We start from the raw sequence: 57,671 nt of genomic DNA on the forward strand, positions 1-57,671 counted from the left end.
GGACGAGAAAACAGGCGAAAACATTACTTTATAGTGGGAGGAGTAGATGACTTATATGAATCAAACAATGGCTGTACAGATTGTTGCTATCATAAGGAAATTAAGAACTGAACAGCGATTAACACAGCAAGCCTTAGCCGATGAAATAGGCTCATCTTTCTCCTTTGTCGGTAGAGTTGAGCGCGGTGAAAGCAACGTCACATTAGAGACTATCATAAAGATTTCGAATGTCCTGAAATTGAGTTTTTGACCTTATGAGTTTAGGAAAAAAATAATACAGCGAGGATATTCTGGCAATCCATGCAATACTGCTAAAAAGAAACGAGAAAGAGCAAAGAATAGCACTTAATATTTTGAAAGAAGTATTTGATTGGGACGAGGTGTGAAACTATACAATAGCTTGACCTGAAATGTGCAGTATCTCATAGAATTTATTTTTCGGATACTTTACCAATATTAGTTGATCCTGAACTTCAATTTAATCATTTAACTCGACCTATAAGAAGAGCCCCATACATCCTACCTGCTTCTACCTCTAGAAATAATTTGTTAAAGAACTGGGTGGAGGCTGTTGAGCAGAGGGACGCTTCGAATAGAGTCGAAAAATCAAGAGAAGATATCCGTCAACAAGCATATGAAGAAATAGAAATGGCGATCCAATCCTTAGAAGATATGCATCAAGTAAAACGAAAAAAATGTTGACTAATTTGTCTGTTTAGGATAAAAGTACATTAGGTAATAAATGTAATTAACTAATGGCCCATGGTGGGCCTCAGACCTTCGCCTTTAGCGGAGGTTTTTAATTATCATCATAATTATCTTCAGTAGTTTCCGGAAAGTAACCAAGTCTACTTTTACAGATTGGGCAAAGTACTTCTGATGTACGATTAAGAGCATTAGCAGCCACCCAAGTGGTCTCTTCAGATAAAGCATCCATAATGAATTCTATTTTTCCATAACTACAATCACGATGGTCATATGCAGAAATTACCCCATACCTCAACCAGTTACAACCTATCTTATATTTCCCGATTATGTATGTTTTGTACCTGATGTACTGTGTTTTTTATGGACGTTAATGATTATGTATTTCATAAGGTATAAAGCAGCCAAGCTGAAAGAGGATATCAAATCAAGTTTAAAGAAGGGATCACTACTTGCTTTGATAATGAACATAGAGGAATAGGTGGACCTCTGTCAAGAAAGTAGACACCTATGCTACGGATTTTTCGGTAAATTGCTGTGCAAAACGGACAGGGGAAAGGTACCCCAGTGCGCCATGCATTCGCTTGCGGTTGTAATAAAACTCAATGTATTGGTAGATGGCCATGTAGGCCTCTTCCGGTGTTTTAAAGCGTGGATTACAGTAAATGCTTTTTCAAAATACTGTGCCAAGACTCGATGCAGACGTTATCGTAACAGTTTCCTCGACGGCTCATGCTGGATTACGTACCTTAGACACTTAATTGATCAACGTATTCTTTGGATGTGTATTGGGACCCGCGATCCGAATGATGGAGCAAACCCTGACCAGATCGTTTGGCAGTGTAAGCAGCTTTTAAAGCATCCAGCACCAAGCTAGTTTCCATATGGTTCGATAAACGCCAACCCACAATTTCACGCGTGCACAAATCCAGGACACTGGGGAGATACAAGCGTCCTCCTCGGCACGGGATGTATGTGATGTCTGTAACCCAGACGGTGTTCGGTTTGAGCTTCTTAAACTGTTGATTCAGCGTGTTGGGTGCGACCGGATGGTTATGCATGGAGTCCGTGGTCTGGACACGATACATCCGGCTAACGACGGAACGGAGCTTCATTTGGCGCATGTGCACACTCACCGTACGTTCGGTAATCTTAAACCCTTCCAGATGAAGCAACCGAGTAATTTTGAGGCTACCATATTGCTTATTGTGTTCGGAAAAATGGTACTGAATTCGCTTCATGATCTGAGATTTCCGAAGCTGCTGCATGCTTGTTTTGTTTATGCGCCATTTGTAGTACCCGCTCCGTGAGACCTGCAGGGTTTCGCACATCTTCTCCAAGTGGAACTCGGAGCGATGGTTCTCCACGAACTGGAATCTCAGTTCTTTGGTTTGCTGAATATGTGCACCGCTTTTTTACAATAGCCAGTTCCTCTCCCGTATCGGCAAGTCGATGTTCTTTCTCTTGGAGTATACGACGCATCTCTTTCAGCTCTGCTTCAAGTTCCTTAACTCGGTCCATACTGGCAGCAGGTTCGTTTTTGAGCTCACGATATTGGCTCGTCCATTGATGTAACGTACTTTTCGGGATGTTAAGCTCTTCCGCCAGATCACTGAGTGTCTTCGTCTGTTCTTGAATAAACTTGACCGTTTGCTTTTTAAATTCTTCATCGTATCGTTGCCGTTGTTCTCCCATGTGGACACACCTCCGTTAGTCTTATTATCCTTCTGTCCGTTAATGGGTGTCCACTTTTTATTCTAGCTCCAAGGTTACTTTAAAGTCTGTTTAACCATACAAATTTTTAATGAACAGTTTGGTAGTGGTCGCTGTATTTCACGATGATGATTAACTTTTTGAGTATTTACATAATATTATGGATCTTTATGAGGGACGATAGGGTGTAGTGATTACTAAAGAAGGTGCTGAGTGCAAAGCGTTCTTTGGAATTAATGCATCATGCTTATTACTTTAGATGAACATGGAGGGAGTTCCAATGATGAAATTCAATACAAATACATCTGTGCTCTGGGTATCTGCCTTATGTATCTTGCTGCTGACGAGTGCCTGTGGCGCCAAAAATAATAACGAATCTGTTCAGGAGCACGCCTATCCGCAATCGAAGCAACCCGTAGAGGAAGCTGGAGAAAACTCTGTTCCGAATGCGGATGCGAAGAATAACAATAGCCAAGGCAGTGCGAATGGAGATGAGGGCAAGCCTACGGCTCAATCGGAATCCACTGAACCGTCTGAGCAGATTGATATCGTCATTGACCAGTCGGAGAAACCGAGCGAGGGTAACAGCTTTGATTTTGGAATTAAACAGGTTCCGAAGGGGTATACACTTACGGAGATGCGATGGACATCTAACACGGTGACGATTGTAAATTCGCTACAGGAAGCCATTGAACATGGTGGAAATGGAGAAGATGGCTTTTACTTTAGCGGCAATGGACAATTCTCCGGCTTTATCTATTCGGATGAGATGAAGGGCGAGCGAGGCAAAGCGACATTTGTCTTCACAAATGATGAGGGAAACGAAATCATGTCTGAAAAAGAAATTACGTTGAAGTAGCAGGCACATCATGAAGGCTCCGTCAGGAGCCTAGTGAACAGGAAAAGCAGCCGATTGGGCTGCTTTTTTTTGACATATATAATTACAAGATCGCCGATCTATCTGTTGCTACATAAAGTCAAAGAAATAACGGACCACGTGGAACATAACCGGCGAGGTATAGGTCAGGCTGTCGACCCGGCTCAGGTAGCTTTTTTTGAGCGAATCGAACTTGTTGTCATCTCCGATTAACAGGTCGCGCTTCAGTACAGATACCGTCAGACTACCAAAGAATCCAGCCAAACTGATCAACACCCCGATGAATAGCGAGAATTTCCAATCAAATGGCGTCAGGTAGGGATGGATGAAATAAGACGTAGCTGTCGTTACAATAAATGCACACGCGAACCCTTCCCAGGTGACAAATGGATTGGCGGTAGGCACCACTTTTCGTTTGCCCAGATAGAGAGAGACCAAATAGTGCACCACATCATTAAGCTGTGTTAACACGACTAGGAACAACACCAGCTTGGACCCATACTCCGGTGTGGCAAATGGGAAATAGGCCAGGTGGCTCAGCCCAAACACCATCAGCATCAGTCCCCATTGTGTGGAGCTGACACTGCGCAGGAACCCGACCGTACCTTGGTTGATCAGGCGTGGCAAGGGCAGCACCAGGAACACATATAGTGGAATAAACACGATAAACATGCCATACCATCCAATGTAGATCCAATAGAACTGAACCGGAATCGCCAGATACGCCCATAGGAACAGCCTGCGGTCGGCTTTGCGTGTACTGCGAATCATGGAAAAGTATTCTTTGAGTGAGAAGAACGCAAGTACCATGAGGGAGATCAGGGACACGAGGGGGTTAAAAAGGGTGGCTAGGCAGAAGATCACAAACATGCCCCACCAGGTTTTGATTTTTTGGCCGATCCCTGAATAGTCTTTGCTTGGCTGAAGCTTTGCAATAACTTTGTACACGATATGTATCACAAGTAAAGCTGTGAAGATTAACGTTAGTGTAAAGAGTGAACTGCTCACGTACCGATCACCTGCTTATTCAAAGTAAGATTCCATTATAGGGTACCTATGTTATTATGAAGGAATAGTGCCAACTTGATAAGGGGAAATTTTGCTATGACAGATGAATGCTCCATCTATATCCTGCTTACGAATACAGGAACGCTGTTTACCAAGGTTATTCAGAGCTATACCCGAGCGCCATATAATCACGCATCGATCTCATTTGACCGGGAGTTAACCGAACTGTACAGCTTCGGCCGCAAGCATCCGAGTAATCCGCTGAATGGCGGGTTTGTGAAGGAAAATATTCAGACAGGTACATACAGCAAGTATCCCAATACCACATGTGTCATATACAAGCTTCAGGTGACGGATCGTGAAGTGGAAAAGATGAAACGTGTGCTGCACATCTTCATCCGCAGCCGCCAGAAATATATGTACAATCTGCTCGGCGTGATTGGCATTACGCTCAAGGAACCGGTGGAGTTCAGCAACTCCTACTTCTGCTCCCAATTTGTAGCCGAGATTCTACAGCGATCGGGAATCAAATTGTGGAACAAGCTGCCGGCGCTGGTGACACCGGATGATTTTCGCCAGAGTGAACGATTGCAATTGGTCTATGAAGGAAAGCTAAGCGAGTATACGCTGGGGAATGCAGAGCAAGAGTAGGGTAGGTGCGTGTGCTGATGCTTGCCAAGGAAATCCAACTATGAAATAGCCTGCTGCCACGGATGACGAGGCAACAGGCTGTTTGTGTACTTCATATGGATGATGGTGAGGATGAGGATCGGTCAAAATCAACCTCTTCAAGGAATTCGATCACTTCACCATTGGGGCTGTGGACAAGCGCGTTTTTAACCTGAAGTGCAGGTTCACCCAGCGATATCCAATCCGGTTCAACATAGGCCTTGGCTCCATGGGCAAGCGCTCGCTGATAGATATCTTCTACATCATGCACGTAAAAGGCGAAGTGTAACAGTGCGCCGTGCCGGACTGCTTCAGGAGAGGTAGCAGGTTCCCCCTCGGCGGGAATGATGGCTTTTGGGTCAAATACCTCAATGCAGGTGCGCTGATCCGGAGAGATCAGCATACATGCCTCGGTAATGTGGAAGGAAGGAAAACTCCAGGAGTGACCGACCTTGAATCCCAATACTTTTGTATAAAACGCCAGGGTATCTTCGTAATTACGAGCCTGAATGGCTACATGTGCAAGTCCAATAACACTCACATTACATCGCTCCTTCTTCAGATTGTATTCTAAATTATAGGGCTGATATCGCATTGGAACCATACAATATCAAAGGATATAATGAGATAACATATATAGTTTGTTAGTTTATTTATACAGAAAACCTTATTAAATAAGTCGACGACTCGGAGGTTTTACAAATGGAACACATAATAGATGAAATCGATCAGCAGATTATGCGCTTGCTGCAACATCATGCACGTATCCCCGTTGCACAGATCAGCAAAGAAATTAACATGTCCCAACCTTCGGTTAAGGAAAGAATCCTGAAACTGGAGGAGAGAGGTGTGATAACGGGATATTCAACCATTTATAATCTGGCCCAGTTAAACCGTGGAACCACGACGTTTATTTTGCTCAAAACAGAGCATTGCGACGAGTTGGTCCAGTTCTGTGAACAAGCCATCGAAGTCACGGATGTCTATCGGATCAGCGGTGAGTATAACTATCTGATCAAGGTACAGACGGCGTCCATTGAAGAACTTGCCGAGTTTCAGGATTCACTGGTGAAGCTGGGACCCTCCAAATCCCATATCAGCATGAAAAATATTATGGAAAACCGTGTTCTCCTTTAGGATATGAGAGACACTAGAGAGAAGACATTTGTTCTGGCACCGGATTCGTTCAAAGAAAGCATGACAGCGAAAGAGGTATGTATCGCGATGGAAAAAGGGTTGCGTAAAATATACCCAACGGCAGGATATATTCATGTACCTATGGCAGATGGTGGGGAAGGTACGGTGCAGTCCCTTGTAGACGCTTCCGGCGGTGTCCTTCACCAGCAAGAGGTGAGCGGACCATTGGGTCAGACAGTCACTGCACAGTATGGCATTCTGGGTGGCGGAACAACGGCAGCTATCGAGATGGCATCGGCCAGCGGCATCCACTTGGTTACCAAGGACACCCGGGACCCGCTCCGGACGACAACCTATGGAACAGGCGAGTTGATTCGCGCATGTCTGGACCTTGGCATACGCAAGATCATCATTGGCATTGGTGGTAGTGCGACCAACGATGGTGGGGCTGGCATGGCTGAAGCACTTGGTGCGAAGTTTCTGGATGCACAGGGTCAGCCGCTTGCACGTGGGGGCGGGGCTTTGGATCAACTGGCTCAGATTGATGTATCCGGTCTGGATGAGCGTTTGCAGGAAGTGGAGTTCATTGTGGCCTGTGATGTGACCAATCCCCTATGTGGGGAGCATGGAGCATCAAGGGTGTTTGGACCACAAAAAGGGGCAACTCCAGAGATGGTTGAGCAGCTGGATACGAATCTGTACCATTATGCAGATGTGGTGAAACGGCAGCTGCACAAAGATATCCGTGATGTACCAGGAGCCGGAGCGGCTGGGGGGTTGGGCGCGGGACTCTTGATTTTTACACAGGCTGTATTACGTAAAGGGATTGAAATTGTCATTGAATATACTGAGTTGCGTGAAAAGTTGATTGCTGCGGATGTGGTATTTACGGGTGAAGGCGGTATCGACTTCCAAACGAAATTTGGCAAGACCCCCTATGGTGTTGCTCGGGCGGCCAAGGAAGCGGGTAAACCTGTGATTGCCCTTGCAGGCTGTGTGGGCGAAGGGATCGACACCCTCTACGCAGAAGGCATTGATGCCATATTTGGTATTGTGCCTGGGGCAGCAGATCTGGATCGACTATTGCGAGAAGGCCCGGAGAATGTGGAACGTACCACCGAGAATATTGCTAGAGTACTGAAGCTGGGTCTACTTTCTTAGATCAGTGACCATCGGGATCATATGGGGTCGGATTGGAATGCGATGTGACAAAGACGGGATACGGGTATGCCTGATATCGGGTGACCTGTCTCTCGTTTTTTGCTGTGAAGTTCCATTGTATAATTGTATAGTTGTCGTTCAGGTCGCTTCGTTCGCGTTATCTTTACCCTTGATGGCACAATGAAGAAATTGCACATAGATTACGTATCTGATGACCAATACGTTCACGACAGGCAGCACATTGCATGTGGATGGCGGGTACATCTTGATTTAAGAGCCGGAGTTATATAGGACCCAATGAATACTTTTTTTAAAAATAAAATGATGAATTTTGGCGAAAAAAATTGAGATCTATCCTGTTTTTGTACTACAGGGTGGGTCTTTTTCCTTTTATTTACTCTTTTTGTTTAGATTCTGTTTATCGCAGTGCACTACAATAGGCCTTACGTATCAGATGGATTGAATTTATATGTAAAAAACATGAGATAGGGAGGATCAAGTACATGGTTTACAAAAAGCTTATAAGCTACCTTTTAATTGCTGTTTTGTTATTACAGGTGGTTAGTGTGGGTGGGGTTGCAAGTGCTGACCAGTTTACTCCGTTGGATCAACTTAATATGGAGAGAGAAATGTATATTGAGTCGGATGAGGGTAGGACGATGACCAATGTTCAAAGTTTACTTGAACAACAAGATTTAATCACACTACCTGAAGATTATGAAGCATTGAACGATAATCAAAAATATGAAATTGCCAGAGGAATGGTCATGCTGCTTCCACTGGAGTTCTCATATGAGAACGACAATCAGGCCAATTACGTATTTAATTTGGTATACCATCTTATCAAACTTCCTAAGCAGACTGAGTCGAGCGTATTGCAGGAAAGCATCACTCTGGTGTATAGCCTGCTAGCAGAGTGGTCCACTTTTTTCCCGAATGTGGAAAAACATGATTGGACACAAGCTGGCAATGATTATATGAATTTAACGGGTGCAGACTTATCAATGTTTGCGAGTGATCTTATGTTCTTTAACATTATACTTATGAGTTCTAGCGAGCCTACGCACTTTAATAGTCAGTTGGAATTTATGGTTTCTAAAATATCCGATTATAAAGAACTAAATGGAGCACTAGACCTTTCCAGCATGGAAGCATCATTGGATAATCTTTATGGCATGTATGACTTCATTCAATCACAAGTCATATTTAATCCGAATCCTAACATCCAGCCTTTTGTTTTTGATATGGGGAAAATGTCGCCTATCCAGAATGATGCAGCCCAAAAATCAGAACTTGCTCAATGGATGATTGATTATAAGCCGCAAAACGGTTATGAAACGTTATCCCAAGTTCAGAAAGAATTTGATGCGTTTTTTGATAAGGATACACCGCTGACCAAGTATAACGTACTGAAGAAAGAAGCGGATCGGGGTAACAGCGAGGATTTTATCCAAGACATTATTGCATTACTGCGCGATGAACAATTCATTAGTGAGCCTGACTTCAAGATGCTTCCTGTCAAAGATCAGGAGGATATCGCAATATACTTACTAGATATAGATCCACCAACTAATCAAGGATATGAGAATAATAAACAGGTCCAATACTTGGTGCAAGTAGCCTTGAAGGCACTTGAAGTTACACGTGAAATCGGTGGAACAAACGCTATCACTGCACTTGATGAGTTTTATAAAAAGCAAGCAGAGCGAGTAAATTATTTCAAGGAGCCCGACCCAGAAGGTAGATACTACCAACTTATTAATACTTATCTCACATCCTCCGAAATGGACAAATGGATGACTAAGTATCGATATGCAATTAGGCTGAAAGGGAAAGAGTCCATTTCCCAAGTTGTCAAATTCACGGACACTGCTGTTGAAAGAACACCTTATCTTAATCAGGCCTTAACGGTAGCAGAAGTGTCGGAGTCTTTGCAGCAACTCCGATCTATTCAGAAAGATGTTGAGAAATATAACTCAGATTACCAAGAAAATCCCTTGGAGTCTTTCCCTGTGGACTTTACCAAAATAGATACCTTAACGAACGAGTATCAGCAACAATTAGCAGATCATATGATCGAACTTCGACCAAGCGGAGGGTTTGTAAACTATAATGCAATCCAGATTGCATTTAATAAATTTTTCCCTGATGATAACGAAAGTGATCCACTAACTGTCTTAAATACTGCAAAGAGCAACAGTGATATAGCGGCTATGCGTGTAGCTATGGAAAACCCGGATCTGGGTATTACTCTGCCTAACGGATACGGTGCTTTGTCTTTGCAGGTTAGAGATTTCATTGCGGGATTCCTGATCGACTATGTAAATAAAGATTACAAAAATAAAGAACAGGTCCAATATATGATTGAACTTGGTGTATTGGCACAATCTGTTTGGGAGCAGAGGGAACTCAGTGTTCTTAGGAATAAGCTGGATCTGCTCGCTCAGCAATTAGTAAATGGACCTAATCACTTTAATGACCAACAGACATATGTGCTACGCATCCTTGGACAACAACATTTGGAACGTAGCAAAGTAGATAAAGGTGTACTGGCATTCAATTACTTGCATCTAGTTGCATTCGAAAGGTTGGAAGGAGTGTCTAAAGGGGATATTGTTGATCCTGATATTGTCCTGAATCTCCTCTCTATGCCTATCGATTCATTTGAGCAAGCTACTTCTATACCGCGAATGGATCAATGGTTTGATAAAGCAATGAAAGATCAGATTAAAGGTGAAGCATTCTTCAGCAAATACAAATTTAATCTTAGAGGCGCTCTTGATTTATCCAAAAGGGCAGAACTCAGTCCTGAAGGCCAGAAGGAATTGGCTGAATGGGTCCTAAATGAACAAGACAGCTATGAGGATGTTGGGAATCTGCAATATGTATTTAACCGATTCTTTACGGCTCCTAATGTGAAGGGGAATGACATCAATAACACCCTAACGGGCTTGGACAACACGATGGAGATTTCCTTCGACGATAAGTTGCACTGGATTGATGTTGCCTTCATTCAAAAAATGGACCTTAGCGGCAACAAAACGGTATGGGTTCGTTACAAAGCAATCAGCGATGAACTGCCAGGCCGCGCTGTGAAGTTTGTCTTTACACAGAATGGTGATAACAGCACAGATAATGGCAACACTCCAACGCCTAACCCGGGTGGTAGCACAGGTGGAGGTTCGTCCACGACTACACCAGTAACGTCTACACCTGCACCAACAACGAAACAAGAACAGATCGTGGTTGACGTTAATGGAACAAACGGCACCAACCTGACCAAGACACCAATCACACGTACAACCGAAACCAACGGCACGATCAAAGATCTGGTGAAAATGACCGAAGCCATTGCCAAGGAGTCGGTGGAAAAAGCGAAGCAATTGAACATGAACACCGCACGCATTGTTATTCCAGACACCAAAGATTCCGTGTCCGAGACACGTATTGAACTGCCTAAGGCAGCGGTGAAAGAATTGAATGACGGTTCGCTCAAACTTGAAATCTCTACAGAGAATGTAGTGATTTCCGTTCCGACGAATTCTATCGCCGGATTCGATCAAGACTTGTATTTCCGCGTTGTACCTTTGAAAAAAGAATCGGAGCGCAAAGAAGTTGAAGAGCGTGCAAAGAAAGAGCAGTTGATTCAACAGGTTGCTCCAAACACGAATGTACGCGTACTGGCTCGTCCGGTAGAGATCGACACGAATATGCAGAGCCGCCAAGTGACACTCACGTTGCCACTGCGTGACAGTCTGCCAACTGATCCGGCTGCTCGTCAGCAAGCATTGGACAACCTGGCGATCTACATCGAACACAGTGACGGCACAAAAGAATTGATTCAAGGCAAATTGGTGCAACTCGCGGATAACAGCGAAGGCATCGAATTTACCGTAACAAAATTCAGTACGTTCACCCTCGTTGTTGTGGATGGACTGAAAGCTTCACAAAGTACACATCAACCGTACATCCAAGGTTTCGGTGCTGACTTCCGTCCAGACGCATTCGTAACACGTGCACAAATGGCAGCCATGCTGGCTCGCAATCTTCCAACTGAAGCAGCAAGTTCCGCGAATAGCGTGAGTTACAAGGATGTATCTGCAACACACTGGGCAACAAATGAAATTCAAAAAGCGCAATCCGCAGGTATCATGAACGGCATGAGCAACACCCAATTTGCACCGGAAGGTTCGATTACCCGTGCACAGATGGCAACAATTGCGTATCGCTGGATGCAGCAACAAGCGAGTGCAACAACCGTGAATGGTACAGCAGTTTCCTTCACAGATGTATCCGCAGATGCCATTGCGTACGTGCAATCTGCGGGCCTGATGCTCGGATATAACGATGGTACATTCAAACCGGATAGTAAGCTGACGCGTGCGGAAGCGGTGAAAGTATTAAACGTATTATTTAACCGCACACCCCTAACTGGCGCAATTACGTCAACGTTCAGTGATGTACCAGTAACACACTGGGCATATGCAGATATCGAAGCCGCAGCGCAGAAATAAGATCTGTTACAGAATCACAGAGCTCAAAATGAAGAAAAAGAGCAGGTTATCAAAAAGATAACCTGCTCTTTTTCTGATACCTATGAGGTCAAGAAAGGTGAACCCAAGGTTCAGCCCCCCCCACTTTTTAACTCGTGTTAATTATTGAACAGGGGTTCTGTTCGGAGCAAATAGTTACCCCTTACCTCTGCAGCCCAGTATGCAAAGACCTCTCTCCATTGAACACTGTTAAAGAAATCCTCTACGGATTGGTTTTCGGAATCCCAATCCACAAATATGTTGAGAGGTGTAATTCCTCCAGCCCAAATTCCATTACTGACGTCAGTTCCCTTCTCTCTAACTAATAAGATAGGAATCCCGAATTGAAAAGCCATGGCAGGCTCGATTTGAGAAAAAGTAGATCCTTCCCAGAATGGGGTGTTTGTTGGTGGCCCTCCTACATTGGATTTAAGAATTTGAACAAAAAATCGTTGGAAGTTGATGGCGAGCAAGCCATAGCTCGAAAAAACCAAGCGCCGTATATTCGTCAGGATATTCTCCGGATATTGTTCGCTTACGGGCAATGTGCGGGGGAAGAGCAATGCATCTTCAATTTCTGCAATAAGACGGTTCAGAAATTGTCCTTGCAGGTCATTTACCGTGTTGGTTGTACTCAAAAAGGTCGGAATACGAAAAGCGCGATCCACACATTCATTGATAGCCGAGGATGTATCTTTTTCATAGTAGATGGGCTTAGGATTTGAGGAGGAAGTTCTTACATTACCGCGGACGGGTGGGAGCTCCGATATCATGCTTACGGGAGCAATTTTTTTCATGGGAATTTGCTGAGTCTTAACCTTATTTTTTGTATTACTCAATGTTCACATCTCCAATGCATAAGAATCTGGGTTTTATTTAGTCCCAGTCTATGCATTAGCCCATTTTGTGTTACCGATTGCCCCAATATAATGCCCACGGTGACGTAATCACAAGATGAGATGTATGTGGACGGATTACCGAATCCGATTGAAGACGTTTTGTTCGACAAGGACGGGATATTACTTGATTTTACAGGCATGTGGGGGTTTTGGACCCATTGTGTGTTAAACGACTTCAGAGACCAGCTAACTACTCGGGGACTTTCCACGATGAACAAGGCCGAATGAATGGGTATGACGTGCGAGGGCCGTTTGTGGAGATTTATAAGGATCGAGTGGTTGTAAAGGGGCGGGACTTTGTCGCGGGTGAATGGATCGAGGGTGTTGAGTTTACGGTACGTTATCCTGTAGAAGGGTAGATATTTGGGTGGTGAAAAGGAAAGGGTTACTCTAAGGGTCAATGCCATTAAGACAAGTTAAACTTGATGATATTGCTCAAAGGGTGGCCTTTTTGGTGTCCATCTTAAAGATATGTATCAGAACCTCCACCCCATAAAGTTCCACGTGAAACGTAGCAGGAGAGGCTAAGGTTGGGTAAAGTTGTAAATGGGTATGACTACAAACTATACTCAAATAAGTACACATGATATGCACGTACTCGTTAATTTAACCTATTTACGGAGAGGAAGTAGAAGCGGCATGAGAGAACTTCAGGTTCAAACGACATATGGTACCGTTCAAGGCGAACTTTTGCACGATGCAAGCGTATGGAAAGGCATTCCCTATGCGAAACCCCCGGTAGGTGAGCTGCGCTTCAAGGCTCCGGTACAGCCCGAGTCATGGGATGGAATCAGACAGGCCACTCAATTTGGACCTGAGAATATACAACCACGAAATCATCAACCAGAAGGCCAGACAGAAATTCCGAATGAGTCAGAAGATAGTTTATATCTGAACATCTGGGCACCTAAGGAAAAAGGAGCAACACCACTGCCGGTCATGGTATGGATTCACGGTGGTTCCTTTGTAACAGGTTCAGGTAGCCAGCCGATGTATGATGGTACACAGTTAGCGGTTCGGGGGGACGTCATCGTTGTGACGATCAACTACCGATTAGGACCTTTGGGTTTCCTGCATATGGCTCCATTAGGTGATTCATATGTATCCAATGCAGGTCTGCTGGATCAGGTTGCGGCATTACAGTGGGTGAAGGATAATATCTCTGCTTTTGGTGGTAACCCGGATCAAGTTACGGTGTTCGGCGAATCAGCGGGCAGTATGAGTATTGCGGCACTGATGGCGATGCCAGCGGCCAAAGGACTCTTCCAACGTGCCATTATGGAGAGCGGTGCATCCCAGTTCATGCCGGCAGAGCAAGCTGCAGCGTTGCGGGAAGGGATGTTAAAGATTCTTGGGGTGGACCGGGACAACCTGCAGAAGTTAAATACAATTCCTGTAGAGCAGATTATTGCAGCCGGTGATACGGTCAAACAGCAGAGCGGGGCAGGTATGGCATTATTCTTCCAACCTGTATTGGATGGGCAGACACTACCACAGGTGCCACTTCAGGCAGTGAGCGAAGGCTCAGCGCAGGATATTCCGGTGCTGATTGGTACGACATTACATGAGGGTGCACTGTTCATCCAGCCACATGTACCTTTTTCAAAAGAAATCGATATGGTTCAGGGCGTAGACTTTATGACGCCAGATCTGGAGAACCGGGTAGCCATCGCGGATAGTTATCCAAAAACGGCAGATGGACAAGCCCAAGTCATGACCGATATGTTCTTCTGGCGTTCAGCGCTGCAATATGCTGCGGCACAGCAGAAATATGCCCCGGTGTGGATGTATCGATTTGATTGGGTGATGCCGGAACATCCCTTGTTAAAAAGAGCGATTCATAGCATCGAAATGTTCTTTGTGTTTAATACACTGCATTTCCTCAAATTCATGAATGCAGAGCCGGATGAAGCCGCTGCGGCACTTGCCCTCAAGGTACAGGATGCCTGGATTTCCTTTGCCAAGAATGGCCAACCTGAAGTTGCAGGTGTGAACTGGCCTGAATATGAGCAGGATCGTGCGACCCTAATCTTCAACCATGAGATTGAAGTCGTACATGATCCGGATGCAGCCAAGCGAGAGCTGTTAGGGTTATAATCCAGGTGGGTTATTGTGTACGAATACTCTGAATAACTGCTATGCGCCTAATCAAAAGAGGACGTTCATTCTCAGAATGAACGTCCTCTTTTTGTAATCTGGCTAACGAAGTAAGCAGAACGTAAGCACTAATTAGAGGTACATTATGCCTTGTTATACTCCAAACATTATTTACGAGAGGCACGTGTGCGGGACACCTCATCGAAGTAGAAGGAACGTTTTCCACGGGAGAAGAGCACGATCAAGACATGAACAAAGAGCACGGCGTAGACTAACATATAGATACCGAATGTCCCCAAGGAGATCCACATTTGATAAGGTTGAAGCATAACATCCTGATGACCTGAAAAAGCATAATCGTTGACCAAGCGAATGATCGTAACGAGCAGCCATGGAACATAGAGTGCGGCAAATCTTTTGAATAACGATTCACTGGTCGGTGTGCCGGTCTGACGATTCACATAGCGGAATCGCAAGATGGCCGAGCCTGGAGTTACCCCATTTCGCACCCAAGGTATGAAGAACAGCACAATGACCATAGCAATGGATGTACTTAGCACATCACTGATCACATCAGACGCTGTAAAGATAGAGATTAGATTCGAAAGGAAGACAACAACGACTCCATCGATAATTAACGCGAGCAATTGAGGCATAGTATACACTCGGTTTTGCTCCACGATCTGTTCACTCTTCGCCTGAATGCTTGCACGTGATGGGAATAAAGCAAGCAGGATGGGCGCTGTGAAAAATCCAATGACCGCTCCCGAAGTATTCAACAACAGGTCATCCACATCGAAGAGACGGTAAGGACAATTATAATACCCGTAGAATCCGGTGATCTGGGTAATCTCGAAGAATAAGGAAAGCCCGAATCCGCCTAGCAGGGCGTACTTCCAGAAGGCTCTTCTTTGAAAAAAATAACGGATATATACACCCAGCGGCATAAGGAGCAGGACGTTAAATAGAACTTGTAAGAAGGCTCTGCCCTGAATCATTCCGATATAGCTGGATGGCTGGGTCCATACAATGGGTGTTTCTTTCATGATGTCTTTGACAAAAGTGAATGGAACCAGATTGTAGTAGATCGTGTCAGCGGCTTGCTGCGCACAGGTATCTCGCGTAGTCGGAAACGGGAGAATAACGAGGCAATAGGCGGCCAGAATATAAAAGATAAACGAAAAGCTGATGCCAAACCGTGACCAGCTGAAGAAACCGTCTTTACGATAACCATAGATCAACCACGGCACCAGCAAGAACATGGCTGCAAATACAAAGATCAAAAAAGCCGTTTGCACAGGGAAAACATATGAGGACATGAGCAGGAACTCCTTTGGTATTAAATATAATAACATTCATATAGACATTAAAATTCATGTATGTGTAGTGCGTATCTAATAGTTACATCATAAGTAGTTACCCTTAAAGTGAGGGAGGCATGAACCTTAAATTTGGTTTAAATCCATCCATGCAGTGACCAAGCGTATGGAATATACCGTCGAAATCCCGTATACTTGCGGGAATGCCAATCGTAGAATGGAGAGTTTAATACATATGTCTAATTTGCCTAACTGCCCCAAATGTAATTCAGAGTACACGTACGAAGATGGTAACCTGTTGGTTTGCCCGGAGTGTGCGCATGAATGGTCTTTGGAAGCAGACAATGATAACGCAGAGGATGCAAAAGTAATCCGCGATGCCAACGGAAATGTGCTAAGTGATGGCGATACGGTTACCGTCATTAAAGATCTAAAGGTAAAAGGTAGCTCGCTTGTGGTCAAACAGGGCACGAAGGTGAAGAATATCCGCCTGATTGATGGGGATCATGATATTGATTGCAAGATCGACAGCTTGGGTGCGATGAAGCTGAAGTCGGAGTTTGTGAAAAAGATATAAGATTGAGAAACGTTCAGTTCCGCATTCAATGGGAATTGAACGTTTTTTTGTTTGACAGGAAATATTTAGTAGATATATACTGGTTGGAATTTAATTTTTTTGAACATGGATGAGTAGTCTACATATAAGAAAAGGCAGGTGTCAGAGCGTTGAAGAGAGATCATATTATTGAATATTATTCCGGGTTTGATGAGTGGGGCAGACTGGAGCGGGAACCAATTGAATTCATCATTAACATGCATTACATCAGGGAACATCTCCCCGCTACTGGTTGTATTCTGGATAATGGCGCAGGACCAGGAAAGTATGTCATGGAGCTTGCGAAGCTGGGGTACAAGGTCACTTTATCGGATCTGACACCTTCCTCCGTGGATACTGCACGGCAAAAGGCTCAGGAGTTTGGTTTGACACAGCAATTCGATGGATTCCATGTTCTCGATGCGACTTCGCTCTCCGGTATGGCTGACGAGACGTACGATGCGTCCCTCATGCTGGGGCCGTTATACCATCTGCAGACAGACGAAGAGCGCACGGCTGCTGTACGGGAGCTGTACCGTGTGACTAAGCGAGGGGGCGTGGTGTTTGTAGCCATGCAAAGCCGAATGCGCATGAGTATCAATTCGCTGCAATCCCCGCAGCATTGGAAGCCGAATGATAACATGGCAGCCATCCGTTCTTTTGTGGAAAAGGGTATATTCGATCATCAGGATCAAGGACGATTTACGGGAGCATACTATTTTAATATTCAGGACGTTACACCCTTCATGGAGCAACATGGATTTGAAACCGTTGATTTAATTGGTTCATCCAGCCTTAGAGCGATGCTTACGGACGAGCAACAGCAATACTGGAAAGAGCGTGGCGAGTATGATGAACTCATGCAATATATGATTGAAGCCGCCAAAGACCCTTCCATATTGGGAATCTCGTCTCATCTGCTGTACATCGGGAGGAAGAAATAAACATAAATGTGCCCTCTGGAAACAGAGGGTACTTGTGTTTTTCATCAAAATAGTTCAATATTAAGATATATAACAAAAGGTGATCTACTTACAATAGGTTAGATAAACAACGGATCGCTTCATACCAGGGAGGAACAGACAATGGAAATCGGAATTAGTACATTTGTGGAGACAAACCCGGATGTAAAAACAGGAGAACTTATCAGTCATGCGCAGCGCATACGCGATGTTGTTGAAGAGATTGTTTTGGCAGATCAGGTGGGTCTGGATGTATACGGCGTGGGGGAACATCATCGTGCTGACTACGCTGCTTCATCACCAGCTGTCATTCTGGCGGCCGCAGCTTCACAAACCAAGAATATTCGCTTGACGAGTGCGGTAACCGTGCTGTCATCGCATGATCCGGTACGGGTCTATCAAGATTTTGCGACACTGGACGGCATTTCGAATGGGCGTGCAGAGATTATGGCAGGGCGGGGATCATTTATCGAATCGTTCCCACTGTTCGGCTATGATCTGAACGACTACGATGAGTTATTTGACGAGAAACTGGATTTGTTGCTCAAGCTGCGTGATTCGGAAAAAGTAACTTGGGAAGGCAAACACCGCCCTTCCTTTAACAATCTGGGCATCTACCCGCGCCCTGTACAGGAAAAACTTCCGGTATGGATTGGCAGTGGTGGTAATCAGGAATCGGTAGTTCGTGCAGGACTGCTCGGTTTGCCACTGGTGCTTGCCATTATCGGTGGTCGTCCGGTGCAATTCGCACCACTGGTGGAACTGTACAAGAAAGCAGCTGCACATGCAGGACATGATGCTTCCAAGCTGACCGTTGCTTCTCACTCTCACGGCTTCATTGCCGATACAACAGACGAAGCCGTGGAGAAATTCTTCCCGCCAGCGCAAGCGGTCATGAACATACTGGGCCGTGAACGTGGCTGGGGACACTACAGCCGAGCGACATTTGATGCGGCGCGCAGCCTGGAAGGTGCATTGTATGTAGGTGATGTGGATACCGTAGCTCAGAAAATTATTTACCTACGCAAAGAAGTTGGGATTACACGCTTCATGTTGCACACCCCCCTCGGTACAATGCCGCACAACGAGGTTATGAGAGCGATCGAACTGCTTGGTAAAGAAGTCGCTCCAATCGTGCGTAAAGAAATTGCACGTTGGGAAGCTGAGAACGAAGAGGCACGTTAATCGACTGAAACCGTTACGGAACTAGATAAAGTCAACCCAATAAAGGAGCATGCCCTAGGCGTATTATGCCAATGGGGCTGCTCCTTTTTCGTTTATCTTCTAAAAGTATCTAAAACACCACAGATGTAATGCTTATCCATTCGCAGATGTACTCACAAGGGAGTGTATAACCATCGACAACGTATGATCATAAAGGGTTTTGGCAGCTTCTTCGCTCTCAATATGGCCTCCCAAATACAGATGAATAACACCGTGTAAGGGAGCCCAGATCATCCGAACCGCAAGCAGGGGATCTTGCACCTGAAGCATTCCCTGTTCAATCGCTACCTCAACCAAGGCAGACACTTGTTTCAGTGCAGTTGCTGTTCCCTGTAAGGTCTCTCCATCTGGTTTGAATTCGGAAAAAGACCCTCCAAACATCAGCTGATAGAAGCTGGATTGAGAAATGCCGAAGTCCCAGTAGACGTGGGCTAGATCACGGAAATATTGTTCGAACGATGCCTGTCGGGGCATAGCTTCAAAACGCTGGGCCATAAGGGAACATCCCTCTAAATACAGATGTTTGGCTAACCCTTCTTTTTTGCCAAAGAGATTATATATGATTTTGGTGGAGCACTCCATACGTTCAGCTACACGGCGTACCGTGACGGCTTCTGGTCCATGCTCTTGCAGTAAAGCAGCAGCAGCATGCACAATATTTTGCCGCAGATTATCCGAGTGCTGCAGTCTGGCTTCCTGAAAGGTTGTTACCGTATGTGCAGATTCCGTGGAACCCGAATTAAGATCCTTCATTGATTTCATCCTCGTAACCGTATTGTTGTTGAACAGAAACTATGTTTCCTTTTCTTATGGTCATTCTACTGTTTTACGCCGGATAACGTCAATTTAATCCGAATTTAGTAAGTAAGCACCCCGTTCTAGATTCAAATTTAACAAATGCATTTGACAGCTTCATGGATTCTGGTTACGATGATTCTATACAGAAACAGTGTTTCCTTATGAAAACAAGCGTTCAAATTATGCATAGAGGATGGATGAGAGATGATAAAGGAACAGCATCAATGGGTACTTATTACAGGTGCTTCTTCAGGTATTGGGGAAATTTTTGCACTCGAAATGGCTTCCAAGGGTAAAAATATCGTGCTGGTGGCCAGAACAGAGTCCAAACTGAATCAATTGGCAGAACGAATAGAACGCACATATCAAGTAAGGGCTGAGGTGATCGTATCGGATCTTTCCGAAGTAGAGGCACCTCAGAACGTATATGAAGAATGCAAGAATCGGGGAATACACATCGATATGCTGATCAACAATGCGGGATTCGCTACCCATGGATGTTTTGAACAGGTGGATGGTTCCCGGCAGCAGGAAGAGATTATGTTGAACGTGCTCGCCTTGACGAACATGACGCATCTTTTCTTGCCAGGCATGTTACAGAAGCGAAATGGTGCTGTCATTAATGTGTCTTCGACGGCTGCCTTTCAACCTGATCCGTATATGGCTGTGTATGGCGCAACGAAGGCATTTGTACTTTCTTTTACAGAGGCATTGTACGAAGAAAACAGAAAGCGGGGCGTTCAGTTTTTGGCACTATGCCCAGGCTCAACCGAGACTTCGTTCTTTGATGTGGTGGGCGCTGATGAAGCCTCCGTGGGCAAACGTGATACACCTGAGCATGTCGTGGCCGTAGCCATGAGGGCACTGGAGTCAGGCAAACCTTATGCTGTGCCGGGGGCCGGTAATTACTGGACAGCGCAGTTCACCCGCCTCGTGCCACGCAAGTTGATGTTGCGAATTGTAGGAAGTATGCTCCGTCCACGTTCCAAGGGTGGTAAAGCAGTAAAGGCGAAAGCCTGAGTAATGATGTGGGGTGAATAATTCCTAAAGTGGTAGTAAAAAGAAAAACGCTGCCAGCGAGGTATTCACTGGCAACGTCTTTTAATGAATTGAGAGTTGGTTCAATTTGATATCATGGATTATGTAATCGGAAGTTTTAGGTCAGAATACCTTTGGCTCGTGCTTCTTTAATCCAGCCTGGAAATTCATTCAGAAGCCGATCATATAGCTCTTCATCACTAATCTTGGAGAAATCGTCCAAGGCAAAAAAGTCGGCGTTATCTATGAAGCGTCCAGGCATGTCATCCAACTTCTCTAACACTCCATAATAGGACCGTCCCAGGCCAACAAACTGCCAGAACAGGTTTTTGTGAGAGCTTTCGGTAATAAGCTGTGTAATTTTGCGTTCTTTATCCACACCTCCATCGCTAAAAAAGATAATGTAAGTTGGGATATTTTCATTGGGCTCCTCCTCCGTATACTTACGAATAACATCTTCCATTACCTTGGGTTCATTGTTTCCGAAGCCCCTACGTCCAAGAACATACGTGCGAACAATGTAATCCTTGTAATCCTTGGCTGTTACACTTGGCGCACGCATAAAATCATCGGCAAAGAACCAGACATCCAACTCGCCATTGTCGTCAAACGCTGCCGCAACGGCCAATATACGTTCAAAGGCTTCTTGCACTATGCCTTTGCGGTATAAATCGAACATTGAGCCTGATGCATCAAATACAACGGCTACACGTGCCTGTAAAGGATCAACTTTTTTCTTTTCTAGAGATAATGTGACTTTACGTTTAAGCAGATCTATTTTGGTCAATTTCAGTGGTTTAGGTTTTTTCTTTTTTGCAGGACTAGGGCGTTTCACCGGCTCGGCTGTTGGTACTTTGGACTCTGTAGACGCGGCAATTTCAGACTTGGCTTCGCTCGGACTCTCAATTTCAACTCCAAACGACTCAGCAAGGGGTTGCAGCCCTCCAAAGAAACCGCGTCCGATGGCGCGAACCTTGAATCCGTCACGATGCTTATAAATTTCAATAAAAATGAGTGCTGTTTCAGAAGTAGCTTGCGTAATCTCGTATGTAATTTGTTGTGAACCTGCTCTTACAATTGCTTGGCATTTCTGAACATCTGCAAAAGTACCTCTTGAGTCAAGCGTAGCGGTAAAAACGCATTTTTCTACAGGAGCCTGTCGTAATTTGCTGGTATTCAGCACGAAGGATGACTTGAGGTCCTCGGCATGTTGGAGAAGAACGCTGTGGTGGGGATCAACATTCTGATTATAAAATACAAAATAATCGTCAGAGGGAACTTGTCCCCTTTCGTTGACCATAAAACAGCTTGCATCCAGAGCAGAAGGTGCTGAAGTACTTTGAATCGTTACGTGAATCTGGCCCGATTCATTGATAGTGGTATTTTGGCCGGTGCTCAAATGAATGATGGGATCTGTCATATTTCGATTGCCTCTTTTCTTCAATTTCATTAAATAGGTATTACAAAGTAATAAGTTAGATTCTGATACAAATGTTTCCACAAGTCAACGAGTAGATGACAGATCCAATCGGTGAGTAATATTACGGTTCCCCCGTTTTCCTACGCCTCATCAGACTCGTACTTTTCCCGATGCTCCTTCTTCATCTTCACATAGTCTGGATCCGTCTTCGCAATCTCCCATTGTGCTTTGAATATAGCCGCGGCTTCTGCCTTCACCTTATCATTCTGATAGGGCAGGATTGTGCCATCCTCCTTCGAGTATTTGCGTCCTCCTTTGTGATTCGTATACCGTCTGGCCCGTGTATAGCCCATCTGGAGAAATTTACGAGCCATATCCATACCCACGAAATCTCCCTTTTTCTTATACTCCAAAAATAGTTCATAGATCCTCTCCGATGACTCTGTCGCAATCTCGGGTGTTTTGAAGCGCCAGTGTGGCAGAATCTCACCTTTGTACGGCTCTACCATCAGCACACCCTGCTCTCCCCGGCCTACGGTGTACAGCTCAGGATGTTTGCGCAGATCCAATTCATCATAATTGAGACTGTAATCAAATTTTTTCATTTATACTCCCTCCTTGATAGGGATTACCCGGATTCTGATCCAACATGCACGGTTAATGGGGAACAAGAGAAGTAAATACATAGGAAGGGTGTCTATCCTGTCATGGAAGATTGGGATGCGGAAGAGACATTTCAGGAGATCGTTCAGACCGTGGATGATATCCAGACCTTGTTTCAGGCCACGGCTGCAAGTGGGAACGGGATCATCTTTTATGTTTTCTAAATGAGCACTAAAGTTAGGATGGAAAATGTCATGCCGACACTGAGGCAGGTTTGAACTATGCCTATTCGGGTTATTGATAGACACAAGGCTCAGGCCTTGATACATGACAATCCGGTAGAAGAGAGGGAATGCGATATGACACAGGATCAGAACGAAGAGAACAAAGCGATTCAAGAGGACGAGCCGGATCAATTCGAGACTCCCGCAACTGCGGAAGATGAAGAAACGGATGAGAAACTCGCAGAAGATCAGGAGCAAGAATAACTCCCAGCATTGCACAATGAAGCAGGATGTTTTATCGAAACATACGATATGCTGAAATATAGATAGACCAGAGGTCGGACATGCTCCGGCCTTTTGGTTTATTTTTTGCGTATCCGTTTACAAGAATTACCTATACCTTCATAATAGAAATGAACCATATTTTTCTAAGGAGGAGTTCATATTACGAATCGGAAGTTAGTCCAATGGATGGCAGTGCCACTAGTACTTTTAATGGTTGTTCTTACAGGATGTCAGGCTGTGGGTGGAGTAGACGTTGGCAAAGCAATGGCCAATGGCGCGAGTATCAAGTCCGGTGAATCCAGACAATCCATGAATATAAACATAGAACCGGCTAAGGAATTTGCTACAGAAAAAGACCTTGAAATGATCGAACTTATTGACTCCATATCCCTGGATATTGATCAAGCCAAAATGAAAGATGCGAAGACAGCATCGATCAAAGGTACACTGAGCATGGAGGGAACGAAGTTACCTTTCCACGTGTCCATGAATGAGTCCCAATTGGTCATTGATCTGGACGGAGCCCAGAAACCGCTGTACATGTCTCTGGATACGTTCCAGGATGCACAAGCGCTTCCGATGGTAGATACGAAGGCTCTGGAGAAACAACTCGAGGAAATTTCCCCGAAACTGTTCTCTTTTGTCCTGAAGCATCTGTCCAATCCGAAGAACATCTCCGTAACACCGGTACAGGAATCCGTGAATGGCGAAGCACTTAGCCTCTCCAAGCTGCATCTGGAAGTTAGTGGTGAAGAGATGCTTGCCATGGTTAAACCGTTCCTGACGAGTATTTCGAAGGATGAGCAAGGACTGAAAGACCTGATTGGAGATCTGTACGATGTGTTCTACCCTGTACTGGAAGCTGTGAATGAGGTAGAAGGTGGGGGAGACGACACGCTGAATTCGATCGTTCCTGAATCGAAAGATGAAGCCGTTGCGTCTCTGTATGCCATCATCAAAGTAGGACTGGACAGTATGCTGGTCAATTATGATCAGGAGCTGAACAACCTGTTGAATGAGACTCCTGAATTCAAAACGGTATTTGGCACAGAAACCAAACTGAAATTGGACTTTTATCTCGACAGCAAGCTGGATATTCGCAAGCAAAACTTTGAACTGAAAGTAGCGCTGCCTGCTTCTGAGGATCTGCCGGTGAACTCTGTAACGGTAAGTGGAGATAGTGAACAGTGGAATATCGGTGGAACGGTTGCAGTTGATGAAGTGGATGTATCGGGTGGCGTTATGGATCTGATGAAGGATGATATTACGCCTGGACAGATGCTGCGCAATTTTGATTCCAATTCACTAGCATATCAATTGCTGAAAGATGAAGCTGGGATCACGAGTAAAAGTGTAGTGCTCTTCCCGGATGATGAATACGCTGGGGCGATCACTGTGAAGAATACAACATTTGTTCCGCTTCGCTACGTGTCTGAAGAATTGGATGCTGAAGTGAAATGGACCAAAGGCTCGAACCAAATCGTTGTCATTGACGACATCACTGGTGATGAGATTGTCCTGACCGTAGGTTCCAAGAAGGCAACCGTTGCTGGTAAAGAAGTAACTATGGTGGAATCCGCCTATGTAGGCAAGGACGGCAAGACGTATGTGCCGCTGCGCTTTATGGCTGAATCCCTTGGAGCTACTGTAGATAAGGAACAAGAAACAGGCTGGATTTACATTGATCGTCCTTAAGTGAGACGTTGTAAGTAAGCCTTAGTATGAGAGGGGATTTCAGAGTATGCCAGATTTCTCGTAATGATCGTGAAAAGAACACCGCAAAAATTCCGTTAGACCATGAACGGGATACGTGTGTCCTTTTGACCCATTACGAGGAGCTTCGGCGTTTCTGAAATGATGAAACGGATCGGGGAGTGCCTCTATTGGAGGTGCTCCTCTTTGTCGTTTCATCCTAAATAAATCCCCAGAGGTGTTGTATATGAAAAGTCAATTATTCATCCATTCAAACTCCGTTACGTTGCGTCCATTTAAGCTTGAAGATCAGGCTGCCGTGTATGCATTAACCCAACAACCTGAAATTACAGATGTCCTGCCAGATTGGAAGATGACCGAGGAGCAGTTGCGCGAATTTTTACAATTTGTCGTTGGCAGTTATGAACAGTTCAACCCGGAAGATATACGTATCCTGCTTGCCGTTGTACACAATAAAGATCAGCGTATCATTGGTTGGTGTGGCGTATTTCCAAATGACCTGCTGGATCGTGCTGACCGTGAAGTGGCCTACGCTATCTCCCGGGATTACCGGAATAAAGGATACATTACAGAGGCAGCTCGAGCCCTAACAGCATATTTATTTGAGCATACCTTGCTGGATCGAATTGTGGGCATTGTGAAGCCCTTCAATCAGCCGTCACGCAAAGTTCTGGAGCATGCGGGTTTTCGTTATATCTCTCGCAGAATGCTTATGGACAAGGAGTGCTACGATTATTTTGAACTGCTCAAAGTAAAGTCCGAACCAGTGCAACCCAAGCAGATACATTCTGAAATACGCTTACGACGAGCACAGCAGGAAGATGCTGTTGTACTTACAGAGATTTGCACTCGTGCTTTTGATCATGTCATAAAAGTCTGGGCGGATAATGAGAAGGATATCGATAACAATCTATGCCCGCCTGATTATTCGTCAGTTCGCATGCATCGTTACGTGATCCGTGAATGGGATTATTATGTTGTAGAATCAGATGGATGCGCTATTGGCGGAGTGAGTGTTAACGTGCTTGGACGAAAACATGCCAGGATCGATAAGATCTATATTGATCCCGTATGCCAGGGCCGTGGCGTGGGAACTCAAGTCATGAGGCTTATTGAGGCTGAATTTCCGCAGATTGAAACCTGGAAGCTGGAGACCTCAGGTCGGCAGCTGGATAATCATCATTTTTACGAAAAAATGGGATATGTTCGTATCTATGCATCTGAGGATGAGTTTGGATATGAGAAAAACATGTCAATTGATCCTTTTGATCCAACATGTGATGAGACATTATCCAAGCACTCGGGTGAGTCAAAGGTGGTTGAATATGTTCAAGCTAATCTGGACTCGGTTCGTTACAGCACCAGTAATCTGACCAATAGTCGGATTACTGACTGCAACCTGAGTGGAAGCAAATTTACCAATCTAAATATGACCAATATATTGCTGGCTGATTTACGCCTAACCGATAGCAAGATTGAATTCTGTGCTTTGGATGGCGTTCAATTCCAGGACACACATCTTGGATATGACCGTGTACCCATGCATTGGGCGCATTGTGATCTTGGGGGAAGTCGTTTTATCGATTGTGATCTATCTGGGGTTCAGTTGGAACAGTGTCAAGTGACCGGGATGAAGATTAATGGAGTAGAAGTAGAGAAATTACTTGCAGCCTATGAGGCTATGAAGTCCTGAAAGGCGCCTCGTTGCCTTCTTACTGTCCGGCGAAGCACCATTTATTAATGGAGCTATTATTCCAATCGATGGTGCACAGTCAGCCAAATATTGATCCCATAATCAAAGCATATATCGAAGCGACATAGATATAACAAAGAACGCCCTTTTCCGGCCATTGTGCGGGGGGCGTTCTTTTTCATATCCTCCAGATAACGTATCATCCTCAGATTAAGTGTGCTGTAGAATCTGCGGCTTTTTGCTAAACCCGGTACTCCCGGCTGTAAAGCCCATCTGACGATAGAATTCATGTGCAGCTTCACGTTCTGGGCGATTGCCACTGTTCAGAGACAAGGAATCCACGTTATGCGTGGCTGCCCATTGCTCAGCTTCAAGAATGAGCTGACGGCCGATGCCTGAGCCCCTGAACTGGTCGTGTACAACCAATGCCAAGATGCGGCAGTGTCTTCCGTTCTTTTCATATAGATAAGACGTCTGTAATCCGATCAGTCCAACTACGCGTCCGCGTGCTTCAGCAACCAATGTGGTAAAGTTTGCGTCGGCAGAGATGTGGGTGTAGCGCTCTTCCATCTCGGCGTACGTGGTGGGATAACCAAGTTGGTCCATCAGAATGACCATATCTTGCAGATCGGTAGGGGAGCTATGTCTAATCGTTACATCGAGGCTCATAATGTTGTATCCTCCTTGGGTCTTTCCTTCAACGAAAGTTCAATAATGGTATCCAGCAGCTCTGCAAAAGAAATGCCTGCAGCGGCTGCACTTTTGGGCAGCAGACTGTTACGGGTAAGACCCGGCAGCGTGTTCACTTCAAGCACATACGGCATGCCTTCCCGAATCATCATATCCACGCGAGCGTAGACGCTACATTTGAGCACCTGATAACAGGCCAAGGCCGCGGCTTCGACGCGATGGTGAAGGTCCACAGGCAATTGCACAACCTGCTCATCGGCTCCGTGGTCATCGTATTTGGAAGAATAATCGAAAAACTCGGCGTTCGAACGTATGGAGATCACCGGCAGCATCTTACCATCCAGAATGGCACAGGTAATCTCCTCACCTTCGATATACTGTTCAATCATGACCGTATCATCCCAGGCGAGGGCAGCCTCCACAGCAGCTGGCAGGGCGGAAGCTTCCTTCACCACTTGGGTTCCAATGCTGGAACCGCCTGAATTGGGTTTGACCACCACGGGGTACGTTAATTGTTGAACAGCAATAGAGGATAGTTCCTTCATATGGCTCACCCGCAGCCATTCTCCAGTAAGTACACCTGCATGTTGCATGAGCTGTTTGGACATGTCTTTATCCATGCATACACTGCTTGCCAGCACACCACAGCCTGTGTAGGGAATACCCAGAGATTCCAGTGTGCCTTGGACCGTACCGTCTTCGCCGTATTTGCCATGCAGGGCAAGCAGTGCCACATCGATCCCCGCTGACTTGTCGATTAGATCGCGCTTGGTATTCAGCTCAATGGGCACAACCTCGTAATTGTCTCTATTCAGATTCGCAATCATCTCCTGTCCGGTGAGCAGTGAAATATCCCGCTCTGAAGATGTACCGCCCATAATCACGCCAACTTTCATGTGAAATCCTCCTTATCTCATTTGAGCTGCTGTCTCGCCAATGATGCGAATGCCTTTACGTATATTGTCATCGCTGACTCTGGAGAAACCCAGACGCATCGTGTTTACACCCTGACCGGGTTCCAGATAAAAGGTATCCCCTGGTGTGAACGTTACACCTTTCACTTTACAGGCCGCCAGCAGTTCACGGGTTCTGTATTCGGACGGGAACTGCACGAACAGATGCAGACCACCCGCACCGGAAATCCTGCACATTGGCAGATGCTGCTTCAGGCAACGCACAACCAATTCATATTTTCGCTTATACTCCGTGCGGGCTCGCTTCAAATATTTCTCGAAATTACCGTTGCTCAGATATTGATACAATAACGATTGGTCCAGCGTGGAGGTATGGATGCTGCGTGCCCGTTTCATACTCTCCAGATAATCAATCAGCGCCGCATCCGCAATAATCCAACCTACCCGCAGACCTGGGAACAGGACTTTGGAGAAGCTGCCCAGATACACCAGTCCATTGCCTTTGCCCATACTGGCGATCAGGGGAGAGACATGCGAACCGGAATAGCGCAATTCTTCGTTGAATCCGTCCTCAATGATGGGTACCTGATACTTGTTCATCAACCGGATGATCTCTACCCGTTTCGCAGGGGACGTCACAATCCCAGTTGGATTGTGATAGGAGGGCACGAGATATGCCAGATCATATGGACTTGCCTCAAGTTCATGTTCCAGTTGCTTCAAGTCCAGGCCATCCGGCTCCATATTCACACCGGTCAGGTGGAACTGGTGCAGCTTCAGATTTTTGATCGCCGTGTGGTGCGTTGGATTCTCGCAGAGCGCTTTTCCGCTTTTTTTGCGCAACGCTCCAAGCACCAGATCGAAACCTTCCGTGAATCCGTTGGTGATCAGAATGTCCTTGCCACGGAGGTCGACACCTTTGTTCTCCATATAACGTAGTAAATAGTTCATCAGCGGTCTGTATCCTTGCGCATATCCGTAATTCAGCAGTACTTCGCCTTCAAGTGACATGCGATCCAGAAAAGCCCGTTTCACGTTGTGCAGATCGAACAGCTTTTCATCCGGTGCTATGCTGGTAAACGATATCTCGCCGCGCTCCGCTCCGGAGCCATGCTTCATCAGATCGTACTGCTCTGCCTGAATTGCATACTCGCTTACCTCTGTCGTCCAGTCCAGTTCCCAGTTCGCTGCTGCCTCAGGTGTTTCGATGGAGGCACTGACGTAATTGCCCTTGCCTTTGACTGCATAAATCAGACCTTCATCTTCAAGCTCGGCATAAGCGAGCAGGACCGTGCTGCGACTAACCTTCATGAGTGTACTGAGTTCACGGGTCGAGGGCAGCTTTTGTTTGGCTTGCAGGCCGCCTTTGAGCATTAATCGCTTCATATAATCTTTGACTTGTATATATACAGGGCGGTCCTCCGTCAGTTGCAGATCGGAATACATCCCATCACTCCCTCTACTGGTATCTTGCCATATTATAAACCCTGCAGAAAGAACCACGATACCTCTGTTTCCCTGAGAGTGTGGTTGGTTGTTCGCACAAACGCAAAAAAGCCCTGGCAGTATGCCGGGGCCTGGTGGTGAAACTTGATCCATTTTCTATAGTACTGCTGCTATAATTTCTACAGTTGCATTGCATGACTAGTCTCTCTAGGATCGATAGCTATCTGACCTTCTACGTGTGTCTATTAAAATTCAGTACGACTATAATTGCAGGCTTTCTCGGTGATACTTAAAATCTACAGTGAATCATGAATCTAGGTCTTTCTAAGTTTGCTTGCTGCAAGGGTCGATTAGATGATGAATCCACAATCTATAAGCTAGGGTTCTTGCTAACTGTACTCTTGTCGTGATCACATAACAGAATTCAGCATGAAAAAGAGTTTCAATCATAGGGTACAATAGACGAAGGTAGATATAAAGACGTATGTCTCAGTGCCCAATTTCTTCCTCATACCCCTATAGTACCACTTTGAATCAGGGAAGTTAACCTTTTTTTTGAAATATTTGTCGTAATAGCGAAAATTGCGTGAATTGTACTTCATATAGATTGAAATGGTGTCCCTTTATAATATGTGATAGGATGAAAACCTATAGATAATGAGGAAGTGAGCCTATTGATTAATATTACCGTGCCAACACCGGATGTAACCATCACAAAGCAGGTTGATCCACAGCTTAGCCACATTTATGGATTTACTGATTTTCACCTGATTACCCGGGAACTAGGCGGGATTTTCATGTTTTACAATGCCGCTGGAGAGTTGTTATTTGTCGGGAAAGCACGAAAATTAAGACCACGTATCAAAAAGCATTTTGAAGACACGGTATCACCAATGAAGAATCACCGCGAGGAAGTAACAAAGATCGAAGTATGCCTAGTTGAAGATCCGGTAGATCGTGAAATTTACGAGACCTATATCATCAACACAATGCGTGCGAAATACAATGTAGATAAAGTCTTGTACAAATAAGAAGCTTAAAAAACACATGAACATGCAATGTCTGGGACATATGTCCTAAGAGTTGCACCAGTGGGTAAGGATGTAATCGAAGGATTGCGTCCGATTCCTTCTGGTGCCATCCCGATCTTTTCGAGGGAGTAGCTTGTAGAATTGAAACGTAGTAAGTCCAAGCCTAGTATCACAGATATACCAAATACATATGAAGAGGTGATTGTGTTGATCGGTCGTAGCGGTAACCCTACACTTAAAGACAGCACGTTTGATAACAAAGGATATGGAGAAGATCGGTATCAGAATTACATGACGATCAACGGCACGGTGAACAAAGCATTTATTACGCTGGTGATCCTGCTGGGCAGTGCATTTGCAACATGGATGATGTTTTTTAACGGACAACAAGTGATGCCGCTCGCTTATGGCGGATTGATCGTTGGTTTCATTCTGGCACTTGTGATTTCGTTCAAACCCGTAGCGGCACCTTATCTGGTACCGGTCTATGCCGTGGCAGAAGGGCTATTCCTGGGCGCACTCTCAGCAACCTATGAGTCACTTTATAACGGAATTACCTTGCAGGCGGCCCTGTTGACCATGGCTGTATTCATCGCCCTGCTGATGGCATACAAAACCAGATTGATCAAAGCTACGGAGAATTTCAAGCTGGGTGTTGTGGCTGCAACCGGCGGTATCATGATTATGTATCTGCTGAGCTTTGTACTGAGTTTCTTCGGCATTTCGATTCCTTATCTGCATGATAACAGCTTGATCGGCATCGGTATTTCGGTCGTTATCGTCATTGTGGCTGCCCTCAATCTGGTCCTTGACTTTGACTTCATCGAGGGTGGTGCTGAACGTGGTGCGCCCAAGTATATGGAGTGGTACGGTGCATTTGGATTGATGGTTACACTGGTATGGCTGTACATTGAGATCATCCGATTGCTTGGCAAATTGCGGAGTCGGAATTAGTCCTATTCAATACGTCAGAGACGTAAACGGAGTGTGGATTTAAAGCTAAAAAGCTAACGCGTGATACTCACGTCGTTAGCTTTTTTGATTAACATTAGCAAGTATTTTCTTAATGGAAGCCTCTTACAAAACTCAACTGATTCCAATTCGTTGAGGCCTAGCACCACTCTATACTAACTCTGTATACAGATCCTCCAAGGTTACGATTTCCGGCTTGCTTGGCAGTTCTCCCCAAGCCGAACATGCCGCAAGCATATGTCCATCATCCAGTCGCTGACTGAGAAAGAGATATGTCTCGGCCTGTTTGCAATGCCAATCTTCCCGTTCATCAGGTAGGATGGCGAAGGAATCCAGTGGTATGGACAACCCCATACCCACTGCCTTGATATAACTTTCCTTCAGCGTCCATAGACGGTAGAAGGTCTCCAGCCGACGATCATCAGGCTCGGCGGCCAAGAACTGGCTCTCCTTAGGAGAGAAGAAACGCTCTGCAATCTGTATGTCAATTGGAGCTATTTTTTCCACATCCACGCCCAGTTCATCTGTACTGCCAGAGATTAGAGCAATCCAATCACCAGAATGGGAGACGTTGAATTGTACATCCGAATGGTGGCTGAGTGAAGGTTTGCCGTAGGAATTACGGGTAAAAGAAAGTTCAGCAGGTCTTAGTCCAGTTAACTTGCTCAAAGTCACACGAGTCAATATCTCGCCCAGCACGGAGCGATACGCGTCAGCCTGACGCACAAAACGCGAAGCCTGAGCACGTCGCTCGGCAGAAACTTGCGACAGCAATTGGTTCCAGTTCGCCTCGGGCAATACTTCTGGAACTTGGAGTACACGAATAGTTATCATCATTAATCACCTGAGGACATATTCGGCGCGGATCAGTAACTTTCCTTTATATGGAACGTCCCCTCAACTCTTCCTCCCAAATCATCACTATACGGATGCCCCTAACAAGCAAGCCGGTTGTCTCGTTTTTCATGTTAAGGGCTCGGGTTCTGCATCTTCCTCTTCATGCTTCCTGTACTCGTTTCCATTCTATATGTGCAGCCTGCACTCGCTCCCACATATCTTGACATTCCAGTTCGCTGTAATTCACCAAGGGTTCATGGAATATTTCAGTTAATACGTTACGCCACTCGGTATAATTCCGGATCTCCGTTTTCTGGATTCCTTCGATATCATGTGTTCGGAGCATACATCCACGTAATTCATGACTGCGGATCTCATCCCGCTGACGAAGTAAAAATACGTTATGCCAAGGTGATTCGGCCGCCCGACTGTAGAATTCATGTTTGGGAATGAACTCCCCCAGATCGTGGACTACCTCGGGAGCATAGTCGACTCCTTCACTGGGCCCAATCGGCTCGTACTCAAGCCGCCATCCCCCAGCCACAACAGATGATGGTATCAATTGGTACGTGAACGGAGCTGAACCATAGGTTCCATAACGAAGTGGCAGAGGTTCAAAGGGCATTCCGCCGAGACCTACATCTACAATCCAGCGCTCAACTGTCGGGTCAGCATCCGGCAGAAGCACAGATAGACCGAGATGGAATGAATTCACACGGGGTTGTTCCCCATGAGGCTGTACTCCCCCGCGATGCCAATCAACCGTATAACCCAGCGAGTGGAGAAGAACACTAAATGCACCATTTAGATGAAAGCAGTAGCCGCTGCGTCCCTGTACTATAAGTTGAATCGATTCTTGAAGACTGATTCCCGCAGGACGACCAGCAAAAATATCGACCGTTTGCCAGGATAAATATTGGACATGTGCTCGCTGGAGTTCAAATAAGAATTCCAGTGTAGGTTTCTTTATAACATCAATGCCGATCCGTTTCAGATAGGCCTGTATTTCAGCTGTATTCAATAGTTCAATCATTCTTATCACCTCACGTCATATAGTGGGCTGCATGTGGTAGTTATAAACTTCTGCTGCCCTGAGTTCATTGTAAAAGTGAACGGATGAAAACAACATCATCAGTTGAGCAGATTGTAACGGTACAATTATTGAACAAAGCCTTTAAAATCATCGCAAGAGTTAAACATTGTTTTGATGCAATCAAAATACAATATATGGATGAGCTATTACTTTTTCCGGGGTATGCTAACCCTTTGGAGTGGATATAGGTTAGAATATAGATAGATAGCAGGATTAGGAGATGGAAAAATGGCTAATGATGAAGTGATTTTGACACAGGAAGGCTTGGAAAAGCTGGAGGACGAACTGAGGGATTTGAAGTCGGTGAAGCGTAAGGAACTGGCTGCGCGTCTAAAACTTGCGATCAGTTACGGTGACCTGAAGGAAAATAGTGAGTATCATTCAGCCAAAGATGATCAGGCCTTTATGGAGACCCGGATTTTGATTCTGGAGAAGATGCTGACAAAAGCAAGAGTCATCTCTTCAGACAATATAGACTCCAACAAAGTGAGCATTGGATCGACGGTGTTGCTTAATGACATTGAGTTCGCCGAGAAGATTGAATATAAAGTGGTTGGTCCTGCCGAGGCCGATGTTGCGGATAATAAAATTTCGTACGAGAGCCCGCTGGGCAAGGAGATAATGGGCAAAGAAGTGGGCAGCGTCATTCATGTCAATGCTCCGATGGGCGTTATCAAGTACGAGTTACTTCAAATTAAAGTGTAATTCAAAATAAGAGGTGCTCCGCAGTCATCCAAGTGGCTGAGGGGACACCTCTTTTTGATTCTATTGGGCTTTGAACGGTTGGGAATATGGATTTGTTGAAACGATTTGTTGAAACTTCATACGGTTGGACTAACGGACTTTATCACATACTGTGTTTAAGGAACTTATGAGATAAAGATTTTAGTGTGTATTTTTATGTAAATAAATAACATTTCGACAAATTTCGAATTTCGAATGACCTGACAAGGTGAGTAGTATATAATTACGGAAAACTTTAAAGTGATGGAGTAGATACGATGAATTTTAGTAAGCCTAATCTGGATCAAGACAATGCTGGCAAAGGAGAACGCTTCTCCCAAGCTGGATTTATCCTGGCAGCCATTGGTAGTTCGGTTGGTCTGGGCAACATGTGGAAATTCCCGTACATTACGGGTGAGAACGGAGGGGCTGCGTTTTTCCTGCTCTTCATCGTCTGTTTGCTGCTCATCGGTCTGCCAGTGCTTCTGGCTGAACTCGCGATTGGTCGCAGTGGCAGAGGTAGTGCAGCTACGGCTTTTATCAAAGCAGGTGGACATAAGGGCTGGCTCGCAGCCGGCTTGCTGCAAGTACTGACGCCGTTTATCATCCTGTCCTTTTATGTCATTATTGCAGGCTGGACCTTGCAATATGCAATTACGTCATTCAGTGGCACATTGTTTAACAATCCGGATTATGCCGGACAGTTCGACTCCTTCATAGGTGGCTATATGCCGATTGTATGGCAACTGGTTGCGGTTCTAATTACAGGCTGGATTGTAGCCAAAGGAGTATCCAACGGAATCGAAAAGTTCAACAAGGTACTGATTCCAGCGATGTTGGTGCTGCTTATTATCCTGATGATCCGTGCAGTTACATTGCCGGGTGCAGGTGCGGGTGTATCCTTTTTCCTGAACCCGGACTTCTCGCAACTGACAACCGAATCCGCACTGGTTGCGCTCGGACATGCCTTCTTCTCCCTGTCACTCGGGATGGGTATTCTTGTAACCTACGGTTCGTATGTGGATAAAAATCAATCCCTCGGTGCGGCAACGGTCGCCGTCGGTGCGGGTGACCTGATCTATGCATTCATTGCTGGTCTGATCATCTTCCCAACGACATTCTCGTTTGGTATTGCACCAGACCAAGGACCGTCACTGATCTTCGTGGCACTTCCGGCGGCCTTCTCGGCGATGCCGCTTGGCTTCTTGTTTGGTGGACTGTTCTTCATCCTGCTGGCTATTGCGGCATTGACGTCAGCAGTATCCTTGCTGGAAGTTCCGGTGAAATATTTCATGGAACGCTTGTCATGGAGTCGAAGCCGTGCGGTATGGGTTATTGCGCTCGCGGTCTTCATCGTGGGACTTCCTTCGGTATTGTCGCTCGGCTTGCTGCCTGAATGGACGATTGGGTCGAAGAGTGTGTTCGACTGGATGGACTTTGTAGCATCCAACATCCTGTTGCCTGTGGGTGGACTGCTTGTGACGATTTTTGCCGGATACTTCTGGAAAACGGCTGCTGAAGCTTCCGGCCTGCGTTCCGGATGGTTCCGGGTGTGGCTGTTCATGCTGCGTTACGTGGCTCCGATCCTGGTTCTGCTGGTTCTACTGCACACATCCGGTATCATTCACTTCTAATGGTGAAGGCCCGATAGGGTTAAATATGGTCTGTTGTGCAGATTTACCAAGGATAAAACCTCTTGGAAGAAATGCAAAAGCCCTTGTTTTCCCTCGTCAATTTTGGGACAATACGGAGTAGAGGTTTTTTGGGTAGGACCGATAAGCCATATGCTTTCTTGCGAAAAGAGGATTATACAATGAACAAATCATCCATATATGGATTAACATTAGAGCAATTACGTTCCTGGCTACCGGAGCATGGGCAGAAAAAATCCCGTGCATCCCGGATTTGGGAATGGTTATATCACGAGCGTGTACACGATTTTCCGGCAATGACCGATGTCCGTCAAGAATGTCTGGACGTTCTCTCTGAGCATTTCACAATGAACTCGCTGAGCGAACATGTGAAGCAGGAATCGGCAGATGGTACCGTGAAATTTCTGCTTCGGATGCAGGACGGTAACCTGATTGAGACGGTATTAATGCGACAAAAATACGGACTTACCGTATGTGTGACCACACAAGTTGGCTGTAATATTGGCTGTAGTTTCTGTGCGAGCGGATTGATCAAGAAGAGCCGTGACCTGACTGCTGGAGAGATTGTGGAGCAGATTATGCACGTACAGCGACATCTGGATGCAGCGGGTCAAGACGAACGGGTAACGAACGTGGTTGTGATGGGTATTGGCGAACCGTTCGATAACTTCCAGCACATGAGTGATTTCATCGAAGTTATCAAGGATCGCAAAGGACTGGCCCTGGCGGCCAAACGGATTACTGTGTCCACGAGTGGCCTTCCGGACAAAATCAAGGAATTTGCAGACAGCAGTCTGCAGGTTAACCTGGCGATCTCTCTGCATGCACCGAATAATGAACTGCGTACACACATCATGAAGATCAACCGGGCTTTCCCGATTGAGCAATTGATGGATGCAGTGGATTATTATCTGGCTACAACGAACAAACGCATCATGTTTGAGTACATCCTGCTACGTGATGTTAATGATCAGCGTGAGCATGCCGCGGAGCTTGCTGAACTGTTGTCCAGTCGCAGAAGTATGGTCAGTGTGAACCTGATCCCATATAACCCGGTGGATGAGCACAGTCAGTATCAACGGAGTACAGAAGAATCGATTCTGGGCTTCTATGATACGCTCAAAAAGAACAACATCAACTCCACTGTACGTATGGAACATGGTACGGATATCGATGCTGCCTGCGGACAGTTGCGCAGCAAACAAATGAAGAACAACGCTGCCGAATCCGAGCCAGACCGTCTGGCACTGGGATAAGATACAATGCGGATCTGGCAAGTAAGTTAGTATACTTAGTTGTTATAATCAGAGTCTGCACGTGCCATTTACCGTTGTTGAGTCACTAATGAATGTGTTGCCTGAATGCAAAACGCCTCTGTATATCACTGAGAAGTGATAACGGAGGCGTTTTTTGGAATGTCATTATTTCAGTTTTTTGGTCATCAGCAGATGGGGAATGCCGTCTTCCATAAATACTTCCGACGCGGGTGCATATCCGAGTCGTTCGTAGAACCCGGAAGCTTGTACCTGTGCGTGCAGCTTGGCTTTCTCAAGACCATCAGCAACAGCCATCTGCTCCAGCTTGTCGATCAGCACACGGCCCAGGCCGTGTTTGCGGTAATCGAGCATGACACAGATCCGCTCCAATTTGGCGACTTGTTCCACAATGCGCAGTCTGGAGGAGGCAGCAGGTACACCGTCTACGTAGAGCAGAATGTGGCGCGCCTCCGCGTCTAATGTATCATAAGCATCGAATTCATCCGCTGCTGGCACGCCTTGTTCTTCGACGAAAATAGCGGTGCGAATAGCGAAGCAGGCATCGAGCAATTCCTGATTATTAACTTCAACAATCGTTGTATTCATGAATGTTGCTCCTTTGGGTGATCGTAATGTTATCCTGACGTGATAAACTGGTACATAACAGGAAGTTGGAACGAATTTCGTTCTTTTCAACAGTAGTTATACCATCAATTATGTTGCGAATGCAACAATTTTATAGGGGCGTGAATGTGTTGACTGAAAAAAAAGAAGTGCTGCGTGAAATTGGTATGATTGCCCGCTGTCTGGATTCAATCAGTAATGTCGAGTTTCAGCATCTGAACCTGTCCCGTGGACAATATCTATATCTGTATCGAATCTGTGAGAATCCGGGCATTATTCCGAATCAGCTTGCTGAACTGATCAAAGTGGATCGCACGACGGCGGCCAGAGCTATTAGCAAACTTGAATCCGATGGATTTATTGTCAAACAATCGGCAATAGATAATAAGAAGAACAAGTTGTTATATCCAACAGAGGCAGGGCTTGAAGCGTGGCAATTTATTCGTAAAGAGGGCGTTCATTCCGATCAGGTGACACTGGACGGTTTGACGGATGAAGAGATCGAGACCGCGGTCATGCTTCTCCGTCGAATGCGGCATAATATCGAGGTGGACTGGAAATTTGTCAAAAAGGGTGGACGGCGACCCTACATGGATATTTCGGAATGAACAGAGGAACGATCCTTGACCCCTGCATCCCAGACTCTAGCCGAACCTATCTAAAGGAGAAGAGCCATTATGCCAGAGCAGCATCAGTACAGGAGGGAGTCATGAAACGGGTGAACCGGAAAAGGCTAACGTGGTGGATCATATTGGCAGTCGGTATCACGGCAGCGTTAATTATTTTTGCGAAGGAGCGGTTCGTGATGAATGAATCCCCTACGGTATCCTTTGTCCAAGATCATATGACCAATCCCAATGGTACACTTGCGACCTATTTGCAAGATGCTACCTCAGAGAGAGCGGACATCGTAGCAGGCAGAGAGGCTTTATCTGAGTCACTTGGTCTTTGGATGCAATATGCTGTAGCCAAGAATGATCAGGCGTTATTCGAGGAAAGCTATAAACTGCTGACGACCTATTTCCTCATGCCGCAAAAATATATTGCCTGGAAGCTGGATGCCGAAGGTAAATCTCAAGTGACCACCAATGCGCTTGGCGATGATTTTCGAATTGTCGGTGCTTTATTAAAGGCAGCAGATCAATGGGAACAAGGAAGAGAAGCCAAACTGAAAACTGCTTCGGAAATATCCCGTACACTTTCACAATCGGTTCAGAAAAAAGGCTATTATGTTGATTTTCATGATTTTGCGAGTGGTCACTCCACAGATACGTTAAGCCTGGTTTATGTTGATCTCCCGTCTCTTCAATTGATGGAAAAACATCAGATGGTGGAACCGGGAACCTATGCCAAGTACGAATCGTTGCTGAAGAAAATGCCTGAAGATGGATTGTTCTATCCGAAGACCTTCGATGTAGTCCGTAAAAAATATACGTATGATGATAAGGTGAATCTGATCGACCAGTTGATCGTGGCGAATCATCTAACCGTGACCGACCGCAAACCGGACAAGCTCATTTCTTTTTTGAAAAAGGAGTTCAACACCCGGCATAAGCTGCCCGGACAGTATAAGCGAGAATGGCGCACACCTGCCGTCTCTTATGAATCTTCCTCGGTATATGGCCTCGCCATCTTACTCGCTGTACGTTCGGGTGATCCGAAATGGGCCAAACAGTTGTATAACCATATGATTACGTTACGTGGTCAGGAATCTCGTTATCGAGGTGGATATGTATTTAGTGGAAACACACATTTGTTTGATAATCTTTTTCCTCTGCTTGGAGAGACTGCATTACAAAATTCACTTAAGAAGTAATCTACTGGAGAGAATAAACCTATGATGAGGAATAAAGCACCCATCCGTCGTATTGCATGGGGATATGCCAGTTTGATCGGATTAGCCGTGATTCAGCAGCTGGCTGTCTATCTTAAAATTTATATGAATCAGAGCTATACCACACAGGATTTTGTGTTTAGCATCGTGTCGCTTGGAGCGCTGATTCTGGGTTTTGTGATACCTGTCGGAGTGTCTGTCGTCCTCGGATTTATATATCTGGTCGCTTATTTTGTATGGCTTGTTACTTACGCGGATGTCAATGTGCTTACGTTCTCATGGTGGTTGCTCATTCCGGCTAATGCGGTTGTGGCTGCCTTTATTAAGGCAAGTCTTGTGCGTAAAGCGCGTGTCATAGAGCGTCTGCAGGAGCTTAAGGGGCGTAATCCGGAGATTGATCTGGACACCTCCCTGGGTAATAAGGGTGCCCTTGCGGACACACTTGTTAAGCAAAGTAATCTGGCCAGACGTTATTCGGAGCAATATGGATTCAGCATGGCGATGTTCAAGATCGAGTTTTTGCCGTTGGTGTTGGAATCACTCGGTTCCGTGCGCTATGCACAGTTCCTTCTTGAACTATCCACTACCATACAGAAGCAGATCCGGTTTGAGGATTATAAATTTTTTGTGGATCGGGGAAGGTTTGTCATTATCTGCCCGATGACCAATGCGGAGTATATGCCCATTCTGAAACAACGGATCAAAAAAGCCATGATGGATCTGCAGATCATCGATAAAAGGGGAAATGAATTGCAGACGGTTATTCGAACTGGTGCGCTGGTATTCCACAAGGAACAATTCAGTAAGTATAAGGATATCGATGCAGTTATTGCGGCGCTGGAACGGAACACAGAGACGGATCTCATTGGTGAATATATCTAACGAACAGGAAGGAGAGATTTGCTGTGGATTATATGTCCTGGTTCATCCCTGTCTGTATCGCTGTCAGTTGTATATTTGCCGTATGTACCGTTTTACTAACGATTGCTACCCTTCTTTTTCGGTCAAAAGTCAATCGCAAGTACGATCGGAGGAAATGAATTGACTGATTTTATTCTGCTGTTATCGATATTCAGCATCTGGATTGCCGTATTCGAGTCGATTGTTATCATGGCGGGCGCGATTCGTTTTATTAATAAACAGGACAAAAAAGGGATTCAGATCCCTGAAAATATGGATCATTATCCAACAGTCACGGTCATGGTACCTGCGCATAACGAGGGTCTGGTCATTGTTGCGACGGTAGAGCACATTCTGTGCCTGAATTATCCGGAGGATAAAGTTCAGGTCATCGTGATCGCGGATAACTGTACAGATGATACCGCAGAGAAGCTGAGATCATTCCTCAGTCAGACCAGTTATAGGCATCGCAATGTGACGGTAATGGAGCGAAAAGGAACAGGTGGCAAGTCCGGGGCATTAAATGACGGACTGGACATAGCCACGGGTGATTGGATCTGTATCTTCGATGCAGATGCCGCACCTGAACGGAATGCATTAATGTTTTTGACCCAAAAATCGCTTGAGAACCCTGAACAATATGGCGTGGTTTTTGGCAGAAACAAAGCACGCAACAGAGGACAGAATTTCCTCTCCAAATGCATCAATCTGGAGATCATTACTTCGCAACGTGTGTATCACACGGGTCTGTGGGAATTGTTCCAGCTGGGTTCCATCCCGGGCACGAATTATATTATCAAAACCGAGTTGATCCGGGACATTGGTGGATGGGATGTGACAGCGATTACAGAAGATACGGCACTATCATTTGAGATTTTGAATCGCGGACAGTTTGTGGCACTTGCGCCGCAAGCGGAAGCCTATCAGCAAGAGCCAGAGCAGCTTCGTGTATACATGAAGCAGCGCGAACGCTGGGCCAAGGGGAACTACCAGGTCGTACTGGATAATATCCATAACCTGTTTAACCGCTCCAGTTGGCGTAATAAGTTGCTGGTCATCTATTATGCCGTCAGTTATTTCTGGTTTATGCTTGCGATCATTGTATCGGATATTATATTTCTCGTGAATCTGGTCTATCAGGTCATTGCCATATTTAAACCAGATGTAAGTTCACCGTTTCAGTTTGCCGGTGATGCGTATGTGTTTCTGGTCATTGGTTGGGCGCTCATGTACTTTATTTATGTGTTACAGATCAACCTGGCACTTGCCGCAGATATTGGACAGAGCAATACCCGTAATTTCATCTATGCCTGCGTGTCCTACTTCACGTATGCACAGCTGTTCATCCTGATCTCGATCAAGGCATTTTACTCCTTGATTATGGACAAAATTCGGAAACGCGAAAGCAAATGGTACAAAACAGAACGTTTTGGCTAAGCGGCGAAAAATAGGTTAAGTGTAAGGAAGAAGGGCTATTTGCTGGTCAATATCAGTAAACAGCCTTTTTGTTATAGCCAGACCCATCCATATTCTGTATACTCTTACAGGCTGTAAATAGGAAGTATGCTTATCCGAAATGGAGGGTCACGGAATGAAGGACAGAGGATCGGACTTTTACGATGATCAGGCGAATTTCGAGAAGTATATGGAACGTCGGAAGTGGCAGGAGAACGCCAATGATACATTGGAGAAGCCTGTGATGCTGGAGTTGATTGGAGATGTTGCTGGCAAGAATATACTGGACCTTGGTTGTGGAGATGCAAGGTTCGCCGCAGAATTGCTGAATCAGGAGCGCGAAGGTGCGACGTATATGGGGATTGAAGGTTCTGTGAATATGATTCAGGTAGCTAACGAATCGGTAAAAGGATTGAATGCCCGGATTGAGCAAGCGTTCATGGAAGACTGGACCTATCCAGCCGGAGTATACGATCTGGTGATATCAAGACTGGCTGTTCACTATATTGAGGATGTGGAGAGCCTGTTCTGCAATATATACAATACTTTGAAAGAGAATGGGACATTTGTATTCTCGGTAGAACATCCTGTGATCACGTCCACACTGCAACCCTCCGGGACTCGAACGGATTGGGTGGTTGATCAGTATTTTGTAGAAGGATATCGGGAGCAGCAGTGGCTGGGCGGTTCTGTGAAAAAGATGCATCGTTCCATTGAATCGTATTTCATGGCATTGCAGCGGGCAGGGTTCCGTGTAGAACATTTGCGCGAGTCAGCACCACAACGTGCTTATTTTGTAAACGAGGAAACCTATCTGCGCAGGCAACGCATTCCACTGTTTCTGTTTTTAGGTGTGCGGAAATAGGATAGTGGTAAAACGTATAGATAAAAAGATGTAACCGTAAAGTTATACTCATAAATTAGAAAGTTCTACACAGAAAACGGTGGATAACACTAGATATAGGAGAAAAAGGCCCAAAATCTATCCACATGTGGATAAGATATTGGGCTTTTACTGTTATGTTTCTTCACCTATGTTACGTTTGCTGTGTATAACCCTGCGCTTATGAATCCGCCGCAGCTCTGACATAGACACGTTCTTTATGCCGATCAACTTCCACAGGTGCCTCGAAGAAGTCGCTAAGCACTTCTGTGTTCATTAGCTCGCTAGTTAATCCACTGTTGACTATTTCACCCCGGCGAAGCAGGAGGCTGTGACTAAAGACAGGCAATATTTCCTCGGTATGATGGGTGACACGTTATTCCTTCCTTCTGTTATCCTCGAGTGTCCTAGGTGTATTGTAGTCACAAAATCAGTGAGGTTTCAATGGTTATCACGCTGTTCTGGGTTGGTCCTTGCGTAGAAATACAGCACACACACCAAGCAGTGGCAAAAACGAACATAACTTGATAACAAACGAAATGCTGGTCACGTCAATTAAGGAACCTAGCACAACCGAGCCAAGTCCAGCCATTCCGAACGACAGGCCAAAAAACAATCCGGATACCGTTCCAATATGACGAGGAAGCAATTCCTGTGCATAAACAATGATGACGCTGAAGCCGGACATCAGGATTAGTCCAATCATTCCGCACAACACCATCGACAGGACGGGTCCCGCATAAGGTAGCAGTAGGGAAAACGGTGCAGTGCCTGCAATGGAGAACCAGATCATCGGTTTGCGTCCGTAGCGGTCAGCGAGTGGGCCGCCGAGCAAGGTTCCGACCATGCCTGCAAATTGCAAAATAAACAGACAAATCTGTGCCTGGGAGAGAGGCAAGTCATATGCATCGGCGTAATAGAAGGCGTAATACCCGGTCATGCCTGCAATATATACGAATTTGGAGAACAGCAGCAGGATGAGAATTCCCATTGTAAAAGCGATGAATCCCCTACTCACAGGCCGAGCTGCTGGCCCTGCGCCGCTTGATTTTAGAGGGCGTTGCTGACGGATGCGAGTCTCGGCAAGCTTGTCTCTGTACCAACGACTGACAAAAGACTGAATGAAGATGCCGATCAGGGCAAAGCCCATCAGCCATAGAAAACTACGCTGCCCATGTGGCAGCAGGATGAAGGCGACCAGTAATGGAGCAATGGCCTGTCCTGTGTTGCCTCCCACCTGGAAGATTGACTGCGCCATTCCTCGTCCACGGCCGGCTGCCATATGAGCCACACGTGAGGATTCGGGGTGCAGGATGGATGAGCCTATGCCAATCAATGCTGCCGAAACAAGCAGCATCCATAACTCGGAAGACAAGGCTAAGCCGAGAACACCGATCAGGGAGAATAACATACCTCCGGGAAGCAGGATCGGCATGGGCTTGCGGTCTGACATATAACCGACCAGTGGCTGAAGGACGGATGCGGTAATATTCAGGGTGAAGGCAATCCAGCCCATCTGGGCGAAACTGAGCTGCATGGTCTGCTGGAATAGCGGGAAAGCAGACGGAACCACCGTCTGCATCGCATCATTCAGCAGATGGGCGAAGCTGACTCCGGCGAGTGCCCAATTGGCGGAGGAGTTGATTTGCATTTTGCTTAAAGCGGCCTGAGCCATGGGAGATCACCTCGAATTATTTTTTTCTATGATAAAAGATGGGGGTAGATCATGTCTTTGTGAAAAGTGCTTGGAAAGTGAGCACGATTTGCTATAATGTCAGCAGGTGAGCAAACGATGGAATTAAACATGACGCTAAATGGGTTGGAATTATGGAAAGCTACCGGAGGGTTCGCGAATGAGCCGCATGTACATGACGACTGGTATCAGCTAACGCTGCCGGTCAGAGGTCAATGTCATCTGGTACAGGAACGGCATGCATACCCGCTAAAAGCAGGCATAGGGATTATTGCTCATCCCCAGACTGAGCATTATTTTGAGATAGGGTCGGATTCGGCTGTCATTGTGATCAAGTTCCGTAAACCGCCATTAGGCAGTTTCGAAGGTGCGGAGTTAAGTGGGGGACGAGCTGAGTTTCGACCTACCCAGACATTTGATCCTGCTGAGATCAGCGGTCTGTTTCGAAGCTGGAATTCCATTTTGTTAGATGATGTGGCCGAAATGCTGCAAGTGCAGGAAACAGAAATGGCGATCGAGACGTATCTAAGACGTATGTTGACGGGGCAGGAAAATGGAAAAAGGACTGTAAATCCCAGTACATTCATGGACCCTCATCTCCAACGAGTGCTGGATTACATTCACAGTGCCTATACAAGCCCAATGGATATTGATTCGATGGCGATGGTTGCACATCAGAGCCGGTATCATTTTATGCGTTCTTTCAAGGCTCTTACGGGAACAACACCGTATCAATATCTGCTGAATTTGCGCGTAGAAGAAGCGTCGAGGAGGCTCCGCCATACAACGGATTCAGTGACCACAATCAGTTATGAACTGGGATTTTCCAGCGTCAGTCAGTTTTACAGAGCCTTTCAGCGAGTGTATGTTATGACACCGATGGAATATCGGAATCATGTGTAGATTTTAACGGGCAGTCTCGCGTATGCGAGACTGTATTCAGCATGTTATAACATGCCACTGATTTTTTGTTGTTGCCAAACATTGAAGACTTTGCTAAGATGGGAAAAAGTTTATGTAAGCGTATACATTTAAGTTAAAATTACAACGTTGTAATTATGGTTATGACAAGTATTAAAAAGAAATAAATACGGTGTAAGGAGGACTATTTCAAGTGATTATCTCGTTAGTACGTATAATAATATAGGTTGTTACAAAATGTGAATGAGATGAATAACAAATACGTCAGTGAAATGACAGTTCTTATTTATTCAAAAATTCAAACGTTGTAATTATGTAGCGAAGGGGAGTGCTTCACGTTGAAAAAACGCATGTCCACGCTGTTCGGCCTGATCAGACGGGATAAGTATTTGCTACTGATGTTTTCGCCTATCTTTCTGTATTACCTCATCTTCATGTACCTTCCGATGCCTGGCGTGCTGTTGGCATTTCGTAATTTCTTGCCAGGTCAGGGCATGCTCAGCGGGGAATGGGTGGGACTGCGCTGGTTCGAACAGTTCGTGAATTCCATTTACTTCTGGCGACTGCTGCGTAACACATTTTTGCTCGCCTTCCTGCCACTCCTGTTTGGTTTCTCCATTCCAATTTTATTCGCTGTCTGCATCGTGGAGATCAAGAACCGCACATTCAAGCGATTTGCCCAGACCGTTACGTACCTTCCTCACTTCATCTCCACTGTTGTTGTAGCCGGCATGATTATTAACTTTCTGTCACCAACAGACGGTATTGTGAACACCCTCATCGCGAGTCTTGGCATGGAAAAAGTGAACTTCATGATGGATGCGAGCTGGTTCCGTACCATCTTCACAAGTTCCGACATCTGGCAGAGCTTTGGCTTCAGCTCCATCATCTACATTGCGGCCATTATGGGGATCGACCCCGAGATGTATGATTCCGGCAAAATTGATGGCGTCAACAAATTCCAGGAGCTATGGCACCTGACCCTTCCCAGTATCAAACCAACCATTGTCATTCTTCTGCTTCTGTCGCTTGGCGGCATTATGAGTGTAGGTTTCGAGAAAGTATATCTGCTCTACAACGGAGCCACCTACGAAACGGCTGATGTCTTGTCCACCTATGTATACCGGATGGGGATTGAGGGTCAGAATTACGGCTTCGCCACAGCGGTCGGCTTGTTCAACTCCATTATCACCTTTGTCCTTGTGTTTGCTGCCAATTCCATGACCCGCCGCCTGACCAAGATGTCACTCTGGTAAGACTATAACCCGGACCAAAGGAGATCTGTATGCAAAAATCGAGAAGTGACCGTTTGTTCTACGGATGTGTCTACCTGCTGACCATACTGGCGGTTGTTGTCACGTTGTATCCCTTTCTGTACGTCATTAGTATTTCATTCAGCTCGGTGGATGCCATCGAGAAACAAAAAGTTGTATTGTGGCCCGTTGGGTTTACCCTGTCAGGTTACCAAATGGTACTGCAATATAAGGAGTTATGGGTTTCGTTCTACAACACCCTCTGGTACACCGTGGTTGGCACACTGTTGAACATAGTGGCAACATGTCTTGCCGCGTTTCCATTATCCAGACAGCAATTTTTCTTACGCCGCAAGCTGAATTTCTTCATCGCCTTCACCATGTATTTCTCGGGTGGACTCATTCCGGTCTACATGCTGATTACCTCGCTTGGGCTGTACAACACCCGCTGGGTTATGGTGCTGCCTGTGCTGGTGATTACGTTTAACGTCATGATCTGCCGCTCGGCCTTCGAAGGTATTCCGAATGAAATTTTCGAAAGTGCCAGTATAGACGGGGCCAACGAGATGACGATGCTGTATCGTCTGGCGGTTCCGATCATCAAGCCAACACTGGCTGTACTCACGCTGTACTACGCGGTATTCCACTGGAACAACTTTTTCACGGCCCTATTATATCTGGGCAAACAGGATATGCAGCCCTTACAGATGTTCCTGCGAAGAGTGCTGATCATGGCTTCGCCGGAAGTGATGCAGAAGATGGGCGGTACGATGACATCTGGTGCGCTGGCGGTCTCCTCCCTTCAGGTTCGTTATGTATCCATTGTGGTCAGCATTCTACCTATTGTTACGATCTACCCGTTTATCCAACGGTACTTCGTTAAGGGAATCACCCTCGGAGCCGTGAAAGGATAGCTTTACTTACTTAAGTGTCATGTCATTCAAGGGAGTTCAAAGTGGTTCATACCAAGGAGGAATGATGGATGAGATTTAAAGGGGCAGGAAGAAAAAGTGTAATCGCAGCGATACTGGCAATCAGCCTGGCGGGATGTAGCGGCGGAACAGGGGCGGGAACCGATGCGGGGAGCACCCCGTCCAGTTCGGAGCCAGCCTTCAATTATACCGGAGCAGGGCCGGTGACGGATCAACCGGATGCCAAGCTGTCTATTCTCGGCACCAACGCTTGGACGACCAATGTGGACTTGTCCACCGCAGCCATCGTTAAGAAAATCGAGGGCAACGCCGGTGTGACGGTAGATTGGGATCTAATTCCGCCACAGAACTACGCGGATGCCGTAAATCCGAGGCTGGCTGCCGGTACCGGCCTGCCCGATATCGTGTACCTGCCGGATCAGGATCAGCTGATGAAATACATTAACAGCGGTCTGTTCATTCCGATTAATGATCTGGTGGAGAAGTACGGCGTAAATCTCAAAAAAATATATGAAAAGTCGCCTTCGGTCAAAGCCAGTTTAACAACGCCAGATGGTAAAATGTATTATATCCCGCAGCAGACGTTAACCCGCAACTACATGCCGGTATTTATGGTTAATGTACGCTGGCTTGATAAGCTGGGATTAAGCGAGCCGACCACGCTGGATGAATTCACGGCGATGCTGCGCAAGTTCAAGACTGATGACCCGAACGGCAACGGGCAGGCTGATGAGATTCCGCTTTCCATGGAAGCGAAATTTGTGTCAATGGCCTTTGGCCCGGCATTTGGACTTGATCTGTCCAACCAGTTTTATGCAGACGATCAGGGCAAAGTACATTTCAGCTATTATGAGCCTACCTACAAGGAGTACTTGACCTATCTGAACGGACTGTACAAGGAAGGTCTGCTTGGGGTGGATTATGCGAGTACCACGAGTGATCAGGTCACGTCGCGCATCTCTCAGGATGTGACGGGAGCAACGTTTAATTTTAGCTGGTATATGTCAATGGTCTACAGTCCGTTGTTCAAGGATTACAATCCGGAAGAGCCAATCATCAAAGGAATTTTACCACTGAAAGGACCGCATGGGGATCAGTTCTATGTAGGACGTACACCAGTGAGTGGCATCTTTGGCATTACACGCGATAGTAAAAATCCCGAACTTGCTTTCCGTTTCCTGGACTATGCCGTAAGTGAGGAAGCACAGACGTACTATACGTGGGGCATCAAGGATGACACGTATACGGAAGAGAATGGCGTGAAGACATTCACGGATAAAGGCAAGGACAATGAATACATCCAGAAGCTTGGCATTGGTCCGGTGAATCTGCCGAACATCCAATCGACCGATTCTGCTGATTCCGTCGTAGCCCCTTGGCATGCGAAGATGGATAAAGAACTGGAGCCGTATGTGCGCGAACCGTTCCCGTTTGTCTATGCCCTGCCGGATGAAGCGAGTGTGGAAAGCATGGCGATGCCTGACATCACGACATATGTGGAAGAGATGAACTTTAAGTTTATTAGCGGGGACGCCAGTCTGGATCAGTTTGACAGTTATATTGAGACGTTGAAGAAGATGAATATAGAGCAGGTTATTGCGGGCAGACAGGCACAATATGATCGTTATAAATCTGCACAGAAATAGGAAATTAGGGTTTTAGGCGTATGAGAGGTGTTGATTGATTTTGATAACCATTAAAGACATTGCCAAACTGGCGGGGGTGAGTTATAGCACGGTATCGAAGGCGCTGAATGATGATCCCCGAATCAAACCGGCAACGAAGCAGAAGGTGCTTGCCGTCGCGGAGAAACACCAGTATCGGAAAAATATGTTGGCCCGGCAGCTCTCCACGGGCAGAAGCAACATCATCGGTTTTGTGCTGGATGAGCTGAGCAATCCGTTATTCTCGAACATCTCCGGTCGTCTGCACACCGAGCTGAAGAAGCGGGGATATCAGATGATCCTGGTTGTGGCGGATGATGGCGTGGATGTCTTTAGCCAGCTGCGCGTGGACGGATGTATTCTGTGGGACTATGCACTGGACAATCGGGAGATGTTCTGGAAAAAGTTCGCAACACTCAACATGCCATGTTTTGTGCTGGGTACAGATGAAGCGCCGAACTCTCCTTACATCAAGATTGATCGCAAAGAAGGGCTGTTCAAAGCAGTGGAGCATCTAAAATCGCTGGGCCACAGCCGAATCGGATTCATCGGCAACTCCCAGCATGTCAAGCTGGAGGGATACCGGGAAGCGTTGCAGCGTACGGGTCTGGATTTTAACGAAGACCATGTGCTGCCAGCGTATTCCTCCTGGGAGGACGGGTATTTTGCCATACGTAATCATGCGTTTGGGGCGGATTCGCCGACAGCTTTTATTGGACTGAACAACCTGGTCACCCGAGGTGCGCTCCGGGCTTTGCTTGAGGCAGGTTACAGCGTTCCACGCGATATCTCGTTAATCGGGTATGATGATCTGCCGGATATGCAGTATGCCGAAGTGGCCTTGACAACGATTGGGCCGTCTCTGGATGAACTGGCCGTGCAGGCAGCGGAGCTGATTGTATCGTTAATCCGTGATGAACAGGTCGACGTTCCGGTAGTCATTCAGCCTAAGCTGAACCTTCGAAATTCAACGGCAGTTAGTCATACATGTATTAGGTGAGTACAACATTCAAGGAGGAATTGCTTATGCAGGTACAGACACAGTTATCCTGGTCTGAGCGAATTGCAGCAACGATCATCCAGCAATGTGACGGGGACGGTTATCATGCGTTCCCTTCGGGACGATGGGCATACGTGGAAGGCATGACCTTGATGGCGATGGCACGAACCGGGCAGTATTATGGCAAGCAAGAGTATGTTGATTTTATGAAAAAACATATGGACCTGTATATCCAGCCGGACGGCTCTATTGGCACCTATACTTTGGAAGAATATAATCTGGATCAGATTAATCAGGGGAAAAACCTGTTTGCATTACTGGATGGTGCTGAAGATCAGCGTTACGCAGAAGCGGCGCATCTCCTGGCAGCACAGCTCGCAGGGCAACCCCGCACGTCGGAGGGTGGTTTCTGGCACAAAAAAATCTATCCATTCCAGATGTGGCTGGACGGCCTGTATATGTCGTCTCCCTTTCTGTCCGAGTATGCGAAGACATTTCATCGTCCCGAGTTATGGGATGAAGTTGCACATCAGATTCTGCTGATCGAACGCCAGACCCGTGATCCGCGGACCGGGCTGCTCTATCATGGCTGGGATGAATCGAAGGAACAGGTCTGGGCAGATTCATCGACAGGGTGCTCGCCACACTTCTGGAGCCGGGCGATGGGCTGGTATGCCATGGCGATTGTAGACAGCGTGGAGCATTTCCCCGTGAATCATCCAAAGCGCGGAACCATCATTGGTATCTTCGAACGGATGTGTCATGCTTTGGTACGCGTGCAGGAGCAGGAGAGCGGGTTATGGTTCCAGGTGCTGGATCAGGGCTTCCGCAAAGGCAACTATTTGGAAGCATCCGGGTCGAGCATGTTTGTATATGCACTTGCGAAGGGTGTGCGGCTGAGGTATCTGGAGCCGCATTTCAGAGCTGCTGCGGAGAAAGGATGGCAGGGACTTTCCTCCAGATTGATGGAGGAGACGGCTGACGGTGTGAAGCTGAACGGGATCTGTCACGGCGCAGGGCTCAGTCTGGATCGAGATGGCTCGTACAACTACTATGTAACCGAAGCAATTGTAAGCGATTCCTTTATGGGTGTGGCTCCGCTTCTGCTGGCAGCGCTGGAAATGGAGCGATTGCCATGAGCAAGCAGATGTCACCGAATATAGATATGGATCAATCGACGCGATATTATACCGTTGCTCTGGATGGGACGGGGGATTATCCTACTATTCAAGCCGCGATTGATGCCGTTCCGGACAACGGAACCGAAAGCTTCACGATCCGAATTAAGGCAGGCGTATATTACGAGAAGCTGGATATTGAGAAGCCTATGATTCATCTGATCGGTGAGGGGGCGGAGCATACTGTCATTACATATGATGATTATGCGCTCAAGAAGTTCCCGGATGGGTCGCAGTATCATACCTTTTATTCCTATACAGCCTTCATCGGAGCAGACGATTTTACAGCAGAGAGACTTTCTTTTGTTAACTCAGCCGGGCCGGGAAAGGTAGTGGGTCAGGCTTTGGCGGTGTACGTGGATGGAGACCGCGCGGCCTTCCGCAGTTGTCGCTTTATGGGCCATCAGGATACGATTTTCACCGGCCCGCTGCCGGAGCAGCCCATGGATCGCAGTTATTTTGGCGGACCACGCGATGGTGCCGAGCGGCGCAAACTGCGGCAGTATTTCGAGGACTGTTACATCGAAGGTGATATCGATTTTATTTTTGGTTCGGCTACGGTGGTGTTTAAGGGCTGCGAGATCTTTACGAAGAATCGTCTAACTGAGGCGGAGGCTGCGGATGGACAAGTGAACGGCTGGATTACCGCAGCCTCTACGCCGGAGGATGTGCGTTACGGCTATGTGTTTCTGGACTGTGATCTGACCAGCAATGCTCCGCCGCAGTCGGTGTATCTGGGCAGACCGTGGCGTCATCATGCCAAAGTCTGTTTTCTGAACTGCTGGATTGGTGCTCATGTGAAGCGGGAGGGATGGCACAACTGGAACAAGACAGATGCAGAGCAGACCGTTCAGTATGCTGAATATAACAGCGCCGGACCTGGGGCGGAAGATACTTCGGGTCGCGTGCCTTGGGCCAAGTTACTGACAGAGCAGGAAGCTGTGGAATACTCCATATCCCGGGTGTTATCCGGGAGCGATGGTTGGCAGCCACATGAGAAACTAGGGTAAGCACAGAACGATTGCTATAAAATATCAACAAAAGCCTCCAGGCTCCCCGCTAATGCGAAGAGTATGGAGGCTTTGGAGTATCATTCTTTATTTAGAAATCGAAGTTGTCCGGATCAGGTCCAACACGTACATCTTCGTTCAGAGCACTGATCTGATCGATCTCTTCATTTGAAAGTTCAAAGTCGAAGATAGAGGAATTCTCAATAATCCGGTTTTCCTTGGTCGACTTCGGAATGGTAATGACTCCATTTTGCAGATCCCAACGCAGGATTACTTGTGCAACCGATTTGCCTTTGGTTGAAGCAATCGCCGTAAGTACTGGATTGTCCAACAGCTGACCTTGCATTAGAGGCGACCAAGCTTCAAGCTGGATACCATGCTTCTCACAGAAGGCTTTAAGCTCAACCTGAGTCAGGTGAGGGTGGTATTCCACCTGATTGATCATCGGTTTCACTTTGGCATCCTGCATCAGGTCTTCGAGATGATGAATCTGGAAGTTGCTCACACCGATGGCCTTAATACGGCCGGCTGCATACAGCTCCTCGATTGCTTTCCAGGCTGCTTTGTATTTGCCTGCCTTAGGCCAGTGAATCAGATACAGGTCAAGGTATTCCAGTCCCAGTTTGTCCAATGTGGTATCAAAAGCCGCAAGTGTCTCCTCATATCCGAGGTCTGCATTCCATAGTTTAGATGTAACAAACAGTTCTTCGCGTTTCAGGTTGTTTTCTTGCAAAGCTTCTGCAATTGCTTGGCCCACACCGGCTTCATTGCCGTAAATTGCAGCAGTATCGATGCTGCGGTAGCCATGTTTAATCGCATTTTTCACGGCCTCAATCAGTTCAGATCCTTCTTCTACCTTAAATACACCCAGTCCGAACCAAGGCATAGAAACACCGTTATGCAGAGTTACTGTGGATTGTAAATGTTGTGCAATTTGAGCTGTTGTCATGAGATTTCCTCCTTAAAGTGTGTAAAAATCAGTCATATTAAGCTGAATTTCCGTTTTTATATCATACAAAATTAAATCATAGTAGATCAAATTGGGTTCAACGTATTATAGTATAATAAAATACCATGTGAAACCGGTTCCCCTTGAAGGCTGGAACTGATAAATATAGAGTGAGACCTATGGTCGGATGGAAATTAGAACGAAGCTTTCTCCATTTCGACTGATGCATGTTGATCCCTGTTTTCCAGCATTTTAGCCCAAGCGGTCAGGATTACAGCTACGAGAACCATCAAGGCTCCGACCCATGTCGTGTGAATCAAACCAATGGAGTCATTGATCACTCCACCCAAATAGGCACCTATAGCGATCCCTGCATTAAATGCGGCGATGTTAAAGGCTGAGGCTACATCCTTGGCCTGTGGTGCATATCGTTCAGCCAAGGTTACAACGTACATCTGAAGACCAGGTACATTCATGAAGGCGAGCAGGCCCATACCCATAATGGTGAGCAGTGCTGCCAACTTAAACGGGACGGTGAAGTACATCACGCCGAGAATGATGGTCTGAATGATGAACATGTAGAAGAGCGCCTTGAGCGGGTTGCGATTGGCTGCTCTGCCGCCGATGATGTTGCCAATAGCGATGGCTATTCCGTACAACAACAGAATGAACGCTACTGTTTTCTCGGAATAACCGCTAATATCATGCAACAACGGGGACAGATACGTAAAGACAACAAATGTTCCTCCGTACCCGACAGCAGTGATGGCAAAAGCAAGTAGCAAGCGTCCACCTGTAACGAGCTTCAGCTGATCCCGAAATGTTGTCCGTGTTCCTCGCTTCAACGTGGATGGCACGAGTATCAGGTTTCCGATCATTGCAATGATGCCAACCACAACAATCAGGATAAAGGCAGCGCGCCAGCCCCAATGTTGGCCGATGAGTGTACCGAGAGGTACACCGGTTACTGTGGCAATGGTTAGACCGGAGAACATGATGGCAATAGCACCTGCCCTACGGTTGGCAGGCACCAGATCGGCTGCGATCGTGGAGCCTATGGACATGAACACCCCGTGTGCCAGAGCGGACACTACTCGTGCAATGAGTAACATGGTGATGCCCGTCGATAGTGCAGCCATCGTGTTACCCGCAATGAAGACAATCATGATGGCAAGCAATAGCGTTTTGCGTGATATGGTAGACGTCAGTGAGGTCAGAACAGGAGCCCCAAAGGTAACGCCTAATGCATATAAAGTAACGGTCAGTCCCGCAGTAGTTACGGAAATGCCCAGGTCATCTGCAATGAGGGGCAGTAGCCCAACGCTGATAAACTCTGTGGTACCGATCGCGAATGCACTAATGGCCAGCGCAAGCAATGCCCATGTGCTGTGTTTGGATTCTTGTAACATTTCTTGCTCCACTCCCCCGAATGTAGATTTACGTACCGGCAAATGCTATTATGAATTACTCGGTATACAATGAACAGTACGTACTTTTTAGTACCCTACGTACTTTTTGGTGCCTATACAGCTTATGTTCGGATGTAATTCAATTCATCAGGGAGGAAGCAAGTTATGGTTAGAAAAAAATATAACATCTCGGTTGAAGCTACCCTAGAAGTGATCGGTGGCAAGTGGAAATGTGTCATTCTCTGTCATCTGACACATGGGAAAAGACGAACCAGTGATCTCAAGCGTATTATGCCCGCAATTACACAGAAAATGTTAACACAGCAACTGAGAGAGCTTGAAAACGACGGAATCGTAAACCGAATCGTATATAATCAGGTCCCTCCCAAAGTAGAATACGAATTGAGTGATTACGGGAGAAGTCTTGAACCGATTCTTAATGCGCTCTGTAATTGGGGAGATCAACATATTGTGAAGGAATACGGAGACAAATCAGCAGTTCTGGAAGATAATGGACTCAATGATTTTAACTCTGACAATAGGGAGCTGGTGCAACCGTGAACTATGAGATTTTATATGATGGTGCTTTTGCGATGCTCAAGGTACATTTGCAGCGGGGAGAGCGGTTCAAGGCTGAGAGCGGTGCGATGGTATCTATGACTCCTACGGTTGAACTGAAGGGTTCAGCAGAAGGTGGGATGTTTGCCGGGTTCGGTCGGATGCTGAGCGGGGAGAAGTTTTTCTTTCAGGAACTGACGGCTGCGGGCGGATCGGCAGAGATTCTGCTCTCACCTTCAAGCATGGGCGATGTAGAAGCTGTTGAATTGGACGGTTCCTATTCACTCTATGTGCAGAAAGACGGATTTCTGGCAGGAACCGAGGGCATTCAGGTGAATACCAAAATGCAAAACCTGAAAAAAGGTCTCTTTTCGGGAGAAGGTTTCTTCATTATTGAGATCAGTGGACGTGGAACCGTATTTCTGTCTTCCTATGGTGCCATCCATGCGATTAATCTGGCAGCAGGTGAAGAAATGATCGTGGATAACGCCCATTTGGTGGCATGGCCTCATTATGTAGATTACCGTATTGAGAAAGCTTCACAGGGCTGGTTATCCAGTGTTACAAGTGGAGAAGGACTGGTATGTCGGTTCCGGGGAGAAGGAACTATTCTTATACAGAGCCGCAATCCGCAAGGATTCGGACAATGGGTGAAGCAGTTTATCCCTGCACGCTAATTATTTTTTTGAGAAAGAACACACAGAGTTGCAACGGATATGTTTCCATCATCGTTATATGAATAATGGATTTACTTCATTGACTAACGGGTATATATTCTGTTGCATAAGGTCGCACATCATGGAGGTATGAGATGACAAGCTCACGGTATAAAAACGCACAAGAAAGTCCGGGATATCTGTTATGGCAGGTTACAGCCATGTGGCAAAAGGAAGTACGCAGGGTGCTGGAGCCCCTCGAACTGACACAACCTCAATTTGTATTATTGCACGCCTGTTTATGGCTCAATGAACACGATGAGGAAGGCAAAGGAGTTACTCAGGTTCAAATTGCTCAGTTTGCCAAGGTGGATGTTAACGTGACTTCTCAGGTTCTACGTGCGCTTGAAAAAAGGGGATTAATTACCCGCGCTCGTCATCAGACAGATACGCGTGCCAATATTATCACAACAACGGAAGAAGGAACCCGATTGGCTGTGGAGGGAATTCATCTGGTCGAGGAATCGGACAAGGCATTCTTCGAAACTTTGGATGAACGTAAGGGAGATTATTTGGAGATCATGCAGGAGTTTCTTCGCCAAAAAACAGAGAGTTGATCCGTAATATATCTTTTTTTAATTTGTTAAACTACAGAATGTAGTGGAACTGGAAAATTTTCTGATTATTAATAATTATAACACCTTTGCAAAATACAAATAGACCTCCTGACTTCATTTTGTCGGGAGGTCTATTTCGGTTGCTCAATCGATTCGATAGGACGCAAACGGCTCGCGGCGACGGAAAGAGTCACTGATCTGGTCCAGATCGGCCAACAGCTCATCGGGCAGTGACATGTCCAGACTAGCCAGATTATGTTCCAGCTGTTCGGTGCGTGTAGCGCCCACAATCACTGTGGATACAGCTGGACGTGTCAGCAGCCATGCGAGTGACAGCACACTCGGGGAGCAACCATATGAGGCAGCTTTAGCACTCACTTGTTCACTCAGTTGGATATTATGCTCCAGCAGGAAACGGTTGAAAGACGGATCGGTGTCTGCTCTGGAACCAGAAGGCACACTGGTCTGTCCGTTATATTTACCGGTCAGAATACCACCTGCCAGCGGGAAATAAGGGATAATGCCTACACCCTGATCGAGACACATCGGTACCAGTTCCAACTCAGGTGTACGGTCTGCCAGGGAGTAGCTGGTTTGGGTGGAGATGTAGCGCACATAACCTTTCTGTTCACTGATGCCTAAAGCTTTCATCAGCTCCCAAGCTGCGTAATTGGAGGCTCCGATGTAACGGACTTTGCCGGAAGTGACCATATCATCCAATGTGCGCAGTGTCTCATCCAGCGGTGTATGCGGATCAAAAGTATGGATCTGGTACAGATCCACATAATCCGTTTGCAGGCGCCGCAGGCTATGTTCCAGCTCTTGTTGCAGATGGTAGCGGGAGGAACC

The 57,671-nt window shown here is 46.2% G+C and carries 55 protein-coding genes and 1 pseudogene (1 of these 56 running past the window's edge); 36 read left to right on the forward strand and 20 right to left on the reverse strand.

The genetic code is table 11. The features are described 5' to 3' along the window. The first annotated feature begins 55 nt into the window (after positions 1–55). Positions 56–250 carry a helix-turn-helix transcriptional regulator gene (locus D829_RS34160; protein WP_026081388.1) on the forward strand — a complete coding sequence of 65 codons (195 nt, stop codon included), beginning with the start codon at positions 56–58 and terminating at the stop codon, positions 248–250. Between the two features lie 963 nt (positions 251–1,213). Here the strand turns inward: D829_RS34160 and D829_RS33095 are convergent. The 3 genes and pseudogenes from D829_RS33095 to D829_RS34165 all read right to left on the reverse strand — a co-directional run. Beyond that, on the reverse strand, positions 1,214–1,372 hold the full coding sequence (locus D829_RS33095) for an IS3 family transposase (protein WP_277422764.1): 159 nt from the start codon (positions 1,370–1,372) through the stop codon (positions 1,214–1,216). A gap of 82 nt (positions 1,373–1,454) precedes the next feature. Then, complete coding sequence (locus D829_RS31840) at positions 1,455–2,036, reverse strand: IS3 family transposase (protein WP_074092788.1); 582 nt, start codon at positions 2,034–2,036, stop codon at positions 1,455–1,457. A gap of 196 nt (positions 2,037–2,232) precedes the next feature. Then, positions 2,233–2,400: pseudogene (locus D829_RS34165) on the reverse strand (transposase); the annotation flags it as partial. 298 nt (positions 2,401–2,698) lie between these two features. On the opposite strand from D829_RS34165, the gene D829_RS0124570 reads away from it, so the two are divergent. Then, positions 2,699–3,277, forward strand: coding sequence for a hypothetical protein (locus tag D829_RS0124570; protein WP_017691565.1), 579 nt, complete (start codon positions 2,699–2,701; stop codon positions 3,275–3,277). 108 nt (positions 3,278–3,385) lie between these two features. On the opposite strand, the gene D829_RS0124575 is transcribed toward D829_RS0124570, so the two are convergent. Further along, the gene (locus D829_RS0124575) at positions 3,386–4,303 is read right to left on the reverse strand and encodes a phosphatidate cytidylyltransferase (RefSeq protein WP_017691566.1); all 918 of its coding nucleotides are present in this window, start codon (positions 4,301–4,303) and stop codon (positions 3,386–3,388) included. 96 nt (positions 4,304–4,399) lie between these two features. Between D829_RS0124575 and D829_RS0124580 the strand changes: the two genes are divergently transcribed. Beyond that, a complete protein-coding gene (locus D829_RS0124580) occupies positions 4,400–4,954 on the forward strand; it encodes a hypothetical protein (RefSeq protein ID WP_017691567.1) in 555 nt (184 codons plus the stop codon). Positions 4,955–5,045: 91 nt separating this feature from the next. Here D829_RS0124580 and D829_RS0124585 read toward each other — a convergent pair whose 3' ends face one another. Further along, positions 5,046–5,513, reverse strand: a complete 468-nt coding sequence (locus D829_RS0124585) for a VOC family protein (RefSeq protein ID WP_017691568.1) — start codon at positions 5,511–5,513, stop codon at positions 5,046–5,048. 161 nt (positions 5,514–5,674) lie between these two features. Here D829_RS0124585 and D829_RS0124590 point away from each other — a divergent pair, with 161 nt between their 5' ends. The 3 genes from D829_RS0124590 to D829_RS32655 all read left to right on the forward strand — a co-directional run bounded on the left by D829_RS0124590 (position 5,675) and on the right by D829_RS32655 (position 11,784). Continuing rightward, a complete protein-coding gene (locus D829_RS0124590) occupies positions 5,675–6,109 on the forward strand; it encodes an Lrp/AsnC family transcriptional regulator (protein ID WP_017691569.1) in 435 nt (144 codons plus the stop codon). Between the two features lie 3 nt (positions 6,110–6,112). Then, complete coding sequence (locus D829_RS0124595) at positions 6,113–7,270, forward strand: glycerate kinase (protein ID WP_026081390.1); 1,158 nt, start codon at positions 6,113–6,115, stop codon at positions 7,268–7,270. Positions 7,271–7,773: 503 nt separating this feature from the next. Further along, complete coding sequence (locus D829_RS32655) at positions 7,774–11,784, forward strand: S-layer homology domain-containing protein (RefSeq protein WP_017691571.1); 4,011 nt, start codon at positions 7,774–7,776, stop codon at positions 11,782–11,784. Positions 11,785–11,921: 137 nt separating this feature from the next. Here D829_RS32655 and D829_RS0124605 read toward each other — a convergent pair whose 3' ends face one another. Beyond that, the gene (locus D829_RS0124605) at positions 11,922–12,641 is read right to left on the reverse strand and encodes a hypothetical protein (RefSeq protein ID WP_017691572.1); all 720 of its coding nucleotides are present in this window, start codon (positions 12,639–12,641) and stop codon (positions 11,922–11,924) included. Positions 12,642–12,859: 218 nt separating this feature from the next. Here D829_RS0124605 and D829_RS34170 point away from each other — a divergent pair, with 218 nt between their 5' ends. Then, the gene (locus D829_RS34170) at positions 12,860–13,060 is read left to right on the forward strand and encodes a hypothetical protein (RefSeq protein ID WP_017691573.1); all 201 of its coding nucleotides are present in this window, start codon (positions 12,860–12,862) and stop codon (positions 13,058–13,060) included. Between the two features lie 280 nt (positions 13,061–13,340). After that, a complete protein-coding gene (locus D829_RS0124615; RefSeq protein ID WP_017691574.1) occupies positions 13,341–14,798 on the forward strand; it encodes a carboxylesterase/lipase family protein in 1,458 nt (485 codons plus the stop codon). 167 nt (positions 14,799–14,965) lie between these two features. On the opposite strand, the gene D829_RS0124620 is transcribed toward D829_RS0124615, so the two are convergent. After that, entirely contained in the window at positions 14,966–16,117 is a 1,152-nt protein-coding gene (locus tag D829_RS0124620) for a VanZ family protein (protein ID WP_017691575.1), read from the reverse strand. A 235-nt stretch (positions 16,118–16,352) separates the two neighbouring features. Between D829_RS0124620 and D829_RS0124625 the strand changes: the two genes are divergently transcribed. The 3 genes from D829_RS0124625 to D829_RS0124635 all read left to right on the forward strand — a co-directional run bounded on the left by D829_RS0124625 (position 16,353) and on the right by D829_RS0124635 (position 18,859). Continuing rightward, positions 16,353–16,694 carry a zinc ribbon domain-containing protein YjdM gene (locus D829_RS0124625; RefSeq protein WP_017691576.1) on the forward strand — a complete coding sequence of 114 codons (342 nt, stop codon included), beginning with the start codon at positions 16,353–16,355 and terminating at the stop codon, positions 16,692–16,694. 149 nt (positions 16,695–16,843) lie between these two features. Then, positions 16,844–17,656, forward strand: a complete 813-nt coding sequence (locus D829_RS0124630) for a class I SAM-dependent methyltransferase (protein WP_017691577.1) — start codon at positions 16,844–16,846, stop codon at positions 17,654–17,656. 141 nt (positions 17,657–17,797) lie between these two features. After that, positions 17,798–18,859, forward strand: coding sequence for an LLM class flavin-dependent oxidoreductase (locus tag D829_RS0124635; protein WP_017691578.1), 1,062 nt, complete (start codon positions 17,798–17,800; stop codon positions 18,857–18,859). A 132-nt stretch (positions 18,860–18,991) separates the two neighbouring features. On the opposite strand, the gene D829_RS0124640 is transcribed toward D829_RS0124635, so the two are convergent. Beyond that, positions 18,992–19,651 carry a TetR/AcrR family transcriptional regulator gene (locus tag D829_RS0124640; protein WP_017691579.1) on the reverse strand — a complete coding sequence of 220 codons (660 nt, stop codon included), beginning with the start codon at positions 19,649–19,651 and terminating at the stop codon, positions 18,992–18,994. Positions 19,652–19,900: 249 nt separating this feature from the next. Between D829_RS0124640 and D829_RS0124645 the strand changes: the two genes are divergently transcribed. Continuing rightward, entirely contained in the window at positions 19,901–20,716 is an 816-nt protein-coding gene (locus tag D829_RS0124645; protein WP_017691580.1) for an SDR family oxidoreductase, read from the forward strand. A 136-nt stretch (positions 20,717–20,852) separates the two neighbouring features. Here D829_RS0124645 and D829_RS0124650 read toward each other — a convergent pair whose 3' ends face one another. Together D829_RS0124650 and D829_RS0124655 are read right to left on the reverse strand one after the other, a co-directional pair. After that, positions 20,853–22,184, reverse strand: coding sequence for a VWA domain-containing protein (locus D829_RS0124650; protein WP_241230816.1), 1,332 nt, complete (start codon positions 22,182–22,184; stop codon positions 20,853–20,855). A gap of 110 nt (positions 22,185–22,294) precedes the next feature. Next, a complete protein-coding gene (locus tag D829_RS0124655; protein WP_017691582.1) occupies positions 22,295–22,759 on the reverse strand; it encodes a DUF4385 domain-containing protein in 465 nt (154 codons plus the stop codon). A 75-nt stretch (positions 22,760–22,834) separates the two neighbouring features. Here D829_RS0124655 and D829_RS33535 point away from each other — a divergent pair, with 75 nt between their 5' ends. The 4 genes from D829_RS33535 to D829_RS32660 all read left to right on the forward strand — a co-directional run bounded on the left by D829_RS33535 (position 22,835) and on the right by D829_RS32660 (position 26,672). After that, positions 22,835–22,981, forward strand: coding sequence for a DUF1877 family protein (locus tag D829_RS33535; protein ID WP_277422765.1), 147 nt, complete (start codon positions 22,835–22,837; stop codon positions 22,979–22,981). Between the two features lie 135 nt (positions 22,982–23,116). Further along, positions 23,117–23,245 carry a hypothetical protein gene (locus D829_RS34320; RefSeq protein WP_017691584.1) on the forward strand — a complete coding sequence of 43 codons (129 nt, stop codon included), beginning with the start codon at positions 23,117–23,119 and terminating at the stop codon, positions 23,243–23,245. 207 nt (positions 23,246–23,452) lie between these two features. Continuing rightward, on the forward strand, positions 23,453–24,961 hold the full coding sequence (locus D829_RS0124670) for a copper amine oxidase N-terminal domain-containing protein (protein ID WP_017691585.1): 1,509 nt from the start codon (positions 23,453–23,455) through the stop codon (positions 24,959–24,961). A gap of 244 nt (positions 24,962–25,205) precedes the next feature. Further along, the gene (locus D829_RS32660; RefSeq protein ID WP_017691586.1) at positions 25,206–26,672 is read left to right on the forward strand and encodes a GNAT family N-acetyltransferase; all 1,467 of its coding nucleotides are present in this window, start codon (positions 25,206–25,208) and stop codon (positions 26,670–26,672) included. Positions 26,673–26,882: 210 nt separating this feature from the next. Here the strand turns inward: D829_RS32660 and D829_RS0124680 are convergent, their stop codons facing one another. Genes D829_RS0124680 through D829_RS0124690 form a run of 3 tightly spaced genes read right to left on the reverse strand, consistent with a single transcriptional unit; the run spans position 26,883 to position 29,722 of the window. Continuing rightward, positions 26,883–27,341, reverse strand: a complete 459-nt coding sequence (locus tag D829_RS0124680; RefSeq protein ID WP_017691587.1) for a GNAT family N-acetyltransferase — start codon at positions 27,339–27,341, stop codon at positions 26,883–26,885. Continuing rightward, positions 27,338–28,258 carry a D-alanine--D-alanine ligase gene (locus D829_RS0124685; protein WP_017691588.1) on the reverse strand — a complete coding sequence of 307 codons (921 nt, stop codon included), beginning with the start codon at positions 28,256–28,258 and terminating at the stop codon, positions 27,338–27,340. Before D829_RS0124685 ends, D829_RS0124680 begins: the two co-directional genes overlap by 4 nt. A 12-nt stretch (positions 28,259–28,270) precedes the next feature. Continuing rightward, positions 28,271–29,722, reverse strand: a complete 1,452-nt coding sequence (locus D829_RS0124690; protein ID WP_017691589.1) for a PLP-dependent aminotransferase family protein — start codon at positions 29,720–29,722, stop codon at positions 28,271–28,273. 674 nt (positions 29,723–30,396) lie between these two features. Between D829_RS0124690 and D829_RS0124695 the strand changes: the two genes are divergently transcribed. Both D829_RS0124695 and D829_RS0124700 read left to right on the forward strand, forming a co-directional pair. After that, positions 30,397–30,753 carry a nucleotide excision repair endonuclease gene (locus D829_RS0124695; RefSeq protein WP_017691590.1) on the forward strand — a complete coding sequence of 119 codons (357 nt, stop codon included), beginning with the start codon at positions 30,397–30,399 and terminating at the stop codon, positions 30,751–30,753. Between the two features lie 207 nt (positions 30,754–30,960). Next, positions 30,961–31,707 (forward strand): Bax inhibitor-1/YccA family protein, encoded by a 747-nt coding sequence (locus tag D829_RS0124700; protein ID WP_026081394.1) that lies wholly within the window; start codon positions 30,961–30,963, stop codon positions 31,705–31,707. Between the two features lie 168 nt (positions 31,708–31,875). Here D829_RS0124700 and D829_RS31855 read toward each other — a convergent pair whose 3' ends face one another. Both D829_RS31855 and D829_RS0124710 read right to left on the reverse strand, forming a co-directional pair. Next, a complete protein-coding gene (locus D829_RS31855; RefSeq protein WP_081595083.1) occupies positions 31,876–32,562 on the reverse strand; it encodes a 4'-phosphopantetheinyl transferase superfamily protein in 687 nt (228 codons plus the stop codon). Between the two features lie 160 nt (positions 32,563–32,722). Then, positions 32,723–33,595 (reverse strand): arylamine N-acetyltransferase, encoded by an 873-nt coding sequence (locus D829_RS0124710; protein ID WP_017691593.1) that lies wholly within the window; start codon positions 33,593–33,595, stop codon positions 32,723–32,725. 288 nt (positions 33,596–33,883) lie between these two features. Here D829_RS0124710 and greA point away from each other — a divergent pair, with 288 nt between their 5' ends. The 3 genes from greA (at position 33,884) to rlmN (ending at position 37,286) form a co-directional block, all read left to right on the forward strand. Next, the gene (greA, locus tag D829_RS0124715; protein ID WP_017691594.1) at positions 33,884–34,360 is read left to right on the forward strand and encodes a transcription elongation factor GreA; all 477 of its coding nucleotides are present in this window, start codon (positions 33,884–33,886) and stop codon (positions 34,358–34,360) included. Between the two features lie 296 nt (positions 34,361–34,656). After that, entirely contained in the window at positions 34,657–36,012 is a 1,356-nt protein-coding gene (locus D829_RS0124720) for a sodium-dependent transporter (RefSeq protein WP_017691595.1), read from the forward strand. A gap of 179 nt (positions 36,013–36,191) precedes the next feature. Beyond that, positions 36,192–37,286, forward strand: coding sequence for a 23S rRNA (adenine(2503)-C(2))-methyltransferase RlmN (gene rlmN / locus D829_RS0124725; protein WP_017691596.1), 1,095 nt, complete (start codon positions 36,192–36,194; stop codon positions 37,284–37,286). A gap of 165 nt (positions 37,287–37,451) precedes the next feature. Here rlmN and D829_RS0124730 read toward each other — a convergent pair whose 3' ends face one another. Continuing rightward, complete coding sequence (locus D829_RS0124730) at positions 37,452–37,892, reverse strand: GNAT family N-acetyltransferase (RefSeq protein WP_017691597.1); 441 nt, start codon at positions 37,890–37,892, stop codon at positions 37,452–37,454. A 185-nt stretch (positions 37,893–38,077) separates the two neighbouring features. Between D829_RS0124730 and D829_RS0124735 the strand changes: the two genes are divergently transcribed. The 5 genes from D829_RS0124735 to D829_RS0124755 all read left to right on the forward strand — a co-directional run bounded on the left by D829_RS0124735 (position 38,078) and on the right by D829_RS0124755 (position 42,964). Beyond that, complete coding sequence (locus tag D829_RS0124735; protein WP_036662230.1) at positions 38,078–38,518, forward strand: MarR family transcriptional regulator; 441 nt, start codon at positions 38,078–38,080, stop codon at positions 38,516–38,518. A gap of 101 nt (positions 38,519–38,619) precedes the next feature. Continuing rightward, positions 38,620–39,726: a glycosyl hydrolase family 8 gene (locus D829_RS0124740; RefSeq protein WP_017691599.1), complete on the forward strand. Its 1,107-nt coding sequence runs from the start codon at positions 38,620–38,622 to the stop codon at positions 39,724–39,726. Positions 39,727–39,750: 24 nt separating this feature from the next. Continuing rightward, a complete protein-coding gene (locus D829_RS0124745; RefSeq protein WP_026081396.1) occupies positions 39,751–40,626 on the forward strand; it encodes a diguanylate cyclase in 876 nt (291 codons plus the stop codon). Between the two features lie 159 nt (positions 40,627–40,785). Beyond that, the gene (locus D829_RS0124750) at positions 40,786–42,081 is read left to right on the forward strand and encodes a glycosyltransferase (protein WP_017691601.1); all 1,296 of its coding nucleotides are present in this window, start codon (positions 40,786–40,788) and stop codon (positions 42,079–42,081) included. A gap of 154 nt (positions 42,082–42,235) precedes the next feature. Beyond that, the gene (locus tag D829_RS0124755; protein WP_017691602.1) at positions 42,236–42,964 is read left to right on the forward strand and encodes a class I SAM-dependent methyltransferase; all 729 of its coding nucleotides are present in this window, start codon (positions 42,236–42,238) and stop codon (positions 42,962–42,964) included. 469 nt (positions 42,965–43,433) lie between these two features. On the opposite strand, the gene D829_RS0124760 is transcribed toward D829_RS0124755, so the two are convergent. Continuing rightward, complete coding sequence (locus tag D829_RS0124760; protein ID WP_017691603.1) at positions 43,434–44,657, reverse strand: MFS transporter; 1,224 nt, start codon at positions 44,655–44,657, stop codon at positions 43,434–43,436. Between the two features lie 117 nt (positions 44,658–44,774). Here D829_RS0124760 and D829_RS0124765 point away from each other — a divergent pair, with 117 nt between their 5' ends. The 7 genes from D829_RS0124765 (at position 44,775) to D829_RS0124795 (ending at position 52,633) form a co-directional block, all read left to right on the forward strand. Further along, a complete protein-coding gene (locus D829_RS0124765) occupies positions 44,775–45,578 on the forward strand; it encodes a helix-turn-helix domain-containing protein (protein WP_017691604.1) in 804 nt (267 codons plus the stop codon). 356 nt (positions 45,579–45,934) lie between these two features. Then, positions 45,935–46,852 (forward strand): ABC transporter permease subunit, encoded by a 918-nt coding sequence (locus tag D829_RS0124770; protein ID WP_017691605.1) that lies wholly within the window; start codon positions 45,935–45,937, stop codon positions 46,850–46,852. 29 nt (positions 46,853–46,881) lie between these two features. Next, positions 46,882–47,763 carry a carbohydrate ABC transporter permease gene (locus tag D829_RS0124775; RefSeq protein ID WP_017691606.1) on the forward strand — a complete coding sequence of 294 codons (882 nt, stop codon included), beginning with the start codon at positions 46,882–46,884 and terminating at the stop codon, positions 47,761–47,763. Between the two features lie 68 nt (positions 47,764–47,831). Then, positions 47,832–49,427 carry an extracellular solute-binding protein gene (locus D829_RS0124780; RefSeq protein WP_017691607.1) on the forward strand — a complete coding sequence of 532 codons (1,596 nt, stop codon included), beginning with the start codon at positions 47,832–47,834 and terminating at the stop codon, positions 49,425–49,427. A gap of 40 nt (positions 49,428–49,467) precedes the next feature. Then, positions 49,468–50,445, forward strand: a complete 978-nt coding sequence (locus tag D829_RS0124785; protein ID WP_026081397.1) for a LacI family DNA-binding transcriptional regulator — start codon at positions 49,468–49,470, stop codon at positions 50,443–50,445. A gap of 26 nt (positions 50,446–50,471) precedes the next feature. Then, the gene (locus tag D829_RS0124790) at positions 50,472–51,584 is read left to right on the forward strand and encodes a glycoside hydrolase family 88 protein (RefSeq protein WP_017691609.1); all 1,113 of its coding nucleotides are present in this window, start codon (positions 50,472–50,474) and stop codon (positions 51,582–51,584) included. Further along, on the forward strand, positions 51,581–52,633 hold the full coding sequence (locus D829_RS0124795) for a pectinesterase family protein (protein ID WP_017691610.1): 1,053 nt from the start codon (positions 51,581–51,583) through the stop codon (positions 52,631–52,633). The genes D829_RS0124790 and D829_RS0124795 overlap by 4 nt, the downstream gene beginning before the upstream one ends. A gap of 91 nt (positions 52,634–52,724) precedes the next feature. Here D829_RS0124795 and D829_RS0124800 read toward each other — a convergent pair whose 3' ends face one another. Then, on the reverse strand, positions 52,725–53,567 hold the full coding sequence (locus D829_RS0124800) for an aldo/keto reductase (protein WP_026081399.1): 843 nt from the start codon (positions 53,565–53,567) through the stop codon (positions 52,725–52,727). A 209-nt stretch (positions 53,568–53,776) separates the two neighbouring features. Beyond that, positions 53,777–54,991, reverse strand: coding sequence for an MFS transporter (locus D829_RS0124805; protein ID WP_017691612.1), 1,215 nt, complete (start codon positions 54,989–54,991; stop codon positions 53,777–53,779). Between the two features lie 165 nt (positions 54,992–55,156). Here D829_RS0124805 and D829_RS0124810 point away from each other — a divergent pair, with 165 nt between their 5' ends. From D829_RS0124810 to D829_RS0124820, 3 genes are all read left to right on the forward strand, one after another. Next, positions 55,157–55,552 (forward strand): winged helix-turn-helix transcriptional regulator, encoded by a 396-nt coding sequence (locus D829_RS0124810; RefSeq protein ID WP_017691613.1) that lies wholly within the window; start codon positions 55,157–55,159, stop codon positions 55,550–55,552. Then, positions 55,549–56,226: a TIGR00266 family protein gene (locus D829_RS0124815; protein WP_017691614.1), complete on the forward strand. Its 678-nt coding sequence runs from the start codon at positions 55,549–55,551 to the stop codon at positions 56,224–56,226. The genes D829_RS0124810 and D829_RS0124815 overlap by 4 nt, the downstream gene beginning before the upstream one ends. Before the next feature lie 134 nt (positions 56,227–56,360). Then, on the forward strand, positions 56,361–56,822 hold the full coding sequence (locus D829_RS0124820) for a MarR family transcriptional regulator (RefSeq protein WP_017691615.1): 462 nt from the start codon (positions 56,361–56,363) through the stop codon (positions 56,820–56,822). Positions 56,823–56,966: 144 nt separating this feature from the next. Here D829_RS0124820 and D829_RS0124825 read toward each other — a convergent pair whose 3' ends face one another. Then, positions 56,967–57,671, reverse strand: the 3' portion of a protein-coding gene (locus D829_RS0124825; protein WP_017691616.1) for an aldo/keto reductase. Its footprint extends 270 nt past the window's final position; the window shows 705 of its 975 coding nt (coding positions 271–975); its start codon lies off the right edge, out of view; it ends in the stop codon at positions 56,967–56,969.

Origin of the sequence: Paenibacillus sp. PAMC 26794, assembly GCF_000316035.1 — a bacterium.
GTDB lineage: Bacteria > Bacillota > Bacilli > Paenibacillales > Paenibacillaceae > Paenibacillus.

Coding starts and splice junctions, on each gene's coding strand:
- D829_RS34160 (WP_026081388.1), top strand. CDS start 56: ATGAATCAAACAATGGCTGTACAGATTGTTGCTATCATAAGGAAATTA.
- D829_RS31840 (WP_074092788.1), bottom strand. CDS start 2,036: ATGTGCGAAACCCTGCAGGTCTCACGGAGCGGGTACTACAAATGGCGC.
- D829_RS0124570 (WP_017691565.1), top strand. CDS start 2,699: ATGATGAAATTCAATACAAATACATCTGTGCTCTGGGTATCTGCCTTA.
- D829_RS0124580 (WP_017691567.1), top strand. CDS start 4,400: ATGACAGATGAATGCTCCATCTATATCCTGCTTACGAATACAGGAACG.
- D829_RS0124590 (WP_017691569.1), top strand. CDS start 5,675: ATGGAACACATAATAGATGAAATCGATCAGCAGATTATGCGCTTGCTG.
- D829_RS0124595 (WP_026081390.1), top strand. CDS start 6,113: ATGAGAGACACTAGAGAGAAGACATTTGTTCTGGCACCGGATTCGTTC.
- D829_RS32655 (WP_017691571.1), top strand. CDS start 7,774: ATGGTTTACAAAAAGCTTATAAGCTACCTTTTAATTGCTGTTTTGTTA.
- D829_RS0124615 (WP_017691574.1), top strand. CDS start 13,341: ATGAGAGAACTTCAGGTTCAAACGACATATGGTACCGTTCAAGGCGAA.
- D829_RS0124620 (WP_017691575.1), bottom strand. CDS start 16,117: ATGTCCTCATATGTTTTCCCTGTGCAAACGGCTTTTTTGATCTTTGTA.
- D829_RS0124625 (WP_017691576.1), top strand. CDS start 16,353: ATGTCTAATTTGCCTAACTGCCCCAAATGTAATTCAGAGTACACGTAC.
- D829_RS0124635 (WP_017691578.1), top strand. CDS start 17,798: ATGGAAATCGGAATTAGTACATTTGTGGAGACAAACCCGGATGTAAAA.
- D829_RS0124640 (WP_017691579.1), bottom strand. CDS start 19,651: ATGAAGGATCTTAATTCGGGTTCCACGGAATCTGCACATACGGTAACA.
- D829_RS0124645 (WP_017691580.1), top strand. CDS start 19,901: ATGATAAAGGAACAGCATCAATGGGTACTTATTACAGGTGCTTCTTCA.
- D829_RS0124650 (WP_241230816.1), bottom strand. CDS start 22,184: ATGAAATTGAAGAAAAGAGGCAATCGAAATATGACAGATCCCATCATT.
- D829_RS0124655 (WP_017691582.1), bottom strand. CDS start 22,759: ATGAAAAAATTTGATTACAGTCTCAATTATGATGAATTGGATCTGCGC.
- D829_RS34320 (WP_017691584.1), top strand. CDS start 23,117: ATGACACAGGATCAGAACGAAGAGAACAAAGCGATTCAAGAGGACGAG.
- D829_RS0124670 (WP_017691585.1), top strand. CDS start 23,453: ATGGCAGTGCCACTAGTACTTTTAATGGTTGTTCTTACAGGATGTCAG.
- D829_RS32660 (WP_017691586.1), top strand. CDS start 25,206: ATGAAAAGTCAATTATTCATCCATTCAAACTCCGTTACGTTGCGTCCA.
- D829_RS0124680 (WP_017691587.1), bottom strand. CDS start 27,341: ATGAGCCTCGATGTAACGATTAGACATAGCTCCCCTACCGATCTGCAA.
- D829_RS0124685 (WP_017691588.1), bottom strand. CDS start 28,258: ATGAAAGTTGGCGTGATTATGGGCGGTACATCTTCAGAGCGGGATATT.
- D829_RS0124690 (WP_017691589.1), bottom strand. CDS start 29,722: ATGTATTCCGATCTGCAACTGACGGAGGACCGCCCTGTATATATACAA.
- D829_RS31855 (WP_081595083.1), bottom strand. CDS start 32,562: ATGATGATAACTATTCGTGTACTCCAAGTTCCAGAAGTATTGCCCGAG.
- D829_RS0124710 (WP_017691593.1), bottom strand. CDS start 33,595: ATGATTGAACTATTGAATACAGCTGAAATACAGGCCTATCTGAAACGG.
- greA (WP_017691594.1), top strand. CDS start 33,884: ATGGCTAATGATGAAGTGATTTTGACACAGGAAGGCTTGGAAAAGCTG.
- D829_RS0124720 (WP_017691595.1), top strand. CDS start 34,657: ATGAATTTTAGTAAGCCTAATCTGGATCAAGACAATGCTGGCAAAGGA.
- rlmN (WP_017691596.1), top strand. CDS start 36,192: ATGAACAAATCATCCATATATGGATTAACATTAGAGCAATTACGTTCC.
- D829_RS0124730 (WP_017691597.1), bottom strand. CDS start 37,892: ATGAATACAACGATTGTTGAAGTTAATAATCAGGAATTGCTCGATGCC.
- D829_RS0124735 (WP_036662230.1), top strand. CDS start 38,078: ATGATTGCCCGCTGTCTGGATTCAATCAGTAATGTCGAGTTTCAGCAT.
- D829_RS0124740 (WP_017691599.1), top strand. CDS start 38,620: ATGAAACGGGTGAACCGGAAAAGGCTAACGTGGTGGATCATATTGGCA.
- D829_RS0124745 (WP_026081396.1), top strand. CDS start 39,751: ATGAGGAATAAAGCACCCATCCGTCGTATTGCATGGGGATATGCCAGT.
- D829_RS0124755 (WP_017691602.1), top strand. CDS start 42,236: ATGAAGGACAGAGGATCGGACTTTTACGATGATCAGGCGAATTTCGAG.
- D829_RS0124760 (WP_017691603.1), bottom strand. CDS start 44,657: ATGGCTCAGGCCGCTTTAAGCAAAATGCAAATCAACTCCTCCGCCAAT.
- D829_RS0124765 (WP_017691604.1), top strand. CDS start 44,775: ATGGAATTAAACATGACGCTAAATGGGTTGGAATTATGGAAAGCTACC.
- D829_RS0124775 (WP_017691606.1), top strand. CDS start 46,882: ATGCAAAAATCGAGAAGTGACCGTTTGTTCTACGGATGTGTCTACCTG.
- D829_RS0124780 (WP_017691607.1), top strand. CDS start 47,832: ATGAGATTTAAAGGGGCAGGAAGAAAAAGTGTAATCGCAGCGATACTG.
- D829_RS0124790 (WP_017691609.1), top strand. CDS start 50,472: ATGCAGGTACAGACACAGTTATCCTGGTCTGAGCGAATTGCAGCAACG.
- D829_RS0124795 (WP_017691610.1), top strand. CDS start 51,581: ATGAGCAAGCAGATGTCACCGAATATAGATATGGATCAATCGACGCGA.
- D829_RS0124805 (WP_017691612.1), bottom strand. CDS start 54,991: ATGTTACAAGAATCCAAACACAGCACATGGGCATTGCTTGCGCTGGCC.
- D829_RS0124810 (WP_017691613.1), top strand. CDS start 55,157: ATGGTTAGAAAAAAATATAACATCTCGGTTGAAGCTACCCTAGAAGTG.
- D829_RS0124820 (WP_017691615.1), top strand. CDS start 56,361: ATGACAAGCTCACGGTATAAAAACGCACAAGAAAGTCCGGGATATCTG.